Here is a 57,671-nt window from a genome sequence, read left to right as displayed (position 1 = left end):
TCAGTCATCACTTGCCGGCAACGGTGGTACATATCGGTTCCGGCATCTCGACGGCATGGGTCGCGAACTGCCTCGCGCACCTCCAACCACGGCCTTCCCTGACAGCAGGATTAGTTGGGTCAGAACAGGAGATCGACGCCTTCCGCACCGTTTTGGGTACAGCCCAGGAAGACGTGAGCGCAAGTTGTAATCTTTTGCCCGCAAGCCCCGTTCCGGCTGCTTCCCTCTCCGGAGTGACGGCGCACTCGGCTGACATGGTGGTTATCGACTTCGGGGCACTTGCCTCAGGCACGGTGTTAACGGACAACATCCCGGCGCTGTATTTCAGCTGGCTCAGGCCTAAAACACCTGTGGTTATCGTCGACTCGTCCGCTATCGATGTTCGGCCCGCGGTCCAGGCGTTCCTGGAGGCTCATCCTGGACTCTACGTAAAGAACATGTCGAAGTCGTACAACCGCGCAGAATTGATTGGAACGTGAAAGTGATGAACTCGAGCGATGTCCACCTTGGCTTGTTCAACCTGGTGAATAATTCATTTGGGCTGGAGATTTCCTATGCCCTGCCTGAAGCCACCCGGGACCTTCCTTCCGTTGGAGTGGTCCTGGACGAATTCTCCACCCAATGCTTCGCCCCTGAAGCGCGGCTGTGGCCGATCTCCACAAGGGACTATGCAGAGGCGCTGGAGCGACTTCGTCCGGATGTCCTCTTTGTTGAGTCTGCCTGGAGTGGAAATGATGGAGATTGGGCCTATCAGATTACGGGCCCCGGCGGCCCCAAGGCCGCATTCTATTCACTGATCCAAGCCTGCAGACAACAAGGAATACCTACAGTCTTCTGGAACAAGGAAGATCCGCCCCACTTCGAAGAATTCCTCCCTGCAGCCAAGGAATTCGATGTGATCCTTACGTCGGAAGAGTCCTTGATTAAGGACTATGCGGCAGCGGCTGGACATGAGAATGTGGCAACCCTTCCCTTTGCCGCACAACCTCGAATCCACAAGCCGCTACGTGACTCACAGTCCGATGTCGGTAACGTGGCCTTCGCGGGGCAGTATTTTGCGCACAAGTTCCCGGAACGCCGTGACCAAATGAATCTGTTGTTCCCACCGTCGGCAGAGCTTGGCTTGTCGATCTACTCACGAGCGCTCGGCGGGGACGCAAACTACGCGTTTCCTGAACATTACGCACAGTTCGTCGTCGGCTCCCTGCCGTACGCGGCAATGGTGAGGGCATATGGCCACCACAAGGTCTTCCTCAACGTAAATTCTGTGCCGCAGTCGAAGAGCATGTGTGCGAGGCGGATTTTTGAGCTGAGCAGCAGCAAGACGGCTGTTGTCAGCGTTGAATCAGAGGCTATTGCAGGTGCATACGCGGCTGATGAAGTTTTCACGGTCCGGACGCAGTCCGAGGCAAAGGAAATTCTTGGGCGCCTGGTGGGCGATCATGACTTCCGGGAACGCGCCACGCATAAGGCCTGGCGCCGGACCCTGCAGCAGCACACCTATGCCCAGCGCATGCAGCAGATCTATTCCATGGCCGGGCTTGAGTGGAAGGTTCCTCGGGACGGCATTACTGCCGTGCTCGTCGCGTCCTCGTTGTCGTCCCTGGACCGGCTCATCGCCCAGGCCAATGAACAGACGATCGAGTTGGAAAACGTTGTGGTTGTTTGCCGTGTAGGACCTGACGACAGTGAAATTCGAGCGGCATTGAAGCGCAGAGGCATGTCCGAAACCACCACCATCCTCCGAACGCTTCAGGACATCGAGAGTTTCCAGCTGGAATCTCCATTTGTGGCCGTGTTCTCCGAGGCCTTTGATTACGCGCCGAACTATGTAAGCGATCTACGGCTCTATACACTTCACGACGCTGAAGCCCGTGTTACGGGCAAGGCAGTCACGGCCAGTGCCAAGAAGCCGGACAGTGCCTATATCGGCGATAGCTGGCCTGAAGATACCGAAGGCTTCCGCATTCTCTCGGGCGCATGGATTTCCCCGATCTCAGCTGATTGGAAGCCCCTCCTCGTGCACGAATCTTTGACTCCTGGTTCTGTCTTTGAATCTCCAGAGCTTGTGACGATTTCTGATCGGTTCAATGTACGCGAGGCATCCGCCAGTTCAGATCCGTCCTGGACGGTTTAGGGGAACACCATGAAAATTGCTTTGTTTGATGGCATAGTCGAAACGCACGTAGCCAGCTCCCTCGAGCGCGCCCTTGTAGCCGCGGGCCATACGGTTCTTAACACAGGGAAGGTCGGCCACGGGTACAAGTTTGCGACCGGTCCTGCCCAGTTGCACGTCCTCAACTCAACGTTGGATAAGGTCATCGATTTTCGTCCTGACGTGATTTTCGTGTTCAGGCCGGCCAGCCTTCCGGCGCCACTGCTTGAGCGGGCCAAGCGTACGGGGGCACGTCTGGTGGCTTGGCTTTCTGATGACCCGGTGCTTTGGGATCTTTCCTATGGGCCAGTCGTGGAAAGCTACGATGTTGTGCTCCACTGTGGTACTGCCAGAGTCCTGGATTTCTACGAGTCCATGTTTGGGCGTCCCACCGGGATAAACTTCCCGTTCTGGACAGACCAAACTGCATTCCCATACGTGTTTGGCTCGCAGCCACGGGAATCAGATGCAATGTTCCTGGGCAACGTCCACGATGAAGTTCGCCGGACCAGGTACTTCGACCTAGGTTCGCTTACCTCGAGTATCCGGATTCATGGCAGCGTCGGACGCGACTACTACCGAATCGGCGGTGGGTTCCTGGACAGTGACGAGGAAGTGGTCGAAGCCGGTGCCAGAACTGGACTCGCGATCAACATTCCGCAGTACTTCCGGGACCATCAAGGTCTCGAAACCTGGTTTGACGGTTTGGACAAATTGGGTTTCTTCCAGTATCCGAGTCGCGTAATCCAGTACGCCGCAATGGGAATTCCGATCGTCTCCGTTGTCCCGGACGCGGACGACCTGGCCTCCTTCCCTGAGATCGTCTGCGTCGATTCGATCACGCAACTGGACAGCACCATTCAGTCTTTGCTTGCTTCTTCTTCGCTGGAAGAAATGAGCCGTTCAACGCACGATCGCTTCCTCAGGAATTACTCCGCTGCGGCCCGCGTCATGGCTTTGGAATCGGTACTTTCCGATGATTCCTGGCAGGATCTGGATGCCACTGAACGCAGTCTGTGGTTCACTCAATTTGATGCTGTGGATGCCGGTCGCGAGCAAGCCGAACCAATTCGTTCCGCCGAAGTTGACGTTCCGCAGGAGCGCATTGAAGTGAAGGCGACGACGAACCCCCGCTCAATTGCCGTACTCGGGGTGGGATTCCGAAGAGTCACTTCCACGTCATCGGTGGCCATGAGAGCACTGCAAACGTTGGGACACAACGTAGTAGCCCTTGACCTTGCCCAATATAAGAGTGTCCTTGTACCCGATCCCAACAATGAGTTTAAGTTTGTTGTGAACGCCGCCAAGTTCATTCAGTCCGTCGAGGACCTTCCTGAGCTGCTTGTTATTTCGGGGCTTGATTGCGGCATCACCCAGGCTGGTAGGGATGAGTTGCTCGCGGCCGGCGTGCGACTTGCGGTAGTTGGTGCTGAACATGCCAAGGGCGGCGAGAAGGTTAAGCGCTTGGCTTCCAGGGTGGACTACTTTGGCGTCTTGAACGAAACTGTGGCCGCTGGACTTGTCAGCGACGGCTTTGAATCCGTGGAGCACCTGCCGCATCTGGTAGATCATTCGTTCCGGATGGCTACGGAACGGGTTCGCGAACGTGAGCAGCGCGTTGTGGTTGCCGGAAAGCGGAGACTTCATTTCAACAAACAAGCCGCAGCCTTCCGGGACGTGGCCGACTGGCCTTCGCTGGAGCTGTTCATTGAGGAATCACCCGCGGAATTCAACGACCTTGGGCTCCTTGCGGCTGCCTTGAAGTCCACAGTTGTTGTAGCACCGTTTGATGCCAGCATTCCAGGTCCGCTGCCGTCTGAAGCCTTGCCGTTTGCCATGGCTTCAGGTTCTCTGGTGGTAGTGCCCCGCGGAGTCGGCACGATGAACATCTGTCCTGCCGGGATCGCCTCAGTGTCCGTCCGGGAGAAGGGCGAACTGGCTATGAAACTCGCCAGGCTGGCATCCTCGAATGCAAGTACAACGAGGATTCTGGCTGCAGCCCGTACAGCGGTCCTGGGGCCGCTCAATGCTGAAATGCGATTTGAAGGAATGCTGGAGCGCATCTTTGCCAGCGAAGCGAAAAATTCCACCGTTCAGCAAATTGTTAGCGACATTGACATTGTCGAGCCTGCGGTCAGCTGGATGCTGGATCATGACCGGAGGTCCGTGTTGGTAACCCACGAACGGATCAAGGGCAAGGGTACGGATCTGATAGCAACAGTGGCCCACAGCGTTATTGAAGAGTCAGCCGGGTTGTACAAGCTGACGGTCAGTGTAGGCGGATCTGTCGCGTACACAGAGGTCTTGAGGACCTCGCCGGTTACACGCAACCTGCGGATCCACGTTCCCAAGAACCAGAAAACCCCGGAGGTGTCGTTCGCTATCCTTCCGGCTTCCAAGTCTCTGAAGGTCCGCCCCGCTTCGTTCCCCTCTGCCGAGATCAGCCACCTGGAGTGGGTTGGTTCCCTGGAAAACGTCAATTCCTTGGCCGCCGTTTCAACGTCCCCCTGGGGCGCTGGGAGCGGTAGCTCCGCCCACTAGTAGTCACTTGACGACAGAAGGAGGCCTTCTGCCCAACCCGGGCAGAAGGCCTCCTCGTTTGTTATCTGTGTAACTCTTAGCCGCGGTCTGAGTAAAATGCGTCGTTCTTTGCGCCCGCACCATTCACGACGTCGATCATGTAGTACTTGCCAATCCCGAGCGAGGTGCTGCCCAGTTTGGCCGTGACTGACTCAAGCCGTGGATTGATGCCACGCTGCTCGCCATAATCCGGGTTGTAGTTTGCAGCTGTCACTGTCTTTTCATAGGTCCGGCCATAGACGTCCGTCCACTTTACGGTCACGGTTCCGCCACTCAAGTTATGTCCTGTGACCAGAACATCTCCGTTGCCGTAGAAGATGGAATCCGTAATTACGGGCGTCATATTGCCGGCTTTTATCCGCTCGGCGAGTGGAGACCAGGTGCCGGTGCACGTGTAGTAGCCGTCCCACATGAAGGAGATGACCTTCATGGGGGAGTTACCCAGCTGCTGGAGCTGCCTGTCAACCCGTGATTTAGTGGTTTGGCCGCGCAAATTGCTGTCACATGGGTTCTGGCTTGTCGCTGGCGCCATGCCCTCGAGGTTGGCCCACAGCTGCGCTCCGGTGCCATCGATTCCTTCAGCTGCGGCCGCGAAATAGTCACGAACCGGTGCCTGGTATTTACTACCCCAGGTGCCGCTTCCCACGATGGAGGCATTGTATGGATCGACGGGGCTTGAGGCTTCGTTACCAAAGAATGCGCCGGACTTGCCCGTTCCCATACCATCCTGAATGGCTATCACAAGGCTGTTGCTGCCTGCCGTCATGCCGATCTTCTCGGCACCGTCGCGGACCTGTGTAGTCGTGAGGCCACCAGTCTTCCTGCCGTCCAAATAGGGGCTCACGAGTCCGCCGCGCTCCGGATGTATGCGGGCTATAGCCTGGTTCTGAATGCGGTATAGGTTCAAGATAGGGTCGAACGTCGTGCCGCTGGTTACAGGCATCTCATAAGAAAGGTAGAAACCACCGAGACCGGCTACGTTTATGACATTCCTTTGGTAGCGAAGGAATCGATCCGTGAACTGCGTAAAAGCAGGAAGATACGTGACATCCGGGAGATACCCGTAGTCTGTGCGGGCAACCGGTATTGGGAGTCCGGCATAATACTTCATTCCCAATGAAGTAGCAGTCTTGGCAACTGAGACGTTAACACCTGCCGTCCCCGAGGCTGTTGCGCCGCTAACGACTACCACGTCATACAGGCCATTCGATGAAGTGCAACTGCTGCCTTGGTTGGGCAGTACGAAAACTGTGAAAGGTTTGCCATTTCCGGTAAGGGAAATATCGCGGGGGCAGACATGCGAAGGCGTACCCCACAGGGCGTTATCCGAGTAAGTGAAGTATCGGTTGACCTTTACACCGGCTGCTGCGGCCTGGGCACAGTTTGTCCCGTTGACTTTGCAGTCGGCAGGGATATCCGTCAGGGTGGCGGGCTTTATCCGCGACCCAAAGGTTACGACGGTGTCCCCACCGACTGCTTTGATGGCGGAGAGTTTCTCCAAGTTCACGGTGTCGCTGCTACTCCCAAAAATGAAGAAGCCACTTATGGGATAGACGGGTGGTGCAGCCGCTTGGGCCGGCGATGTGTGCAGGAAACCTACTACCAGGACAAATGCGGCCAGGAGGCTGGCCACAATATGTCTGGCGTTGACAGTAGGTGGGAGGGACGTCTCGGACCTGAACTTTGCCACGGTGGATCCTTGGGCTCGTAGGGTGAGACCTTGGACCTATGCCAAAAGAATGGCGTGCGGGCACGCCAAACTCAATGACTTGACATCAACTTTCAAGCAGCCAAAAGCACTGTAATTTGTGCTAACGGTTCATGACAGACCTGTTGCAGGTACCGTCTTTACTAAACAGAAACAGTCACACCGAATTCGTCGATCCGCTGGCCGACGCCGAGGAGCTCGGCAATGGCGGCCACTGTACGTTCCGAGGCGCGACCGTCACCGTACGGGTTGACGGCGTTGGCCATGGCATCGAAATGGTCGGCATCGTTCAAGAGGCGATCAACCTGGGAGACGATCCGTTCCTCATCGGTCCCGATGAGAGTAACTGTGCCGGCTTCAACGGCTTCAGGACGTTCCGTGTTTTCCCGCATCACCAGAACGGGCTTGCCGAGGCTGGGGGCTTCCTCTTGGACTCCACCGGAGTCGGTAAGGACGATGTGTGCCAGGGATAGCATTCGGGTGAACTCCCCGTAGGCCAACGGCTCCGTGACTACTACGTTCGGCTTTCCCTCGAGAGCGGGCAGGACCGCTTCCCTGACAACCGGGTTCTTGTGGGCGGGCAGGACGATGACGAGGTCCGGCTCGGCGTCCGCGATGCGGGCCAGCGCGCGGCCCACGCCGCGCATAGCGTCACCCTGGTTTTCGCGGCGGTGTGTGGTGACAAGGAGAATCTTGCGACCACTTGCTGCCAGTTCCTCGAGCTGCGGATCCGTGAAGGGAATCTGCTTGTCTACTGTGGTGAAGAGTGCGTCGATCACGGAATTGCCCGTGACGACGATGTCCTCGGCAGATACGCCTTCGGCCAGGAGGTTGGCCCGGCTGGTTGTAGTGGGTGCAAGATGCAGCGTCGTGATTTGGCTGGTGATCTTGCGGTTGGCTTCTTCGGGGAACGGCGACAGGAGATTGCCGCTACGGAGGCCTGCCTCAACATGCACTACGGGGATGCCGTGGTAAAAAGCGGCGATCGCTCCGGCCGTCGACGTGGTGGTGTCGCCTTGAACGATGACGGCGTCTGGCTTGTTTGTCGAGAAAAGCTTGTCGAGCCCGGTCATCGTGCGCGTCATGATGTCGGTGAGCGACTGGCCGGGCTGGAGGATATCGAGATCGTGGTCAGGAGTAATACCGAAAAGGTCGTTGACCTGGTCGAGCATTTCCCGGTGCTGACCCGTGACGGTTACGATGCAGTCGAACTCTTCGGATTCGTGCAAAGCGTGAACAATGGGCGCCATTTTTATGGCTTCCGGACGAGTACCGAAAATGGGCATGATGCTGGGCACGTTTTTCCCCCAAGAGAGCGATCTTGCGACAGACAGAGACTTCAACATCCTATCGGAGCTCGCCGCTGAGCAAGAATCGAGGCTTATGCGGCCCCGGGATGAACTAGCCCGCTAACAGCAGGACTGCCAGCAACGCCGGTACGGCCACAACGACCAGAACGACAAGAACCAGCGCCACGCGACGCTTGAACTGCTGCTGCTCGGAGCTCTTGGTGGGGACTATGGGGATTGGGGCGGACGAAGGCCGCGGGTGGTCGGTTATGGGCGCAGATGACGTCCGCGCGGGGACTGACGGGAGACTCAGGCGCAAGCGGCGGCGCCTGTAGTGACGGCCCGCTGGAAGCGGGCCGACGGGTGTTGGACTCACCTTGTGCACCTTCCATGGACGGTCGCTCGGCGACGTGTTTTCTGACAGTTCTTCCCTCTACCTTAGTGAGGAGAACACTCCGGCTGCATCCACACGTCGATGAGCCCACCTGTTTCGACGACGAATCGGTCCAGCCATGCGCCGGCTGAAAGGTCGGGTTGGGAGCCGACCATTTGGATCTCAGCAGACGTGCATTGCCGCATTAAAGTACCTGCCCGCATGAGGTGGTAGCCGGACGTAACCACGGTGACGGACTTCCATCCGTTCTGCGCGATCAGCTCCGCAACGCCCTTGGCTTCGCCCCGCGTATTCAGCGGTGAGGGCCGGAAACAAATCAGGTCAGGTGCGTCGTCTTCATGGCACAAAGCGTCACCCTCCACGTTGCCGGACAGGCCGGTCGTGGAGACCACCAAAATGGGGATGTCCAGGCTTTCCTGGAGTTCCTGGGCCACGGGAAGTCGTTCCTTACTTAACCCGCCCAAAACGACGATGGCGTCGGTCCGATGAGGCACTGCTTTCGGAGGGCTGTAAAAGAACTGAAAAGCGGTAATCAGCCACAGCAGCGCGATCGTCACGACCGACACTGAAGCCCACAGCGCGGCGCGCGTAACGAAGGCGGTTTTGAGGGGCACGGGGACAGTCTATGGTCCCCGAATGTGCGTTCCGTACGTGGCACCTGCCACCCGGGCAGTTACCGCGTATCAACGTCCTCGAACACCAGGAAAGTCTGGGTATCCAGCACTCCCTCCATGGACTGCAATTGGTCGAAGATCACACGGCGGAGGTGGATGTTGTCTGTGGCGCGGACCAGCAGGATGACGTCAAAGTCGCCGCCCACCAGCGCAATGTGGTGAACCTCGGGGATCGCCCGCAAGAGCTCCTTCAGTTCCCGCCAGGAATGCTGCTGGACCTTGAGGGTGACGTAGGCGGAAGACCGCAGGCCGGCTTTGATCGGGTCCACCAATGCCGTGAACTTGGTCAAGACCCCCTCGCCGGTAAGCCGTGCAATGCGGGAGTAGGCATGTGCCCGGCTGATGTGCACGTTCTCGGCCACTTGCGTAATGGACATCCGGCCGTCAGTTGTGAGCTCACGGATGATGTCCCGGTCAACATCATCCAGGGGCACGGCAGTCTGCTCCGCCTCGGTCTCGCTCACGTGGTCTCCAATTCGTCTACAGGACTGGCTCGTTACCCAGCTCACATTTGCAATTCGTCTTTCAGAATAGCCACTTCCTGCATGCTCTTCCATGATTTGAACGAAAGCTGGATACGAAACCTCCGTCCGGAACATACTGGAAGCACATAGTGGCTAGAGAAGGACGGACCAATGACGATCCACGCAGACCACACTGCGCCGGAAACGGGAGTAGAGGACACAGCTGCTGACGTCCAGAGAAAATTCGGCATCAGCGTAGAGGACTACATGCTGCCCGCCCGGCACCAGATCCAAATGGTGAATCCGGATGGAACCCTCCGCTCCCACGAAGAGCAGGGCACCGAACCCGGCCACGAGTACCCCACGCCAAGCGATGCTGAACTCATGGCTGCCTACGAGCAGCTCGTCGTCGGACGCCGTGTCAACGATCAGAACTCTGCCCTCGTCCGGCAGGGCCGCATGGCTGTCTATCCGTCGAGCCACGGACAGGAAGCCTGCCAGGTGGCGGCTGCCATGTGCCTCAGCGAAGGTGACTGGCTCTTCCCGACATATCGCGACGCCGTCGCAGTGATGACCCGTGGTGTGGATCCTGTCGAAGCGATGACGATCTTCCGCGGTGACTGGCATGGTGGTTACGACCCCAAGAAGCACCACGTCGGGATCCAGTGCACACCGCTGACCACGCAGCTTCTGCACGCCGTCGGCGTCGCGCATGCCGCCAAACTCCGCGGTGAGGACACCGTGGTGATGGCGATGTGCGGCGATGGTGCCACGAGTGAGGGTGACTTCCACGAGGCCCTGAACTTTGCGGCCGTCTTCCACCTGCCGGTCATCTTCTTCGTGCAGAACAACAAATACGCGATTTCCGTTCCGCTCAGCCACCAGTCGGTGGCACCGTCGCTGGCCCACAAGGCCGTCGGCTACGGAATGGCCGGTGAGCGGGTGGACGGCAACGACCTCGTTGCGCTCCTCGCCGTAATGGACCGGGCAGTGAAGCTGGCACGCGAAGGCTCCGGCCCTCTCCTGATCGAGGCGCACACGTACCGCATGCAGGCGCACACCAACGCCGACGATGCCACGCGCTACCGCCCCGACAGCGAGGTGGCGGAATGGCAAGCGAAGGATCCGCTGAGCCGAATGAAGTCCTATCTCACCCACAAGGGACTTCTGGACGACGCCGCCAATGAGCGCATTGCAGAACATGCAGAAGCCGTGGCAACCCAGTTGCGCGAAGGCCTCGGTGAAGACGTCCCCGTGCAGCCGCTGGACCTCTTTAAGTACGTGTTCTCCAAGCCCACCCCACAGCTGAAGGAACAGTCTGAATTGCTGGCTGACGAACTCGCCCGCGCTGAAAGCGCCGAACACGGAACGGAGAGCGCAAAATGACCGTCACCACCAATGCCACCGGCACAACCACCGCCAACGTCAGCGCCGCCACCGCAAGCGCCGCCGCGTCCGCTGCAGCTACCGCTGAAGCGAGCGGCCCTCAGTCCATCACCATGGCCAAGGCGCTCAACACAGCGATGGCCGATGCCATGCGTGCCGACTCCTCCGTGCTGGTCTTCGGCGAAGACGTCGGCATGCTGGGCGGTGTCTTCCGTATCACCGACGGCCTCATGGCCGAATTCGGCGAGCAGCGCTGCTTCGACACCCCGCTGGCAGAATCCGGCATCGTGGGCATGGCTGTGGGAATGGCCATCAACGGCATGCGGCCCGTCATCGAGATGCAGTTTGACGCGTTCGCCTACCCGGCGTTCGAACAGATCGTCAGCCACGTCGCCAAGATGCACAACCGAACCAAGGGCAAGCTCAAGATGCCCGTGGTCATCCGCGTTCCGTATGCCGGCGGCATTGGGGGAGTGGAACACCACTGCGACTCCTCCGAGTCCTACTACGCCCACACCGCTGGCTTGAAGGTCTACACACCAGCCACCGTTGCGGACGGATACCGCATGCTCCGCGAAGCCATCGACTCGGATGATCCCGTGATGTTCATGGAGCCCAAGAAGCTCTACTGGTCCAAGGACCAGGTGGACCTGGACGCCTTGCGCGCAGAGCACGACGCCGGCACCTCCACCGAGGGCCGCGCGGCTGTTGCTCGTCCCGGCACTGACGCGACCTTGATTGCCTACGGTCCTTCCGTTCCCACGGCGCTCGCAGCGGCTGCTGCTGCCGCCGAAGAGGGCCGTTCGCTCGAGGTCATTGACGTCCGGACTCTCGTACCCTTCGACGACGAAACCGTCTGTGCGTCCGTGCGTAAGACGGGACGCGTCGTCGTGATCGCCGAGGCGCACGGCTTCGCCTCCGTGTCCTCCGAGATCGTGGCCCGCGTCCAGGAACGTGCGTTCCACTACCTCGCTGCACCGATCCGCCGTGTGACGGGATTCGATGTTCCGTTCCCGTCTCCCAAGTTGGAGCACTACTACCTGCCAAGCGTCGACCGCATCCTCGACGCCGTCGACGACCTTCAATGGGAGGACTGACCGTGAGCTCAGATATGCAGGTATTTCGCCTGCCGGACCTGGGGGAGGGCCTCACCGAGGCCGAACTCGTGAACTGGCTGGTCGCAGTCGGGGACGAAATCAAGGTGGATCAGCCGATCGCCGAAGTCGAGACCGCCAAGTCCATGGTGGAGGTTCCCTCGCCTTATGCGGGCACCGTGGCGGAGCTTCACGGTGAGGCCGGCCAAACGCTCGACGTCGGCAAGCCGTTGATCTCGATCGCTCGTTCGGGCGCTGCTCCTGCTGCGCCGGAGACTCCATCCTCTGCCGAAGATGCGGTCTCCACCGGGATCGTGGCCTCGCCCGAGGTTGATGCGGCCGCCGAGGCGTATCGCACCGAGGAGAAAGCCGGTTCCGGCAACGTACTTATCGGATACGGCACTCCTGGGGGCGTGACTGGTGGCCGGACGCGCCCGCGGAAGGCGAGCCTCGCCGTCGTCGATCGCGAAACGGAGGCCCGGGCCGAAACGCCGGTTGCTTCCGAGCCGGCTGTCGCCGGGACACGGATCCCGGGCAAGCTCAGTGCCGTCATTTCGCCGCTTGTCAGGAAAATGGCCCGGGACCACGGTGTTTCCCTTGAAACTATCCAGGGCTCCGGTGCCAGTGGGCTGATCATGCGCCGGGATGTGGAAGCTGCCATCTCTACACCGGAAACGCCTGAGGCTCCTGCCGGGCCTGTTTCAGTGCCGGTTGCTGAAGGTGATCTGGACTCCCGTACCGGCCTGGCTGTGTCGGCCAGGACCCCGGTCCGTGGAGTCCGCAAGGCAGTTGCCGCGAACATGGCCAAGAGCCGCACGGAGATCCCGGAGGCGACGGTCTGGGTGGACGTAGATGCCACAGCATTGCTTGAGATGCGGGCTGAACTGAAAAAGCGCGCTCCGCATGACACACCAGGCCTGCTGGCTTTCATCGCCCGATTTGTCACGGCTGGGTTAAAAAAGTACCCGGCGCTGAACACGCGCTTTGAAGTCCGGGAGGACGGCTCCCAAGAGATTGTCGGTTTCGACGGAATCAACCTCGGTTTCGCAGCCCAGACGGATCGCGGTCTTGTGGTCCCGTCTGTCCGGAACGCGCACCAGTTGAGCGCCCGCGAGTTGGACGCCGAGATCCGGCGCCTGACCTCGGTGGCGAGGGAAGGCAAGGCCACACCAGCTGAGCTCGGCTCCGGCACCTTCACGCTCAACAACTACGGCGTGTTCGGAGTGGACGGTTCGGCCGCGATTATCAACTACCCAGAGGTTGCGATGCTCGGCGTGGGCCGCATCATCGACCGGCCCTGGGTGGTCAATGGTGAACTTGCCGTCCGCAAGGTTACCGAGTTGACCCTCGCCTTCGACCACCGCGTGTGCGACGGCGAGACAGCAGCTGGCTTCCTCCGGTATGTAGCCGACGCCATCGAGAACCCTGGTGGAGCGCTCGCGGATATGTAGACGGACGGGGTCGGTGCCGATTGGCGCCGACCCCACTGTGTGCGAAGTTAGTTCGCGGCTGCCGTGATTGCGTCCCGCATCTGATGGTAGACCGCGTCCACATAGTGATACGGGGCGAGGCCCCACTGATGCCCCGCCGCCGCCTTTACGACATCCTGGCCAATCGACAGCACGTTGCAACCTTCTTCGCGGAGGTGGTCGAAGTAGCGCTGGTACACCTTGTTGTACGTTGCAGCATAGAGGCCTCTGTAGACGAGGCCGGAGAGCCCGCTGTCGGACGCTTCAGCCCATTCTGGAGCCAGGACGAGCATAGGGCGTCCTGTTTGTTTGATCTTCCGCACAACGGTAGTTGCAGACTTTGACCAGAGCGAGAAGTGTTCTTCCGAGCCGAATGCAATGAGCCGGGGTTCGCTCGCCTGCTGCTGCAGAAGCTTGCTTTCGCCCAGCTCCCAGCTATTGGTGACGTATGAACCCTGCCCTAGCTCATAAGCTCCCAGCCGCTCGTCCACGAGATCCAGCAGGAATAGGTCAGTGGCGCCTGCCGACCGATCTATGGTGTCGAACAGAGATGAGCGGATGTCGTTTCGCACGCATTGCTTCTGGAACTTGGAGGTGAGTGAACTCTCACCACGAAGAACGCCGCGAGGGGAGGCTGCACTTATCATCCCTTGGCGGGCGACGTATTCGACTATGGACCAGTCTTTGTCGAGGAAAGGGTACGTGTCACGGGACACACAGCTGCCGTAAATGAACAAGCCAGGCAAGATGAACTCCCACATTGTCGGAAGAGAATTCCCCCAGCCTAGCAAGACAGGTGGGGGCTTCTGACACGCCCGCAGCTGTTTGACGCAGGGTCCAGATGCGTCCCGGCCGGTTCGTCCGGGGCGGATCCGTTCGGGTATCTTGTCTTAGTGGGGAAAATAGAAGGCTTCGCTGAACGCCGTACTTACGCCTTCGATATGGGCTTTGGGTTCTGCGAGCTATGTGCCGAAGCGTTCTTTCTGAACGGTCAAAATGACGGGCCTGATCACCCCTGTCCTTCCAGGCCCCGCGTCATTGACCCCTCAAAGCACATGGTCACAAACTACAAGGGTGTACAGGCTTTCCTCAACGCGTCCAAGATCCCACCCGGGTATCAGATCATTGTTGAAAACGGTCTTCCCATCGATGTCAATTGCCAAAACCGGGGTTTTGATACCACCGTGGTTTTCTTTCAAGGCGCCATCGACCCATCCTGGACGCTTCCCGCTTTCGGCGGCATGGGCGTCTCGTCCGATGTCCACGTGAATCGAATCTTCATCTCTGACCCAAGCCTGGTCCTGACCAACCGGTTGAACCTTGGATGGTTTGTTGGCAATTCACGTATGAACATCCAGAAGAACCTCCTCCAAATCATCAATCACATCGTGGGCACGTGGGGACAACAGCGACTCGTTTTTTATGGCGCATCAGGCGGTGGGTTTGCATCCCTGTTCTTCTCTGCACATTTCCCCGGCTCGCTGGCCATTGTTTCGAACCCTCAAACAAACGTTGCCAAATACGAGTTGCCCGCCGTTGAGCGCTTTGCGGAAGTTTGCTACGGCGTCAAGGGTGAGGACCCTATGTCCCGGCTCCCCGACGACGTCACCACCAACCTTGTTGAGCTCTATCGGGAGCCACGAGGCAACGTTGTTGCCTACATGCAGAACAGCACGGATTTCTCTCACGTTGAGGATCACATGAATCCTTTTCTGTCGGCATCGCACCCTGACAACGAAATCCATGTCCTCCTCGGGGACTGGGGAAACGGACATGTCGCGCCACCCAAGCCCATTCACGTCGAGGCGCTAACGGTCGCAGCAAGCCCCGACTGGCAATCCGGACTCGCAGCCATGGGGTTCGAGCATGCCCAGCCAGCGACCAAGGATTAAGTAGCCGCAAGCCTGCCGCGGGGTCCTGCTCTTTGTGGGGCAAATCTTGGACAAATCCTCGCAAAAGACTTGGCTAAAAGTGCTGCCAACCCTGCGTACAATTTTCTGTGGGGGTCAGCTGGTGGTCTCCAGTTGCCCGCGAGCAGCCGTACATCGTGCGCTGTCGCCGTCGTAGAATGCCCAAAACATGGTAAAAAATCCCCGCATGCGCTCTCTGAGGACCGTAGGCTTCGCGCTGACCACGCTCATCATCACGGCGGGACTGGCCGTTCAGCCGGCTGTAGCGGATGACAATGACATCATCCCGAGCCCAGCGCAATCACTGCGTCCGGCACCTGAAGTGGCCACGGATCAGTTCATTGTCGGGCTGCGGGACAACGTCAAAGCAGCCGCAGCTGCGGCTACTGCGGAGCAGGCTGCAGATCGCGCGGCCACCAAGCTCGGAGTGGCTGCCGAAAGCGCGCACCAAAACGCAGCGGGTGGGCAGGTCATCAAACTTGCCAAGGCCCTTTCAGGGACAACTGCTGAGCAATTCCTGAAAACCCTTCGTGCGGATCCCAACGTTGCCTACGCCGAAGCCGACGACATCATGCAGGTCGCGGCTGATCCGAACGATGCCTACTATTCGACGCAGTGGGATCTCTCGGAGGATTTGGCCGGCATTCGGCCTTCCGGGGCGTGGCAATACAACCATGGTGAAGGCGTAGTCGTCGCAGTGGTCGACTCCGGCATCACGAGCCATCCGGATCTCAACGCCAATGTGTTGCCCGGCTACGACATGATGTCCGATGCCGCCGATGCCCGGGATGGGAACGGCAGGGATGCGGACCCTACAGACCCTGGCGATTGGTCTACGGCAAATCAATGCGAAGTGGGCAGCGCGCAGATTAATTCTTCGTGGCACGGAACCCATGTGGCGGGCACGATTGCAGCTATCGGAAACAACACCATCGGTGTAACGGGCGTGGCCCCGAAGGCAAAAATCCTTCCGGTGCGGGCGTTGGGTGCCTGCGGTGGGTATTCATCGGATATTGCAGATGGCATCATTTGGGCGGCAGGCGGCGTTGTTACCGGGGTACCAATCAATCCCAACCCTGCGCGCGTTATCAACCTCAGCCTTGGCGGCATCAGGCCCTGCTCTGCCACCTACCAAAACGCCATCAATTTCGCGCATAACGCTGGCGCGGCGGTCATTGTTGCTGCTGGAAACTCCAATGTTCAGGCGGCCGATTCCAGCCCTGCAAACTGCCAGAATGTCATCACCGTTGCCGCCAGCGACAGGGCAGGAGCAAAGGCGCCGTACTCCAACTACGGGAGCGTCGTGGATGTGACTGCTCCCGGGGGCAACATGAGTTCCTCGGGGCTGAATGGCATCCTGTCCACGTACAACTCAGGGACAACTACGCAAGGCACGCCGGGCTATGCCTTCATGCAGGGAACCTCCATGGCCGCCCCGCACGTGGCAGGCCTTGCAGCTCTCCTCTACTCGGCAGAGGGCAGTGCGCTCACTCCAGCGCTTTTGGAACAGCAGCTGAAGGACTCGTCCCGACCACTTCCTGCTGGTTGCCCGGCCGGATGCGGGGCCGGTTTGGTTGATGCCACAGCCGCCCTCACAACGTTTGGTGGGCATCTTCCGGTAACGCCTGCGCCAGTCGTATTCACAGACCGGGACGGCACCTCGAACGATACGTACACGATTCCCGCCACGGCTGGCGTTGAATACGTGGTGGGCGGAAAGGTTCTGGCCCCTGGCACCTACTCGGGCAGCGGGGCAGTGACCGTTACTGCCCGTGCTCTTGCAGATTATTCGTTGGTCCCATTATCAGTGGCTGAGTGGAAGTTCACCTTCAAGACGTCCTCTCAGAAAATCACTGATTTCGACGGCGACGGCAAGAGCGATGTCCTTGCCAGGGACAGCGGCGGTGTTTTGTGGTTGTACCCGGGCAACGGTTCCGGTGGCTGGCTTGCTGCCCGCAAGGTTGGTGCGGGCTGGAATGGCATGACGTCCATTGAGTCACCCGGTGATTTTAACGGGGACGGCAAGATGGACGTGATTGCGCGGGATGCGAGCGGTGTTTTGTGGCTGTACCCGGGCAATGGTTCCGGTGGTTGGCTTGCTGCCCGCCAGATTGGTTCCGGCTGGAATGGGATGGCCGCGATCGAGGCGCCTGGTGACTTCAATGGGGACGGCAAGGCCGACGTGATCGCCCGGGATGCCAATGGTGTTTTGTGGCTTTATCCGGGCAATGGTTCAGGTGGTTGGCTTGCCGCCCGCCAGATTGGTTCCGGCTGGAATGTCATGACCGCCATTGAGGGCCCTGGTGATTTCAATGGGGACGGCAAAGCTGATGTTCTTGCCCGCAACGGGTCGGGTGTTTTGTGGCTCTACCCCGGTGACGGCTCCGGTGGTTGGCTTGCTGCCCGCCAGGTTGGTTCCGGTTGGAACGTCATGACCGCTATTGAAGGCCCGGGCGATTTCAATGGCGACGGCAAGATTGACGTCGTTGCACGCGACGGATCCGGTGTTTTGTGGCTGTACCCCGGTGACGGTTCCGGTGGTTGGCTTGCTGCCCGCCAGATTGGTTCCGGCTGGAATGTGATGACAGCAATCGTCTAGTCCAGTCCGAGTTCACCTGCCACCGGGTCATTCCGGCTTCTCCCAGCTGCGCATGGGTAGAATCGAGGCCTGAACATCGCCGGATTGCACTGGATACGGAGAACTCATTGTCAGCTTGGCACGAACTTGGCACGGACAACTACGTCTTGGAAACCGAGGGATCCTTACTCAACACCGGGCTCGTGGTGGGCAGTGAGCTCGCCATGGTCATCGACACCGGATGTGGCCCACGCCAAGGCCGGGAGATCCTCGCTGCTGTCCGCGAAAAGACCCAGCTTCCGCTGGTGGTAGTCAACACCCACGCCCACTACGACCACTTCTTCGGTAACGCTGTTTTTGCCGACGACGGCGTGACAGAGTTCTGGGCGCACGCCAACTGCGCGGCGACCATCGAGCGGGACGCCGACAACCAGCGTCGCTTCGTCGCCACAAACGAACCCGAGATGGCCGCGGGGGAGGGTGACGCCGTCGACATCGTTGTTCCGAACGCAATCGTTGGCGACCAGCCTGTTCTGGTGGACCTTGGCGGAATTACCGCAACACTGTTCTACCTGGGCCGCGCCCACACGGACGGTGACCTCCTGGTGGGGACCAACTCGACACTGTTCGTCGGCGACCTCGTTGAGCAGGGCGCCCATCCTTCCTTTGAGGACTCGTATCCCGAGGAATGGGCGGACGTCCTCCGGCACATCTCAGCTTTGCGTCACCGCTACGAATTCCTGGTCCCGGGCCATGGCAAGCCCGCGAGCGACGAATTCGTCAAGACCATGGCCGACACCATGAGCACTGCAGTGCGGCAGGCAACCCAGTCCATCCGCGATATGCCCAACGATGCCACCAAGGCCATCCCGGTGCTTCCTTATGGACCGGAGCAGTCGCGCTGGTTCATCAAGCGGCTCCAAGAGACCAATGCCCAGCACGGAAGGGCTGCTGGCGGATCCCTTGCAACGCCCGACGTTGGCCCCGGGAAGACTGGCTTCTATCCTTCTTCGTAAATGAAGGTTGCTTATAAATTTGCCGTCTCCCCATGGACTATTGGGTAAGACCAGTCCTAGGATGAAGTCGACCATCGGTTTGCGGCTACCTGGGGGGTGTCGAGATGAAGGCCATTCGCGCTATTCCGCGCGCTACTCAGATTCTCCGCTCCGTCATGATCGCTGGCGCCGGCACCGCAGTTTGGATGGCATTGTCGGCGACGGCCGCCAACGCCGATTCCGGCATCACCGATAACCATTCGCTGGTAGGCGGAGTGACGTCTTCGGTGTCCTCAACTGTTTCGTCAGCCGACATCGTCAGCAAGCAAACCAACAAGACTCTCGATGCTGCAGCGGGTGCGGTCAAGAAGGCGGCCGCGTCCGCTGCTACTTCCGTTGGGCCTAAGCCGTCCGCACCAGCAGTCACCATCCCCGTGCCGAACGTACCCGCGCCGGCCCCCGCCAAAGCCGTTGTCCCGGCGCACCCGATAACCGTGCACGTTCCTGCTGTAACTCCCGTGGTTAACCGGGTTGGGGACTCCACGGACAAGGTCATCGCCACAGCTCCAGTGGTCAACCGGGTAGTACCCAAGGGCGCGGTCGGCAACGTTGTGGATACGGCAGTCAAACCAGCCACCGGAACCATTGACGACGCCGTCGCGGCGGTTGTTCCACCGGTAAACAATGTCCTGGAACCAGTTGGCCTGGACCCCGTGACGGACGTGACCAACCCGGTTGCGGCCCCCATCGTTGAGGTCATCGACACGATCCTCCCGGCTGTCGGCAACGTCTTGCCTCCAATTTCCGGACCCGGAGGCCTGCTTCCCCCGCTCCTGGGCGGCGACGGGGCTATGCTCCCCGCGACGCCGGGCGCTGGAGCTGTGCCGCCTCCCGCCGTCGGGACCTCATCAGCGACTCCGTCGGCCGAAGGTTTGGCCACGGAATCCACTGGCCTGCCACTCGGGACCCCGCCCACGCTCACTGCCGACGTTTCAGTGGCTCTTGTTTTGGCGCGAGGTTTTGCTCCTGCTTCATCCAGTGCCGTAGCCAGCGCCTCTGTCATGGTCGAACCCGAGGCTCCAGCCGAACTGCCTGCAGACCCGGATGTGGCACCCCTTGGTGTCATCGGCGCGGGCTCGGGTACCTCACAAAACGGGCCGCCAAGCCCTGCCGCAGCCTTCCTGCATGGTGCGCTGATCGTGCCTGCAGACACACTTTCTGGTCAAGCAACGGCCAGCAATGAACATCATCCAAAGCCGGTTTCTTTCGATCCCGGCTCATCTCCTGACTAGTTCCCCAACCCAGCCGCGCCTCTACAAGCGGCCGATGGTTAGCAGGACGATCCGTCATCGGACGTCCTTGGGAACACGACCTTCAGGAGAAGATCACAATGAACTCGACAATTCGCAGGTGCCTGATCGGCACATGCTTTGCCGGAGGCTTGATTGCCCTCGGCGGGACCGCGGCCAACGCGGCAGATACGACCAGCGGAAAGGACGGAACCCTTTCCGGTACACAGGTGGTGGCACCGGTGACGGCGCCAGTCAGCACAGGCTCAACGTCATTGGCCCTCGTGGGAGATTCTTCCTCAACCACAAAGGCGCCGGCCGCCGCTTCGACCACAGGGACGGCGCCAGCTGCCAGCACCACCGGTTCCAACGGCGCCGCTTCCGGGACACAAGTAGTCGCGCCTGTAACAGCGCCCATAAACCTGGGCTCGTCTTCAGTGGGTCTGCTGGGGGGCTCCACTGCGACGGGCCCAGCCCAACCTGCCACGGCAACTGCACCAAGCAGTTCGACGCCGGCGGCTGGCACCAACGGTACTGGCGGCACAGCCTCCGGTACCCAAGTAGTTGCACCGGTGACGGTCCCCGTAACGGTGGGATCGACGTCGACGGGTGTCCTGGGGGACTCATCGGCCACGACAACACCAGCAGCAACATCAGGTTCTGCACCGGCCCAAGAGCCAGCGCAGGCAACAACGTCGGGGGGAGATAGCATCGCATCCGGCGCTCAGGTAGTGGCTCCGATATTGGTCCCTGTTAACATCGGAGCCACTGCCGCGGGTGTGGGTGGAGATTCTTCAGCCACGTCCGGCGCACCCTCGAATACAGGCGGCGCACCTGCTGCTACTCCCGGTGCTACGACCAACGGTTCCGACGGCGTTGCTTCCGGGACCCAGGTGGTTGCTCCGGTTATCGCTCCGGTGACCGTTGGCTCGACCTCGGCTGGTGTGCTGGGTGATTCTTCGGCCAGCACAGCGGGTACGTCGTCCGGCACTTCCGGCACGGGTACGACGTCAGGGTCCAGCACGAGCGGTTCCGACGGCGTTGCTTCCGGGACCCAGGTGGTTGCTCCGGTTACTGCTCCGGTGACGGTTGGTTCGACGTCGGCTGGTGTGCTGGGTGATTCTTCGGCCACTGGCGCTGGTTCCTCGTCCGGTACTTCCGGCACGGGTTCGACGTCAGGGTCCAGCACGAGCGGATCCGACGGCATCGCTTCCGGGACCCAGGTGGTTGCTCCGGTTACTGCTCCGGTGACTGTTGGTTCGACCTCGGCCGGTGTGCTGGGTGATTCGTCGGCCAGCACAGCTGGTACCTCGTCCGGCACTTCCGGCACGGGTACGACGTCAGGGTCCAGCACGAGCGGATCCGACGGCGTTGCTTCCGGGACCCAGATGGTTGCTCCGGTTACCGCTCCGGTGACGGTTGGTTCGACGTCGGCTGGTGTGCTGGGTGATTCGTCGGCCAGCACAGCGGGTACTTCCGGTGGGAGTGCTCCTGCAGGAACCTCGGGTGCTACGACCAATGGATCGGATGGCATCGCTTCCGGAACCCAGGTGGTTGCTCCGGTTACTGCTCCCGTGACTGTTGGGTCGACATCGGCCGGTGTGCTGGGTGATTCGTCGGCCACTGGCGCTGGTTCCTCAACCGGCGCCAGTGGCACGGGAACCGCACCAAGTGGCACGACGACTGGAAGTGACGGGATCCTCTCTGGCACTCAGTTGGCTGCTCCACTCACCGCCCCCGTCACGGTAGGGTCCACATCGCTTGGCATCGGTGGCGCTTCAGTTGGCGCCATCACCCCGCCAGCTGTGAATCCTCCCCTGGTCACCCCTCCGGCAGAGAATCCTCCGGCTGAGAATCCTCCAGTGGTGAATCCTCCGGTGGTCACCCCACCGGTAGGGAATCCGCCGGTGGTGAACCCTCCAGTGGTCAATCCGCCGGAAGTTAACGAGCCTGCTGGTAGTGGTGGACTTGGGCTGGGCGCTGACATTGGCACCAATAATCCGGGTACCGAGATCGGTGGGGCCGCGTATGGCGTCGCTGGCATCAACACTTCCGGGATCAACACTGCAGCAACCAGTGGCGCCCAACTGGGTGGCGCCCTGGGTGTGCTGACCGCGGGCGTTGCGACCGGCGTCGGGAGTTCCAACTCCCTGGCCACTACGGGCTTGGACGGCAGCTTCACTCTCTGGGCAGTCGGCCTTCTCCTCACGGGCTTGGCACTCACGGCAGGTGGGCATCGGAAGGCAGCCGCTAGCCGCAGCTAATCGCCTGGGCTAGGCCTGGTCCCGCGAGCAGTTGTTGCGGTTCCGGATTGCCGGAACTGCGACAACTGCCAGGCGGCTGGGCTGGAGTCCTAGGATGAAAGGGATGACAACCACCCAGGAAGACCAAAACTTCACCCTCCGCAGCATCGCGGTACCGGCCTTCGGGCCTGCGTTGTTGTTCTGTATCGGCGAGGGGGCGGTTCTTCCGGTGATCGCGCTCTCGGCGCGTGATCTTGGAGCATCGGTGGCAGTCTCGGCGTTGATCGTGACGCTGATCGGCTTGGGGTCCTGGCTCTTCAATATCCCGGCATCGCTCATCACCATGAGGTTCGGCGAACGCTGGGCAATTGTTGGGGCAGGTGCTGTAGGCGCCCTCGCCCTCGGGGCGGCAGCGTTCGCTCCACAAATGGAGCACGGGATCTGGCTGCTGGCCGCGGCTATGACGTTGGTGGGTATGTCTGCGAGCGTTTTCAACCTGGCCCGCCAGAAGTACCTCACCGAGGCTGTTCCCGTGATGTTCCGCGCCCGGGCGCTGTCCACCTTGGGCGGCGTCACGAGGATCGGAATCTTCATAGGTCCGTTCATCGGTGCGGGGGTGATGCAGTTCGCCGGAATCAGCGGGGCGTACTGGGTTGGCTTTGTGGGGATGATGGCCGCCGCTGCTTTGTCGCTCACGGTTCCGGACTTGGTGGCTCCCGCTACGTCCGACGGCGGTCCGATTCCTCGCGCCTCCACCCTCCGAAACGTAGCGGCTTCGCATGCCGGTGTGTTCCTGTCCGTGGGCTTCGGAATTCTGCTCCTCAGCGCGCTGCGTGCTTCGCGCCAAGTTGTCATCCCGCTGTGGGCCGACCACCTGGGCATGGATGCCACGCAAGCATCCCTGATCTACGGCCTCTCCGGCGCGATCGACATGTTGGTGTTCTATCCGGCCGGGAAGCTGATGGATCGCAAGGGACGGCAATGGGTGGCGGTTCCTTCCACACTCATCATGGGTGTGGCCTTGATCCTCATTCCGTTTACTGGCGGGTTCGTTCCACTGTTGCTGGTTGCCCTGCTGATTGGCTTTGGCAACGGCATCAGTTCCGGGCTCATCATGACACTGGGTGCCGACTTCTCGCCCGACAACGGAAGGAGCCACTTCCTTGGCATCTGGCGGTTCATTGCCGATTCGGGTGCAACGGGTGGGCCGGTGCTCTTGTCTGCCCTGACGGCCGCCATTTCCCTCGCCGCTGGCGTCTGGGCCACGGGAGTCCTGGGCTTCGCAGCGGCAGCCGTGTTCGCCGTCGCAATCCCCAGGCTGAAGCATCGGCGGAACTACTAGGCTCCAATTCCTGGCTGGCCGGCGGAAGGCGAACGTAGGTCAGGAAGCCGCGCGTTCGTGAGCCGCGCGCTCAAGGGCAACTGGGGTCTTCCACTTACTGTCCGGGCGACGTCCCGTCACGAGTGCCACTGCAACCACCAGCAGCACCAATCCCCATGTTGCGTTGGCGGTATCCAATGCTGTCCGCATCACGACGAACGGCGGAACGATTGCCAGCGCCGTGGCAACTGCGATGCGCCACGTTGCCGGCCTCGCAGCACCGGGCGCCAGCCCAGTGCTCGCGAGTTCCAAGCGGACCAAGGGCGTGGACACCAGCAGAACGAGCACCCAGGCTGCTGCGTAAAACAGTGGCCGGCTTAGCCACCACTCCGTACTGGCAGGCTCGGGGAACGGAAGCCGAAGCACCAAGGCGATCCCGAACATGGCGATGATCAGCGGCAGGTGCCAAAGGTAGATGGTCATCGCCCGGCTACCCACTACGAACATCACTTTCTGAACCCACGCCAACTGAACGGCCCGCTGCAGCAAGGGATAGGCAGCCTTGACGAGCAGGATGTGCGCCAGACCTACAAGGATCAGCGGGAACATCGGCGGGTTCTGGCTGGTGAGCATGTCAACGGGGTAGGGCCCACCATGGGTGAGCGGCACCAAGGCGGCATAGCAGCCGATTGCTCCCGCGACGAGCTTCCAGTGGGCAAACCGATCAAAGAAACCATCCGCGTAGAAGAACCCGAACTGCTGCAGCAAGCCCCAGACGAACACCATGTTCACCAGGCCAACGGGATTTGAATCGAAACCCCACGGGTTGCGTTCCAGCCCGAGTCGCAGGACATCAACGACGACGGCGCCCACGGCCAGCGCTGCGACGGTCTTGTAGGGAGCTGCTTCATGAAATTTCGCCATCGTGGGCACCATTGCCTGACAAATCAGGTAAGCGGCAAGGAACCACAACTGCACTCCCGCGCCCGCAGCGATAACTGTCAGCAGGCCGCTGGGGACACCTGCCGCCGTCGCGGTCCACAAAGCGATAGTGAGGAACGCATACAGCGCAACTGTGGGGCGGACCAGTCGCAGGACGCGGTTGCGCAGGTAGTCGCCCGCATCCCCGCCCTTGCGCCGGAGGCTGCGCCACAAGGTCAGCGAAGCGAATCCACCCACGATGAAGAACAGGGGCATGACCTGGCCGAACCACGTGCCTTGGGCGAACCAGCCCAGTGAGGTCAGGGGATTGCCGACGCCGATGCCGGAGCCATCAACGCTAATGCCCATCATGAGCAAATGGACGGCCACCACGGCAAACATGCAGGACACCCGGATCAGATCGACCACGAGGTCGCGGGAAGCCGGAACCCCAGCGAGGGAAGGGGGAGTGCCGCGGCGCTGGCCGGACCTGAAGGTGGAAGACATAGGGCTCCTGGGAAGCTTGGGCTTTATTCCATCGATTAGATTAATCGTAGGTCAAGCGTCCCGTGAAGGCCATGGGTACTTCTACCAGATGGTTTTCGCTGGCCCGGGGTCCACCCGGACTACACCGGACAGGTCAGGAATTTTCCGTTGCCGGAGAGCTTCAAACGACGCAGCTCGCCCGTGGCCGTGGTCCCGGTGTTTTGCAAAGCCGTCACTTGAACGTCAACTTCAGGGTTGCGGCCATCTAGGACGCCGGCGAGGAAAATGGGACTGCTGGGCGTCAAATCCAAAGTTGCTGACGGAGGCAGCACCGGGATGGAAACGTAGGCGCTGCTGGTGCTCATCTTGCCGCCGACGGTCATCGCCGTGGGGGAGCTCAAACCTGCGACGCTTATCCGGACAGTGCTCGTAGAGATCTGGGTGCACGTCAGCGTCAATCCGACAGGCGTGGTGGGCGTTGGCGTCGGAGTAGACGTGGGGGTTGGCGTTGAAACTGCAGCACGAACAGTCATGGTTGCGGTGGAGCTCTGCTCCCACAACCCGAAAGCGGACGTTCCGCCGATGCCCACCAATACAGTCAGGCAGAAAAGGCCAACGGCCCAGGCTTTGGCTGAGGGGCCGGTTCCCTGCTTCACGCAGACTGCCTTTCCTTTCGCGCGCTCCGTACTTCCCGGAACATGGTGAACCCACCGTAGCCGATCAAACCCACGGCACCCACGGCCAGCCACAGTGAGCGGTCACTGTTGCCCAAGGCGTTCGCGACAAATCCCACGAACGGCACGGCGTAGAGCAACTTACCGCGCACCTGGATCTCGCGAACGGGCTGGGGATCCGCGACGTCGTTGTTGTCGCCCTTGGTGGTGAGCGTCTTCTCGCCTGTCTGGAGGAACCCGAAACCAACGATCCTGTGCGTAATGACACCCGGCTTGCCGGATTCGATCTGGTACGTAATCACGTCGCCAAGCTTCAGTTCGTCAAAGTCCGCTGCCTGCGAAACCATGAACGTTCCCGGTGCGTACTTCGGCGCCATGGAGTTGGTCAGTACCGAATACGTTTGCGAGCCGGTCACCTTGGGCAGCATGATCAGCACCCCGACCGCCAGGAGTGCAAGCGAAAGAAGCACGACGCCGAGTCCCCGGCCAATGCGGCCAAGTAGCCGGGCGCTGGAAGAACGTTCCGAGGGATGCTGCCCGGGCTCCTGCAATTCCCCATTTTGGGGTTCGACAGCGACGGACGCGTCGGCGCCAGCTTCATCAAATGCGGCGTCAATCGTTGTTTCAAGCACTAGCTCATCAAGGCTATTGCGATCTTTCAGGCTACTGGGCGCAACCATTGGGAACCCCACATTTCTGACGAGCGTGCAGCGGAAGAGTGATTGAGACGGAGTTCCCGTCAACGCTGGAAGGTGCGGCAGCGTCCAGGGTTACCTTGAAGCAGAGTGTGGCGGTGGCACCTTTGGCGATTGCCGGCGTCGTAAATCCTGCCCCGGTCAAAGGCTGATAGCCGCTGGCCGATGAGCATGCGGTGCTTGACGCCGCACTGGTGGCACTCACACTGAGATATCCGGCCAAGGTGCCGCCGGATACGTTGCTGACTGTAGGTGCCGTAGCGGTGACGGTAATGTCAAAGACCCCTCCGGCGTCGCTGGCGTTTCCGATTCCTATGGATGAATAGACGGAGCTGCCGCGGGCCAGGTCCCCAAGAGGCGCTTGTGCCGTGGTCAGTGCCAAGGTGGTCGCTTGGTCATTGACGGTCATGGGCATCGAGGAACCGGAAGGGGTTCCTGTCAGGTTGACCGTAAAACTGGATGCTTTGATCGTGCCCGGCTGGGCGATGGCAGTAGCAGACCAGAGTGCGTACGTACCCTGAACGGCCATGAGCCCCAGGAGCACGGCAGCGACCATAAGGCCAGCCGTCTTGATGCTCCTGGGGATTCCCATTGACACTCCTGTTGAATTGTTGGGGGGTAAGGACTACCGCAGGCCGGACTGCTGGACCTGTGTCAGGGTGAACGATACGTTGCCCAGGTTCCTGCTGGCGTTGACGTCCGTGCGGGTTGAGGTGCTGGACTTGAACTCGAAGGTGATGCTGGCGGTGACGTGCTGCGAGGTGGTGAGCGGGTTGGCGATGACGTCCCCATCAGCATCGGTCAGCTTGGGCGAGGTGACCGTGACGTTGGCGGGATCGAACCCTGCGCCCGCACCGGTGTTCGTGGCGACGAGGTTGGCTGCCATCTTGTCGCCGGTGAGGGTGACGTCCAGATCCTGCGTGTAGGTCAGGAGATCGCCGGGGACCACCAGGTATGTGGCGAGGTTGACAGGGTTTCCTGCGCGGTCGGTCCAAACGCCCGTTGCCGCATGGACATTCAAGTCGCCGGCCACAATGGTGCCTGCTGCTGCGGAATCCGAAGCATTCCACCAAGCCAGTGTTCCTCCGCCACCCAGGAGCAGTGTTCCACCAAGTGCAAGTGCCGCCGCGCCTTTAAGCATTGTTATGTTTTTCACCGTGAGACCTTCTTTCGCGTTGTTATGGCTTCTGCCTAGCGATTACTTTCGTCGTCCCAGATCAAGGCTCCATACGGCGATGGCTCAAGGTTGGATCAAGTTTTTCCGGGTTTGAAACCGAAGATGTTGCACCCCGGAAATATTCCGTAAAGGAGTTTGTAATCTCATAAAAATATGCTTGAAGCAGTGAGGGAATCTGCCAGTGTGGGAAATGTACTCAAACATCGAAGGGGCGGCGCGATTACTATGCACATCAAAGAGTTCTGGGATCAACTTTCACCGGAAACGCAGCAATGGCTCATCGATAATCCGGGAAGCATCATCATCCCGCGCACTCAAACGGCCATCCTCAACAATGAGACGGGTGAGGATAGCCCTGTCGACGGGCATGGGGGCACCCTGCTGACGGAAGAGGACCGGGACTTCATCCGCGCCCAGGCCCGGCGCATCGAGCCAAAGTAAGCTGCCGCCGTCGAGCCTTTGTTACTGGCGCCTTAGCGCTTCCTGGCGGCCAGGCCGAACAGCCACGTCCCGCCCAGGGCGGAAAGGTAACCAGCGACCACAATGAATGCAGTGCCGGCCCAGAAGTAGTCCACAGTGCTGTCTGCGCTGAGTCCCGGCATGACCTGGAGCAGTGAGTAGCCGGCCACGATAGCTGCCAGAAGCAAGGCAATGGTGGTCAGCCATACCCATAGCCGCGATGCAGCCCAGTGCTCGCCGTACCCCTTCCAAACATTCCAGTCACTACCGCCGCGAAGGATCAGCCAGCCAGCGGGCAGCATGACGGCGCCCACCACGAGGAAGGCTGCTACGACGTCGGAGGGCCGATGCCATTGGTTGATGAGGGTCGAAACCCCGGTGGCCACGGCGAAGGTGCTGCCGAGGAATCCTGCGAGAGGCCGCCAGCGGGGCGAGACCATGAGGAAAACCGCTGCAGCAGCAGAGGCTGCCAATGTTGTGTGGCCTGAGGGGAGTGAGTTCAGTTCGAGTGTCTGGACGCCGCGGTCGGGCCTATCCGGAATGAAGAGCTTCAATACTTGGGTCGCCAGGTTGGCGGCAATGCAGGCTGCCACGGCAATTCCGGCCGCAGTCCAACGGCGACGCGCAACCGTCACGAAGAGCACCACGATGATAGCGATCGCCAGTGACAGGATGGGCAGCATATCCAGGAATTTCGTGGACGCCCTGCCTGCGGATCCGCTCAGTTCAGTGGCTTCAACCAAAGCAGACTCGTCGATGAATTGGCCCATGGTGGTCCGTACGAAGAAGTAGTACGTCACTACCAGCCCCAGGATGCTGGCGAGGGTAGCCAAGCCGAAAAGCAGCCCTGTACCGACGCCGGGCTTGCGAGCTTGTGCTGACCGGTCAGGGGACATCGCTATGGGGCGGGACTGCTGGGAACTCATTGAATCAAGACTGCCACAGTTCGCTGGAAGGCTCATGTGAGGATGCCTCTGGCGTGGCGCACATATCAATAAGGCGCCTTATGGTCAAGGGTGAATCGGCCTATTCTTAATCTATGGAACCTACTACAGGCCTGATGCTGGCGTTGCTGGCTGTGATTGTCTGGCTGGGGATAACCATTGTGCCGCTGATGCTGCTGGCTCCGTCGCATTCTCGTGAGGAAGATGGCGCCTCCACCAATAGGAAGGGGCGCCGTGAGGGCCGCAGGAGGGTCTTCTCGGGTGCACGACCCGTCTTCTCACACTCGTCCGCGAGTACCCGATCGCTGCGGCATCCTCGCATCCAGCACTGAAACGTCGTCTGGCACTGAGTCGTCGTCCGGCCGCAGGTCGGGAAGCGAAACGTTGTCCGGCCGCAGGGCGGGGGCATTGAAGTGGCGCCGCTTTTGTCGGTTACGAAGCCACCGCTCAACGCTGCCCATGGCGCGCGTCGCCACAGCCCAGTAGGCCACGCCCGCCAGCAATGATGCCGCGAGGGCCAGCCCTTGGTGAGTCCCTTCAAAGAGCGGATACACCAGCCAGTGCGTGACATAGATGTACAGCGATGAGCTGGCCAGAAGAGCCGTGATGCGGTGAAGGCCGCGCGGCACGGGCAGTGTCGGAATCCACAGGAGGATGAGGAAACCTACCAGGATGGTGGCGCTGCGGTACTCGTTGCTGAAGGACCCTGGAATCGTCAGAAGGGCGAAGGCGGTCATGGCGGCGCGTTGCCACCACACTCGCGACACAGCAGCAGCCCATCCGAAGGCGAACAGCCACAGGACCGGCCCTTGGCCAGGGTAAGGCAGCTCGATGATGTCGAAGCGCTGCAGGAGGTCGATGCCGGCCAGCGCGAGTGGAAACGCCCATGGCCATCTGCGTGCCGCGCGGTCTACCGCGGGTATGGCCAGCAGGACAGCCAACCCGATCAGGATGTGAACCAGCACTTCAACGAACCAGAAGCGGGACATATCCGTCCAACCCTGGGGACCAACGATTGAGTTCAACAAGAACACGTTGTGCCAGCCGTAGTCGTCAGTGACGGCGAACGCGACGCCGATAACCAGCACGCTGGGTACGACGATCCGCGTGACGGCACGCAATTGCCTCCGGAGCCGTTCGCGCCGGGATCCCGTCAGTTGGAAGCGGGCAAAGTTGTAGCCGGCAACCGCCATCAGCACGTGCGCGGTGCCTTCCCAGGAGAAGAACTTGATGTGTGTTGCCACGATGAAAATGATGGCCACCGCGCGCAGCACGATCCCCGTTTCCATGCGTGCTGACAACTTCCCCCGCCAGTTGTGGAGAAATTTCCTGCCAGTGGTGCGCGGATCTTCATGGGCTGGGTGGGCTGGATGGCCTGGGGCTTCGGGGGCCGGGACAAGCTCACAAATGGGCATCAGGTGCCACCCCTGCGGGATGCGGCCAAGTGCACGCTCAAGCCGTACCGAGGCCGCCACGTAGGAAAGTGAATCTCCGCCAAGGGAAACGAAGCTGTCGTTCTCGGTGATGTCTGGCTGTTCCAGGACCTCTGCGAAAATCTCAAGCACAGTCTCTGTCCCCGGGGTGGATTCCGTTCCGGGATGGCGCTCCGTCTCTGCGGACAGGCGCTCCGCCTGTCCAGGCACGGGCTCCGGCTGTGCAGACACGGGTTCCGGCTGTGCAGACAGCGCAAGGATGGCCGGATAGTCAGGCTTCCCATTGCCGAGCCGTGGAATGTCGGGCACCGGCTGCAGTTGGATGGCAGCGCGGGGGACACCCAGATCCTGCGCAAGGCTCTTGGCGACCAAGGCCAGATCATGGTGTCCCTCCACAGCCACAACCACGACGTCGTCAGAACCGGCGGCAGCGGCGGTCAGGGCAAGATCTGCAAGGAGTCGTTCGACGCGTCCCAGGTCCACGCGGAGCCCAACGATTTTCACGAAGCGGCTGCGCCTGCCGACGATTTCATAGAGTTCATCGGGGCCGAGCCGGGCGAGGTCGCCGGTGTGGAGTTCGGCAATCTCACGGCCGAGGGCAAGGTCTTCGGGCTTCTCGGCATATCCCAGCATGACGTTTGGTCCGGTGTAGACGAGTTCCCAGTCATCCAGCCCCGGCACTGGTTCGAGCCGGAATTCTCCTCCGGGAATCGCGACGCCAATGGCATGCGGATGCTCCGCTGCCAGGTCCGGTGGCAAGTAAGCCATGCGCGCGGTGGCTTCCGTCTGCCCGTACATGACGAAAAGGTCCCAGCCGCGCTCCCGGCCCAACTCCGCATAGGATCGGACGCGCTCTGGGGCGAGGCGACCTCCGGCTTGCGTGATGTAGCGCAGGCTCGGAACGTCCATGTGCTCGAATCCAACACGGTCCAGCAGCTCAAAGGTGTAAGGGACGGCAGCGAACGAAGTGACGCCCTCGGAACGGACCAAGTCCCAAAAACATGGGTCCACGACGGAGAGGCCCGTCAACGCCAAGGATGCACCCACCAGCAAATGGCTGTTCACCACGCTCATCCCATAGCAGTAGGAAAGGGGGAGGGTTGTGGCGGCAGTATCGCTGGGCCGAAGGTGCAGGTACTGCGCGATGGCTGCCGCGTTCGCCTGGATGGAAGCCCCGGAAAGGCGAACGAGCTTCGGTGATCCTGTGGAGCCTGAAGTGCTCACCAAAAGTGCCAGATCCGGGTGCAATTGGTGTGCTGTCGCGTGGCGGCGCACGTCCAGGGCAGGCTCCCCGTTGGAGGACCGCACAATGACGTCCGGATCGTAGGCGGCAATGAGTGTGTCGGCTGCTTTTCCACCGCCGGCGGGCAGGATCAGCAGCGGATGGCCCGATGCCAGGGCTGCGAGATACACAGTCAGGGACGGCAGGGTGTTGTCGGCTTCAAGGGCGATCAGGCGCCGGGCAGGGCCGAGCTGGCGTGCCATGTCCTCTACGCGCGCGGCAAGGTCGCGGTAGCTGAGGGTGCTGTCGCCCGTGATGATGGCGGTGCGCTCGCCGAAAGACGCGAGGTTGGTGGCGAACGAGATTCGAGCCACGTCCGGTTGGGTAGTCACGGGCCAATGTAACAAGGTAAACCTAACCTAACTCAACTGGATTATGCGTTGACGAAGAATCATGACGCGATTGGCGACTCCCCGGGCACACTGCCGCCGTGAGATTGCCGCAACATTGCTGTGACGCTTGACACGTGTTAGGTGGCGGGTTTAGGCTTCCTAACACGTGTTAGGGAAGGAAATCTACATGCCGGGAACCAATGGGGCTTTGCGACAATTCACACGCAGAACCGCCCTCACAGCCCTCGGTGCTGGGATAGTCGGAGCAACAGCGGCGTCGTGGCCGCGACTGACAGGGACGGACATTCCAGGCCGGGGAGACAATAGCCTCAGCATCGCCATCATGGGCACCGCCGCAGACGCCGCAGCCCGCCAGAAGGTCATCGACGCTTTCGCCAAGGTCCACCCCGAGATCAAGGTCAAGGTCCAAGCCATCCAGGCCGTGGACTGGAAGGACTTCTTCACCAAGATCCTCACCATGGTGGCAGCAGGCACGCCACCGGACGTCGTGTACGTGGCAACGGAAGGCGCCCAGCTCTTCGCCGAGAAGCTTGCCCACCCGCTGGATGAGTACCTGCGCCGCGACGCCGAGCACATGAAAGAGTACTTCGAGGACGTCCACCCCAGCCTGGTGGAAGCCTTCATGTACAAAGGCAGCCTGTTCCAGCTCCCCATCGACTGGAATGCCGCCAACATGTACTACAACACCGCGTCGCTCCGCCAAGCCGGTTTGGATCGCCCCGCCGACGACTGGACGCACATGGACTTCCGCAGCACCCTCGCTGCGATGAAGAAGGCCAAGCCCCAGGACTTCACGCCGTACTACTGGACCAACCGTCTCTTCGGTGGAGTGGTGCCATGGCTCTACGCAAATGACACCAGCTTCCTCAAGGAAACCAAATCCACCGGCGGCGAATGGCTCTGGGATGGTTTCTACGCCAAAGACCCCTCCCGCAGCCTCCGCTCCGGCGGTTACCAGTGGCTCGAACCCAACGCGGACGACCCCCGAGTCTTTGAATCCTTCGATTACCTCCGCGGCCTGGTCAAGGACGGACTGGGTGTCCGGCCCGAGGAAGGCGGCGGCAGCGCACTGATCGGTCTCTTCGCCTCCAACAGGATAGGTACGACGCCGGCGGGCGGCTATTGGGTACAAGGCCTCCACGAAGCGGGGATGACAGAGGACGGATTCGACGTCCAGTTCTTCCCCAAATGGCGGACCCAGCGGCACCAGTTCGGCACAGCCGGCTACGCGATCATGAAGACCGCCAAGGACAAGGACGCCGCCTGGGAATGGGTGAAGTTCAGCTCCAGCCTTGAGGCCATGAGGATCGTGTTCCCTACACCGAACACCACTCCCGCCCGCCGATCCATGGTCAACGAACAGCTCTATGCCGGCACCGGCCCGCGGAACTGGAAGGTCTTCTACGAGACCCTGGACAAGTTCCCCACCACAGGTCCCATTCCGGCACCACCCCAGCAGGCCGCCGTCGAAACGGCCCTCATGAAAAACGTATCCCTGGCTGTCAGCGGGGACGAGCGCCAACTCAAGCAGGCCCTCGAATCAATGCAGCGCGATCTTGAACTGGCCCTGAGGAGGCAGCCATGAGCACCGCCACCAGCACCCCCACCGGGACCGGGAAGCAGCCGGGCGGCCGTCAGGCCTCCCACAAACACAGCCAGGCGTCCAAGCGTGGCCGCGTCCAACAACGCTGGCTGCCATGGGCTTTCCTTGCCCCGACCATCGTGGGCATGGGCATCTTCACGCTCCTGCCGATCGTCGCTTCGGTGGCGCTCGCCTTCTTCCGCTGGGACATCATCTCCGCGCCGACGTTCGTGGGCTTCGACAACTTCGCCGAAGTCGTCCAGGACCCGACCGTCCGGGTCTCGTTCCTGAATACCATCGTGTTCGTCATCGTGGCCGTGGCCCTCCAGCTGGGACTCGCCCTGGGCCTGGCGATCATGGTACAGGAGAAGCTCCCCGCCTGGCTGAGGGTGTTCTTCCGCTCCGCCTTCTTCTTCCCACTGATCCTGTCCGCAGCTTCGGTGTCCATCTTCATGCGCTACCTCTTCAACGAACAGTTTGGCGTCGTGAACTGGCTGCTCTCGCTCGTGGGCGTCCCAGCGGTACCGTGGCTGACGACGCCAGGTGGTTCGGCCGCCGTCGTAATTCTTGTGTACGTGTGGCAGAACTTTGGCTTCTCGTTCCTGCTGTTTGTTGGCGGGCTGGCTTCGATTCCGGTGGAGACGTATGAGGCCGCCTCGATCGACGGCGCCACCGGCTGGCGCAAGCACTTCTACGTGACGCTGCCCCTGCTGAGCCCCACAACCTTGGTTGCCTCGGTGATGGCCATCATCAACGCGCTGCAAGTATTCGATCAGCCTTACGTGCTCACACGCGGCGGGCCCGGCGACTCAACGCGCACCGCCGTCATGGTGATCTTCGAGTCTGCGTTCCAACGCCTCGAATTCGGCCAGGCCTCGGCGATTGGCGTGATCCTGACGCTCATCATCATGGCCATCACAGCCGCACAGTTCCGGCTCAGCAAACGATTCGTCTTCTACCAGTAAGGCCCGCCATGACCCTCATTTCAGAACGTGTTGAAACCACGGCGCCTGTGGTTACGCGCAAGAAGCGCGACTGGTCAGTCGTGGGGCGCGTCGCCGCCTTGCTGATCGCGGCCGTCTTTGTCCTGGGCCCCGTTCTCTGGACGCTATCCACCTCGCTGCGGCCGCCGTCGGAATCCTTCAAATTGCCGCCGGCATTCCTGCCCCTGAACCCTGATATCGCGTCCTACCAGCAGGTGTTCAAGCAGCTCAATATTGTGCAACTGGTCCTGAACAGTGCCCTGGTGACCGGACTGATCGCCGTCGGACAGATGGTGACCGCAGCCCTTGCTGGATACGCCTTCGCCCACCTTCGTTTTAGGGGACGGGGCGCGTTGTTCTCGATAGTACTGGCCACCATGATGGTGCCCGCGCAGGTGACGATCGTGCCCGTGTTCATGCTGATCCGCGGCGTCGGGCTCTCGGATACGCTGCTCGCCTTGATCATTCCGGCCATCCCGACGGCGTTCGGCACCTTCCTCATGCGCCAGTACTTTCTGGGATTGCCGGGTGAGCTCGCTGAAGCGGCTGCGATCGACGGCGCCTCGCCGTGGCGAACCTTCCGGTCCGTGTACGCACCACTGGCCATGCCGGGCCTGGCGATCGTGGGCATCCTGGCGTTCAACTTCCACTGGAACGAGTTCTTCAGGCCGCTCATCATGACCATCTCCGAGCAGAACTTCACGCTGCCCCTGGGCCTGGTCTCCCTCCAAGGCAACCTCGGCACCGGAAGCATCTCCGTGGTGCTGGCCGGCGTCGTTCTCTCCATGATTCCCGCGCTGGTGGTGTTCATGTTCGGCCAGCGCGCACTGCAGGACGGACTCACCGCTGGAACGGGCAAGTAACCTCTCTGATTGAAAGGGTTCCAGTGACGGACCTTGCACTTTTTGATTCCCTGTTGCCTGCTTCGACGCACCCGGATCCGGCCTTCCCGCGGTTCCACCCGCGGCCGGCCCAAGGCTGGATCAACGATCCCAACGGCATCAGCTACATCAACGGCCGGTACCACGTCTTCTTCCAGTACAACCCGGAATCGGCCCGACACTCCCAGATCCAGTGGGGACACGTGAGTTCTTCGGATCTAGTCCATTGGGAGGAGCACCCGGTCGCGCTGTCGCCGCAGCCGGACGGTCCCGATTCCGCGGGTTGCTGGACAGGCGTGGTGACCTCAGATGGTGGCATTCCGACCGCGGCCTACTCGGGCGTTCGCGATCATGGAGGACATTCGCAGGTAGTCATTGCGCGCGGTTCTTCCGACATGGTGACCTGGGAGCAGACCGGCCACGTCGCCGCGTCCATGCCCTCCGATGCTCTGGTCACCGCCGTCCGCGATCCCTTCATCTTCCACTTCAACGGTTCTCGCTACGCCATCCAAGGAGCGGGTCTGTCTGATGGGCGCGCCGCTTTGCTGCTGTACACAGTGGAGTCCCTTGACGACTGGAAGTACCAAGGGATTTGGCTGACCTCTGCTGATCCCGTTGCTGCGGTTCACACGCCGGCGGAGATTTGGGAATGCCCGCAACTGGTGCAAGTGCCGGACTCTTCGGGTGGCTCAGCCTGGGTGATGATGTTCTCGCTCTGGCTGTCCGGCGACGACCACGAGCACGCCAACGGGGTTGGGCACCTGATCGGCTCCCTTTCCGCGGACCCCGTCTCCGGGCTGCCGGTGTTCGTGCCTTCTTCCGGTGGGAAGTCCGATCTTGGCCGCGATTTTTATGCGCCGCAGGTCGTCCAGTTCTCTTACGGTTCTTCGCCTGCCGCTTTGTTGTGGGGTTGGGCCAACGAAGGTCCCGGACGCGACGGTCGCCGTGGCCGTACCCAGGAAGAAATTGACGACGCCGGATGGTCGGGTGTGCTGACACATCCTCGCCTCCTGACCGTGGTTGATGGGGCACTGGCTGTTTCCCCGGCGCCGGAAGTGTTGGCATATAGGGGTGCTGCTGTAGCTACGGGTGCTGTGGGCTCGGTAGTGGTTCCCGCGTTAGCCGAGGTGCTCGTGACGGGCGGTGCTGTGTCCTCTGGTGACGTGACTTCCGGTGATGTGTCTTCCGGTGATGTGGAGCTGGTGCTGGTTTCGGGTTCAGAGGGTGACTCCGCAGACAGGCAAGTGGTCTACTCGGGTGCATTGGCTCCAGGGGAGGAGCTTCGGATCTTCATCGATGCTTCCCTGGTGGAGGTCTACCGCTCCGGCTCGGTTGCCACGACGCTCCGCGCCTACCCGGCTCCCGGGGAGGAATGGCAGCTCACCCTGCCTGGCCACGCAACTGCCGACGTATGGGAGTTGGCGCTCCCGGAGTAGGCGGCAGGCCGACGTCGTGCGTTGTGGGGCCTGATGGGCGTGGTTTGTTGGTGTTTTGGGGCTACGACGTCGGAAGCCCGCTATTCCGTTGTTGCCCAACAACGGAATAGCGGCCCCGCAACGGCGTTGCCCTGCAGTTCAGGCTCCCTGCTCAGCGAGTTGGCGCAGGGCCTGTTGATTCCCGGATAACAAGGCGGCACGGGACCATAGTTTCCACGCTCGTCTCGGCTGCGTCGTCTGTGCCAGCGGATACGCCTTCGATGGTATCCAGAAGCGTTGTCATGGCTGCGCGTCCGATCTCACGCAGCGGCAGGGCCATGGTGGTGAGGGCGGGGACCATGGTGTCGGCGATGCGTGCTTCGTCGTCGTAACCCATCACCGAGAGATCCGTGGGGATATTCAGGCCCAACCGGGCGGCGGCCAAGGCAACGCCGATTGCCAGGCGGTCATTCGCGCACATGATGGCCGTGGGCCGCTCAGCCGGGGACACGCCGTCGAGCAGTTTCATGGCGCCGTGGAAACCGGCGTCGATGTCCCAACCCGCCATGGTGATCCGATCCGCGCGAACCGACAGGCCTGCAGCGGCATACGCGTCCCGATAGCCCTCAACCCGCAGCGGAGCGGCCGGGGAGTCCTCAGCGCCGGCGAGCAAGGCGATGTCCCGATGGCCGAACTGCAGCAGGTGTTCGGTAGCTTCCCTGCCGCCGGTGATCTCGTCCGGGATAACGTGATGAAGTTGAGGTTTGGAGTTGCTGTCGTAGCAATTGGCCAGGACTGAAGGGACCCGCAGCATGCCGTGGGGGACGTCCAGCGGCTTCAAGCCCACGGTCACGTACATGAGCCCGTCCACCTGGCGGTCCAGGAGGGTTTCGATAGCGCTCGCATCCCGGGCGGCGTCGCGCTCGGTGTCCATGACGACGGTGACGAAGCCGCGGCTACGGGCGACGTCGTCTGCGCCGCCGATGATGTTGCCGTCGAAGGGGCTGACCACAACTTCGTCGGACACGATGCCGATCACCCGGGAGCGCTGGTTCCGCAGGCTGAGCGCGATCGCGTTGGGGGAATAGTTGAGTTCCTGGGCGGCCAAACGGATCCGGTCCTGGCTCTCCTTGGCCACGTTGCCGTCGCCGCGGCCATTGAGCACCAGCGAGACCGCGCTCCTGGACACCCCCGCCCTTTTGGCGACGTCCAGTGCAGTGGCCTTGCGGTTCATCGGGAAGTCCTTCCATCCTTCATTTGTCAGCAGTCTACCTAACGCGTGTGAGGACGGCGCCGAGGACACTAGGCGTTTATCGAATAACCGATCTGGCTATACAGCGACTGCATCATCGTCGACATCCAGATGCCTGCCACGATCAAGGACAACACGAATGTGCCAATGAGAGCCCACACCGGCCCCATCCCGCGGCCAGGGGCGACCTTCAGGACAATCACCGTGCGGCCAATGATGTACACAGCGGGGCTCAGGAAGCACCATGCCCAGTGGAAGGGACGGACGACGCCGGAACGGGCCAGCCGCCGATAGTCCAAGAAGGCCATCAGGACAGATACGCCATACGTAACGAGCCCTGACGCCTGGAGCAGGAAGTAGCCGGGCGTGTAGATCGACATGGGGTCCAGCGTCGTCATGCGCTGCCGGGTAGTTATGTATCGGAATTCCGGCTGCCAGGTGAGCATCAGCAGGAGCGGCACCAGCGGCAGCAGCACCACGGCCCAAATGAAGGGGTTGAGCACAGGGGTCTGGTTGCTGATCAGGACGCGCTGGAGCGGCATGAACTGCGCGGTGGCAGGGGCAAGATGAGGTGTCCACTGAACCCCGTCCCACCAGCGCATCTGCTGCGGAAAGGAAGGATCCGGGTACCAACCGGCGGGCGTCGTGGAACCGTTGGGTGTGTGCGTCATATTTCCCCTGAAATGAGTCGTGAATCAGAGGATAGCGCGGTTCCCTTCCTCCGTTCGGAAGGAACCCTCCCTTTAGCTTTCGTGGCGGTGTAAGGATGGAGCATGACGTTCTTCGACGATCTTCCAGAGCCACCCCAACGTCCGCGCCAACCCCAGCCACTCCGCCCCGGTTGGTCTGGTCCGCCGTCGGACGAGCTGCCTGGCGTGGTGCACATCGGCGAGTTCGTTTACAACAGCCGACAGATGGTGATGGCCCTGAAGCTGGTTGAGGTGTATTCCACGGGATGTACTTTGGACCTCGTGTGGTCGGTTCGCCGCGGCGACGAGTCGGACCGGGAGTGGCGTGACGTCATGGACCAGTCCTTCAACCGTCCCCGTTCAAGCCTTGATACCGGCACGGGACTGCAGCTCGGGGTCGCTTTCCCCGATGGGCGCAAGGCGGTTGCAGCCGGTCCCGGGCCGTCGATGCACGAGGGGGCTGACGACGTCACAGGTCCCGTGCTGACTACGCTGGGCGGCGGCGGGGGGAGCGGCAACGATGAAATCGTTCAGTCCACGGCCCACTACTGGCTGTGGCCCCTGCCCCTCGATGGAGACACGCGGGTAGTTGCTCGGTGGGATGCGATCGGAATGCCCGAAAGTTCCCTTGCCTTGTCCGGTGAGCAGTTGGGTCAGGGACTCGGGAAGGTCCGCAGGTACTGGTCCGACTAACGTGGTCCTGCTATCTGATCAGGGCTCCAGCCGCTTACGCAGGAGGCAGAACTCATTGCCCTCAGGGTCCGCCAGGACATGCCATTGCTCGTTTCCGGTCTGCCCGACGTCAGCAGGGCGGGCGCCGAGGGCGAGCAAACGTTCCAGTTCGGCGTCCTGGTCCCTGTCGACGGGATTGACGTCAATGTGCAGGGGAAGTCTTCCAGTCCGCGGGTCGCTGCTGGGACTCAGGATGATGGTGGGCTGCAGGCCGCCGAACCCGACGTCCGGAGGGCCGATCTCGATCGCGCCATCTTCCCGGTCGAGCTCGACGTAACCGAGGACGTCGCTCCAAAACCGCGCCAGCACTTCGGGATCGGCACAGTGGAGGACCAGTTCGCTGATACGGCATGACATGGAACCCAGTGTACGGATTGTTGGAATGGACGAGTTATCCACTTAGCCTGATTGGCCAGCCTTTGGCGCCAGGAGCCGCCGGTACAGTGGCAATATGCCTGCTCGCCTTCCCGATTTGCCGCCGCTCGAAGAACTCCTCGACAACGCCCACGTTGTTTCACTGCCCATGCGCGTGAAGTTCCGCGGAATTATGGAGCGGGAAACACTCCTCTTGAAAGGGCCACTCGGTTGGGGCGAATTCTGCCCCTTCCCGGAATACGACGACGACGAATCCTCGCGCTGGCTCGCTGCCGCCCTGGAAGCGGGCTGGACTGGTTTCCCTCCACCGCTCAGGGACAGCATCCCCGTGAACGCCACCGTTCCCGCAGTTCCCGCCGAACGCGTGCCGGAAGTACTTGCTCGTTTCGGCCGGGTGGATGCCGTCAAGATCAAGGTAGCCGAGCGTGGTCAATCCCTTGCCGACGACCTCGCAAGGGTCACCGCCGTGCGCGACGCCCTTCCCGACGCCGCCATCCGCATCGACGCGAACGGGGGCTGGGATGTTGACCGCGCTGTAGAGGCATTGGGCAAACTGTCAGTTGCCGGACTTGAATACGCGGAACAGCCTGTACCGGACATTGGGGGCCTGGCTGAGGTGCGCCGTCGGCTAGCCGCTGCGGGAACGCCCGTCCTGGTAGCCGCCGACGAAAGCGTCCGCAAAGAAGCCGACCCCCTTCGCGTGGCGAGGGCGGGGGCTGCGGACCTTATCGTCGTCAAAGTCGCGCCGCTCGGTGGAGTGGCACGTGCCCTGGACATTGTCGCCCAAGCCGGCCTTCCCGCCGTCGTCAGCTCCGCCCTCGATACCTCCATTGGGATCCGCGCCGGTCTGGCGCTCGCCGCCGCGCTGCCTTCGCTGCCATACGCCTGCGGGCTCGGCACCGTTTCGCTCTTTGCGTCGGACATCACCCTGGATCCCTTGGTCCCCGACGACGGCGCCATCCGCCTTCGCGAGGCCGCCGCCGATCCCGGGCTGCTGGAGCAGTACGCGGCTCCGGGGGAACGTCGCGACTGGTGGTTGGAGAGGCTGCGGCGCGTACATTCGACGCTCGCTTCCTCCCAAGAAGACCTGTTCACCGAAACTTAACCAGAGAGTCCTCTCGGATTCGGATTGCGCTGAAAGGCTCAGCGGGAACCTCGTACATTCTCTGGAAGGTCCCCCATGTCTGATACCACCGGACGCACGTTCCCGCTGCTGCCAATGTTCGGCCACACCAAAGGCAAACGCAGTGCCGTCACCTGCGCTCTCAAGTGCGACAACGCCTGCGCGGGCGATGTTTGCAACACCAGCTCCAACGGCTACTTCCGCGACATCGCCTCCACGGCGATGACCCGCCGCGCCGCCCTGGGGCTTGGCGCCGCCGGTGCGCTCGCCGTCGTTCTTGGTAGTGCGGTGACTGGTGCCGAACCTGCGGTCGCCGATGCCGGTAACGGTTTGTCGGACGCGGCGAAGAAGGGTTTCGAAAAGTCCAAGCTTCAGTTCACGGCAATCAAGCCGGTTGACGCTGCCGTCGACGCTGTCACGGTTCCGGAGGGGTTCGACTGGAAGCCGATCATCCGTTGGGGTGACCCCCTTTTCGCCGACTCGTCGGCCTTCAACCTCAACGCGCAGACCGCTGCCGCCCAGGCCCGCCAATTCGGCTACAACAACGACTACACGGACATCATCCCGGTTCCCGGGTCCAAGGGTCGTCGAGCCGTATTGTTCACGAACCACGAATACACCAATGAGAACATCATGCTGCCGGCAGGTTTTGACGCCGCCGAAGCCCGTGCAATTGGCCGGGCCGGTCACGGCCTGACGGTGGTGGAGTTGGAGCGCAAGAACAAGAACAAGCCGTGGAACTATGTCCAGGGAGCACCCCTGAACCGCCGCTTCCTCACGGACACCGTCTACGAACTGACTGGCGCTGCTGCAGGAACCAACCTGGTCAAGACAATCGATGACCCGGAAGGCCGCTGGATCAAGGGAACCTTGGGCAACTGCTCCGGCGGAACCACTCCATGGGGAACTATCCTTTCCGGCGAGGAGAACTTCAACGGCTACTTTGCCGCACCCGGCACCAGTGACGGCGACAAGCGCTACGGCATATCTGCGAAGCCGACCACGCGTCAGTGGGAACTCGACGAGCCGCGCTTCGACACGCGCAACGCCGGCTACGCCAACGAGACCAACCGCTTCGGCTGGATCGTCGAAGTTGACCCCTTCGACCCCACCTCGACTCCGAAGAAGCACTCCGCCATGGGCCGCTTCAAGCATGAGGGCGCCAACGTGATTGTCGCTCCGTCTGGCCAGGTTGTGGCGTACATGGGTGACGACGAACGCTTTGATTACCTCTACAAGTTCGTGTCCAAGGGCAAATACCAGCCCGGCGACTCAGCGGAAGCCCGCAAGAACAACATGGGCCTCCTCTCCGAAGGTGATCTCTACGTTGCCCGTTTCACGGGAGACTCCCCGGCTGCAGAAATTGATGGCACGGGCAAGGTCCCTTCCGACGGCGCCTTTGACGGCACCGGCGAGTGGTTGCCGCTGGTGGTGGGTGGCGTCTCGGCAGTTCCCGGCATGTCCGTTGCTGAAGTCCTCGTCTACACGCGTCTTGCCGCTGACAAGGTTGGACCCACCAAGATGGACCGCTGCGAAGACGTCCAGCCCAACCTGCTCACCGGCAAGGTTTACGTGGCCTGCACCAACAACTCGGACCGCGGCAAGGCCGGCAAGGAAGGCGCCACCGAGGTCAACCCCCGTGCGCTGAACCGTGACGGCCACATCGTGGAAATCACCGAAGGCCCGGACCAGACGGGCACCAAATTCAACTGGACCCTGCTGTTGGTGGCCGGTGACCCCGCCAAGAACACGTCCACGTACTTCTCCGGATTCCCGGCAGACAAGGTATCCCCGATCTCCTGCCCGGACAACGTAGCCTTCGACTCCGTGGGCAACCTCTGGATCTCCACCGATGGTGCACCGTCCACTATTGGCTACGCAGATGGGCTGTTCAAGGTCACCCTCGAAGGGTCCGAACGCGGAAAGGTGGAGCAGTTCCTGGCCGTCCCGCGCGATGCCGAAACCTGTGGTCCGATCATCCACGATGAAGAGCGCACCGTTTTCGTCGCCGTTCAGCACCCGGGCGAGGAAGGAACGTTCGCTGACCAGCACTCGTTCTTCCCGGACTATGTAGACGCTGGAGCCACGCCCGCTGCCGGTGCGGTTCGGGCTCCGCGGCCGTCGATCGTCCAGGTGTTCCGCAAGTAGCACTAACCCCGGAACGCTCCTCTGCCTGGGATCTCCAAGCAGGGGAGCGCTCCGCGTCACCGATGCTCTCTCACTTCCTGCGTCGTTTTGACGGTTGTTCTATCACTTCCCGCGTTGTTGTGACGATCGTTCTCTCACTTCCCGCGTTGTTGTGACGGTCGTTCTCTCACTTCCTGCGTCGTTTTGACGATTGTTCTCTCACTTCCCGCGGGGTGCTGGGCGATCCTTTTCATGGCACAGAGTTGCGGCCGTATGGTTTTCTGAGACAGCTTGATGGGAGATTCGTTTCAGATGACCACGCCCAGAAGAAAATATGATGCCGCTTTCCGTGAGGAAGCAGTGCGGCTGGTGCTGTCCACGAACCGTTCGGTGAAGCAGGTCGCCGAGGAGATCGGGGTGAAGGAAAGCACGCTGGGGAACTGGCTTCACCGACATCGGGAACGTCAACCAAATGCCCCTGTCCCGTCCGAGGACAGGGGCCCGGTTGCCTGGGAAGAACACCAAAAGGCCTTGGCCGAGAACGCCAGGTTGAAGGCCGAGGTCGAGTTCCTGGGAAAAGTCAGCGCCTTCTTTGCCGCGAAGCAAAAGTAGAGGATTTCTACGAGTTCATCGAAGCGGAGAAGGCCAACCATTCAGTGGTGTGGCTGTGCCGGGCATTGAAGGTTTCCCGGGCCTCGTTCTATCGGTGGCGCAACCCCGCCGGGCCCTCACCACGTGCCGTGCGGCATGAGGATCTGGTCACCGCGGTCACCGACCTCTATACGAAGGAGGAAGGCCGTGCCGGACGGGACCAGTTGGCCTTGTTGCTGAACGCGGCCGGGACCAAGGTCTCCGCCCCAACCGTCGGAGCCATCATGCGCGAGACCGGTCTGCGTGCCATCCGAACTCGGGCCTGGAAACAGACCACGGTCCAGGACCCGCAGGCCAAGACCGCCCACATCGAGAACCACATGCTCGACACCGACGGCAAACGCGACTTCACCTCCACCGTGCCCGGGACCCGTCTGGTCGGCGATATCACCTACCTGCGCACCGGCGAAGGCTGGCTCTACCTGGCCACCGTCATCGATCTGTTCTCCGGCATGGTCATTGGCTGGTCCATGGCCGGACACATGCGTGCGAGCCTGTGCACCGCGGCCCTGCAGATGGCCCGGAACCACGGCCGCTTCGCCGAGGATTCTGTGGTCTTCCACTCCGACCGCGGCGCCCAGTACACCTCTGAGGAATTCCAGCAATGGTGCGGCACGAACGCGGTCACTCAGTCCATGGGCAAGGTAGGGGTGTGCTGGGACAACGCGGTCGCCGAGAACTTCTTCTCCCACCTCAAAACCGAGTTCTACCACCACCACCGCTTCGGTTCCAGGCTCGCCGCCCGGACCGCCGTGATGGACTACATCGAGGGCTGGTACAACCGCCGCCGACCCAACCGCCGGGCCGGCGGCGCACCACCCGTAACAGCCCACACCGCTTACCAAACCACCGTTCAGGGACCCCTGGCCGCCTAACCAACAACAACGAGAACTGTCTCACAAACTTGACGAGCGCAAGTGTGAGAGCGCATCGGGTGGGAGCCGGGTGGATGTGAGCGCGCATCGGGTGGGAGCCGGTTGGATGTGAGAGCGCATCGGGTGGGAGCCGGGTGGATGTGAGAGCGCATCGGGTGGGAGCCGGGTGGATGTGAGAGCGCATCGGGTGGACGCCGGTTGGATGTGAGAGCGCGATTGGGGTCCCGCCTGCGCCAATAGACTGGAACGGTGACTTCACAGGACTCTCTGACATCCATCGCCGCCGCCAGAATCGCCGTGACTGCACTGCTCGACGGCGGTGTGCGGCACGTGGTGGTGGCGCCGGGTTCGCGTTCCGCGCCCATGGCCTACGCCCTTGCGGAGGCAGAAGCGGCGGGCAAAGTTCTTCTGCATGTCCGGATCGATGAACGGGATGCCGGATTCACGGCGCTTGGACTCGCCCTCGCAACCGAAGCGCCGGCCGCTGTCCTGACAACCTCGGGTACCGCCGTCGGGAATCTGCTGCCCGCCGTGATGGAGGCCAACCACGCGGCCGTGCCGCTGGTGGTCGTCTCGGCAGACAGGCCGGAGGAGCTTCACGGAACCGGGGCGAACCAGACCACAATCCAACTGGACCTGTTCGGCGATCACGTCCGCTTCGCCGTCGACGTCGCCGCGGGGGACAACCCGCAACGGGCAGTTGCCACAGCGCTGTATGCTGCCACGGGCGCCCTCGAGGACACGCCGCCGGGACCCGTGCAAGTGAACCTCGCGTTCCGCGACCCGTTGGTTCCAGGCGCGGGCGATGCCCTTCCCACCGCCGCTGGCCACAGCGTTTTCCATTACGACGCCGGCCCCCAGGCGCTCGATCTTCCGGCGGCTTCGAGCGAGCTCGCCGAACGACGCACCGTGGTTCTCGCAGGCCACGACGCCGGTCCTGTGGCCGAGGCCTTCGCACGCGTACACGGCCTTCCCCTCCTTGCCGAACCTTCGTCCAACGCGCGATTCGGTCCGAATGCCGTGGGCCCGTACCGGGTGTTGCTGGAGCATTTTGGTCCGGGGTCGGCTACACCGATCGAGCGCGTGGTCCTGTTCGGCAGGGCCACCCTTTCCAGGCCAGTGGCCGCGCTCTTGGCACGTCCCGCTATCGAATCCGCCATTTACCAGCCGGTCCCTGTGGCCTGGTACGAGGCTGGACGACGCCGCGAAACACCCATTGAAACCCTCCCCGAGTTGGCCGCGTTCGCCGGCCGGGGCTCTGCAGAGTGGCTGGATTCATGGCTCCTGGCCGGGGCCGCCGCCCAACATGCCTTGGATGGAATATTGGCTGGGGAGTCGACTGCCAATGGGCCTTCCGTCGGAGCCACCGTCTGGGAGCACTCGCGCGGGAAATTGGTTCTCGGCTCCTCCAACGGGATCCGGGACGTGGATCTCGCAGGCCAACCACACCCCGACCCCATCGCCACTGTCTACGCCAACCGCGGCCTCGCCGGCATCGATGGCACCATCGCCACCGCTACGGGAATTGCCCTCGGAAGCGGCCGAGAAACCACGCTTCTCCTTGGCGACGTCACGTTCCTCCACGACGCCGGCGGACTACTCTTGGGCCAGGGCGAGCCCATCCCCGATCTTCGGATCGTGGTCCTTAACGACTCCGGCGGCGCCATCTTCAGCCTCCTCGAGCACGGCGCGGTGGAGGACTCGGGGGCCTACGGCACCGCCGTCGAACGCCTCTTCAGCACGCCACACTCGGTGGACATCGCGGCACTCGCGGCCGCATACGGCGTCGGACATAAGGCGGTAAGTACGACGGCGGAACTCGCGGAGGCGCTCAAGTCGCCGCTGAAGGGACGCACGATTGTGGAGGTGCGCGTGGACCGGGCAGGCCTACGGGCACTTCATGCCCGCATCAAGGAAGCAGTCTCCGGTGCCGTGGGCAAGGTGTTGACCGCGGGCTAGAGGGATCACGTCGGCATTTCGCGGAGCTTCGGTTGGGACGCTTCAGCACCTGGCTGCCACCCTTGCCGGCGGTATTCCTTGGCGACGACGGATACGGATACGGATATGGGGAAGCGGGGCGTGCATTGTGCACGCCCCGCCCATTTCCTTTAGTACTGCTAGGTCAGTTCCGGGGTACTACCTACATGTTTGGGGGCTGGTACCTCCTGCTCGGGAGAGTTGTCTTCGCTGCCCGCTGGGCCCGCCTTTTTCTGCACCCGCTTGGCCCATGCTGAGGTCACGATCGGGCAGAGCACAGCGGAGACGACGACCGAGGCTGCGACGAGGACGGTGGCGTGTTCTGCTGCTGGGGCGTAGACAGGGTTGGCTGTGGCGATGATTGCCGGAACGAGGGCTGCGTTGCCGGCCGTGGTTGCTGCGGCGAGGCCCGCGACGCCGTCGCCGCCGGTGAGTTTGTCTGCGAGGAGCAGTACCGCTCCTCCGACGAAGACCACGAACAGGCCGAGGGCGATGCCGAGCAGTCCGGCTTCGACGACTGCGTTGAGGTTGATGGTCAGGCCGAGGGCGAGGCCCAGGAACGGCACCATCGCTGGTACCAGCGGAGCCAGCAGGTGTCGCATGTTCTTGTCGAGGTTTCCGAGGAGCATGCCCAGTGCGAGGGGGAGGATGGCGCCGACGAGTGCCTGCCAGGGGAAGGCGGCGAGACCTGCGATCCCCAGGGTGACCATTGTCAGGAAGGGCCCTGATTCCAGAGACAGGATGGAGTAGGCTCCGGCGTCGCGTTTGCGGCCGAACTGTCCCATGAGGGAGATGTAGAGACCTCCGTTGGTGTCGTTCAGGGCTGCGACCAGCGCGAGGGTTGACAGGCCGGCGAGGATTCCGTGTTCGATGGGAGCTTCGCCAAGGAATCGGCCAGCGATGACGCCGATGAGAACTGCGAAGAGAATTTTCGAGCCGAGGAGCACGCCGCCCTTTTTGAGGATGTAGGGCGTGGACTTGACCTCTAGTGTTGCGCCGAGGCAGACGAAGAATACAGCCAGCAGCGGTGCCAGGCCGGTGAAGAAGGCACCTGTGAAGGATCCAAAGAATTTGCCAGCGTCCGGGGCGAGGGTGTGGATGACGGCGCCGATGCCGAGTGGCACCAGCATCATTCCGCCGGGGACCTTTTCCAAGGCTTTCTTGATGGGAATCGACATTGATTTCTCCTGTGAATGGCTGGGGTGGGCTTGGTCCGCGGGTTCCTGGTGGGTGCGCGGGTGGGGGGTGTTTAGCCGAGGCCGGGGATGAGCAGGACTTTGCAGGCGTCTCCCGTGAGGAGCTCTACTGCTTCGTCGATTTCGCTCAGCTTCTTGCGGTGGGTGATGAGCCAGTCGAGTTCGAGCTTGCCGGAGTCCAGCAGCAGCAGGCTCTGTTCCCAGGTTTCCCAGAGCCGGCGGCCGAAGATTCCGCGAAGGGTGATGCCCTTCTTGTTGATGTATGCGGCGATATCGACCTCAGCCGGGCGGCTGGGGTGACCGACGGTGATGACCGTGGCTTCCCGGCGGACGGCTTCGAAAAGAGTGGTCAGGGTGCCGGGCGCGCCGGAGCACTCGAAGGCGACGTCGAATCCGCCACGGCGGCCGGTGAGTTCCCGGCAGCGTTCAATGATGCCGTCGTTGGGGTGCAGGGCGGTCGCTCCGAGTTTTTCGGCCTGAGCGCGGCGGTAGGGGTTGGGGTCAACTGCGATGACGTGGGAGGCGCCCATGAGCAGTGCCAGGTTCACGACGACGAGGCCGACCGGACCTGCACCGCTGACGAGCACAGCCCGGCCTGCGACGGAGTAGTTGGCCCGCTGGATCGCGTGGACGGCGACGCCGGCTGCTTCGAGCAGGGCTCCGGACTCAAGGGACAGACCGGCAGGGAGCTTAACGCAGATGTCCTGGGGGACGGCCGCGTATTCGGCGAAGACGCCGTCGATGTGCATGCCCAGGATGCCGGTGCGTTCGCAGGTGTGTGCGTCGCCGGTTCGGCAGGGGAAGCACTGGCCGCAGGTCAGGTGGCTTTCCAGGGCGACCTGGTCGCCGACCTTCAGTCCGGTGACGCCGGGGCCAACCTCGACGACGGTTCCTGCGCCTTCATGGCCGAGGATGACGGGGAGGTTGAGGTTGAATGCCTGGGCTGAGGGGGTCCATTCGTAGAGTTCGCGGTCGGTGCCGCACAGGGAGGCTGCGCCGACTTCGATGACGACTGAGCCGTCTGTTGCTTTGGGGTCGCCGGCGTCGGTGACGTAGGTGACGCCTCGCTCGGCTGCGTTCTTGACTACTGCCCGCATTGGGGGCCGCCTTTCGTTGGTTCTGGTGATGCGTGGAGGGAATTGCGTGTGGGTCAGCCGTGGAGTTGGCCGGCGAAGCGACGCAGGATGTCGGTCGGGCCGACCTGTCCGCCTTTGAGCAGGAGCCTGCACCCTGCGACGGCTGAGGCGTCGTCGGCTTTCAGGATTGGGCCTGCTGTGACGAACTGGTCCGACACCCGGAGCTGGCGGACGCCCATGGCGATCAGTGCGTGACTGGAAGTATCGCCACCGCAGACGGCGATGTCCCGGGTGAGCCCTGCTGTGGCCATCCTGGCGGCGATGCCACCTATCAGGGTGCCGACGTATCCGGCGTCCAATGGTGTGCTTGTACCGTAGCGGGGGTCTGCCGCGCCGCGGGTGGTGTGAACGACGACGTTTCGTCCTGATCGTAGGGCGGCTGAAACGCGTTCATCGAGGGCCTCGATCCGGGCGGCGTCATCGCGTTGGAGGAGTTCGCCAGGAACCGGGACGTCCACCCAGCCGTTTGAGATCGCGTCCTCGATCTGCTCGGCTGTGGTGCTGGAGGCCGAGGCGCTGACCGCCAGTACAGGTCCCGAGGGTTTTTGCGGGCCGGGAGTGCGCGGGTCTTGGTCTGAGATCGACCTTGCCAGGGCTGCCATGATCCCGCCGGATCCGACCACGATCGAGGGACCGTGACCGTGCTCTTCCCGGGTGAGGGCTTCTGCGACGGTGTCCATGTGGTGTTCGTCCACGGCATCGACCACGAAGGCCTGCGCGCCGGGTTCCCGGCGCCGGTCGGCCCAGGAGTCCTTGAAGGTGCCGTCCTGGTAGGCGGGCAAGTGGATCGCTCCGGGTACCTGGGTTCCGCCGAGCTGTTCGGCCAGGACCTGACGGAGGTCCGCTTCGGACATGGGCGTTGAGGGATGACGGGACATGACCGGGTGACGATCCAGACGGTAGATCTTCCCTGCGTAGGTTGCGTAGTGGTTGCTGAATGCGGTGTACCGGCCAAACGCGGGCTGGGCAGGGACGACGGCGATGGGGCCGTGCAGCGGGAACTGTTCGTGGAGCAGCTGGATCCCGCGGCCGATGCTGCCGATGGTGGGCGAGCTGTCGAAAGTGGAGCAAACCTTGTAGAGCAGCACTTCCAAGTTCAGTGCCGCGATGCCTGCAAGGTCACGGGTGACCAGGTTGTCGAACGCAGCGCCGGACAGCGAGCGTGCCGGACCTGCGAACCCGACGACGTCGGTGTCGGTCGGCAGCGGTGCGTCCCCGATGACAAGCGCAGCTTCGAGCCCGTAGCGGTGGGCTTGGGCGAGGACATCGGCGGCTCCGGTGAGGTCATCGGCGACGAAACCGAAAGCGGTCATCTCAGGCACCTTTCCCGAATGTCTGGACTGCGTGCAGGAGAGCGGCGTCCCCGGTGTGCGCGAGTTGATCCGCTGCGTTTTGCAGAGGCACGCCGTCCACGGCTGCTTCCCATGCCTGGCGGAGACTCCGCACTCCGGCTTCGGGTCCGTCCGGGTGCGCTGCGACGCCGCCGCCGGCGAGCATCATCAGGTCTGTCGAACCAACTGCGTCGAATGTCGGGCCAGGGGTGGTGACGTTCTGACCTGAGGACAAAACAGGAAGCGGTGCAATGGTCTGTCCGAGAGGTTCGAGCAGGCAGCGGATGTTGGAGGCGACCTCCTCATCGAGCTCATAGAACTTGCTGCCCAGTCCGCTTGCGTGAAGGTGGTCTGCGCCGGCCAGACGGGCCATCTGCTGCCATACCCGGTAATCCATGCCCAGCGCTTTGGACCTCATGGAAGCTGCCAGGCCGGCCCGGTGGCCATGGATGGGAACCTCGGCGAAGCTTCGCAACAGCGCCAGTGCGGGCATTCCCATCACTGGAATGTTCAGCATCACGCAGCGGCCGCCGGCTTCAACCACCAGGTCGTGGCGCTTTTGCAGCCCGGCGAGGTCGCCGGTGATGTTGAACGCATACATAGTGGCGTGGCCTGTGAGCTGTTCGGCAGCGCGGATCTCTTCCGTGGCGACGGCGACCCGGCGTTCCAAAGGAAGGTACGCCGGATCAGTCATGAGCTCATCGTCCTTGATCAGGTCGATGGAGGCCATGGCCAGATCACGGACCACGAGCCGGAATTCATCTTCGGAAAGTCCTACGTTGGGCTTGACGATGGTGCCAACCATGACGCCCTGGACATCGCTGATGAGCTTGCGCGTGCCCTCGATACCGAAAGCCGGCCCGGGGTGGGCGGCAACGAAGTCTTCAGGCAGCCGAATGTCCTGAAGCCTGCATGCGTAAAGATCGCCCAGCTCGAAGAGGTTGCCTGCGATGGCTGTCTGCAAAGTGGCCAGGTCCGTGCCGACATTCTCCATCGGGAAGTCAACGGTAACCACGGCAGCGCGGACCTTTTCCGGGTTTGCCCGGGATGTCAGCGAAGGACGGCAGAAGCCAATTTCCTGAACAGCCGAGATCCGCGCTGCGTGTCGCTCCCGGATCCGGGCGGACTCGCCCGGCACCGGCAGGAAGGTGCCGCTGGACTGCTCGCCAGCCATGATGGCAGCGGCCTTCTCCGGGTCAATCTCGGACTCAAGGTAGTAGGTGCAACGCACCGAGCGCGGGTCGCGCATGGACTCTCCAATTCGGGGGATTTGAAACTTACGTATCCGATGTCACCTGCAGGTACTTTCACTTCGCTCTCGCTCCAGTGCGGGCTCAAGCAGGTGACTCGAACTTCGCTTTCACGGCATCTTCGGTGATTCCGTTGATCGAAGTTGTACGTACCTTTGATACGTACAATAATAGGTGGTGTGGATCACGTCAAGGCCGGTTGTTGTATGGTCCCCATCGCGGACCGAGGCTTCAGGGCTAAGATTGGACAGCGGCAAAGGAGTCAATGTGAGTTTGGAATCGGCAGAAGCAGCGGCGGAGCCGGTGGGACGCATCAGCCCACTGAGCCGGGACAGCGGCGGTCCTCTCCACGCTCAAATCCGGGACATCCTTCACCGTCAGATCGTGGACATGGCACTGTCCCCAGGATCTTCATTGCCCACAGAAGAAGAGCTGCAAAGGCAGTTCGGGGTCTCCCGCAGCGTGGTGCGCCAAGCTTTGTCCGGACTTTCTGACCTTGGACTGATCCGGCGTCAACGCGGCCGGGGCAGCGTCGTAGCATCGACGCCCGTGCTCCGACGCCACGTGCAGCGCGCAGGCGGCCTGGACGAACAAGCCGCGGCGCACGGCCAGCGCCTCCGCACCCATGTCATCAGCGTGGAACCCGCCGAACCACCCCAACCGGGCATCGACGCCCTCAACACCACCAATACCTGGAAAATCGAGCGGGTCCGCTACCTCGATGACCTTCCCGTAGCATTCATGCGAACGTGGGTCCCGCGAGACTTCTTCCCGCACTTCACGGCCGAACTGCTCGAAGACGCGTCGCTACTGAGCCTGATGCGCGACCACGGATACCACCCCGCCGGCGGGCCCCGCCAAGTACAGGCAGTCTCATCAGATTCTGACCTGGCCCGAAGGCTGAACATCAATACCCGCGAACCACTGCTCCTGCTCCAGGGAGTTACTCGCGACGCCCTCGGCCACGGCCTCGAATGGTTCAACGTCTGGCACAGCCCCAACACGGTCTTCGACGTCGATGCGCAAGTCACAACCCAGCCTGGGCGCGTCTCGCAAGAGCACATCCGGCGCTTGCGGAACCTGACCCAGCAGTTGGAATCAGAATTAGCAGATCTCGAACGAGGAGCACACTAGAAGGCGGCCATTCCTCGGCTCAGATCCAGTCACGCTCGGAACCCCCGAGTCTCATAGCTGATATGCCTCAAACGCTGGTATTTCGAGACGGGCATAGCCGGGGAACCGAGTGGATTTCGCGGTAGTTACGGCGACACAGAAACGGGAGGGCGACACCCACATATAGGTGTCGCCCTCCCGTTTGCGCGGCGCCAGCGAATTTGCGCGGCGGCGAAGCGTCAGTCCTCCACGACGTCGATGTGCGTCGGGTCCAGAACGCGGCGCAGGAATTCCTTGGTTCGCGGCTGGGACGGGGCGCTGATGACGTGTTCCGCCGGGCCTTCCTCCACTACGACGCCGGCATCCATGAAGACCACGCGGTCAGCCACTTCGCGGGCAAAGCCCATCTCGTGGGTGACCACCAGCATGGTCATGCCTTCCTGGGCCAGTTTGCGCATGACGGCCAGGACGTCACCCACCGTCTCCGGGTCAAGGGCGGACGTTGGCTCGTCGAAGAGCATCAGCTGCGGATCCATGGACAGCGCGCGTGCAATGGCTACGCGCTGCTGCTGGCCACCGGAGAGCTGGTCCGGAAAACGATCGGACAGGTGTCCAAGGCCAACGCGTTCGAGGTTGCGGCGCGCGACGTCGGCGGCCTCGGACTTGGACCGCTTGAGGACCTTCATCTGCGAGATGGTGCAGTTGTCCAGCACGCTCAGGTGCGGGAACAAGTTGAAGTGCTGGAACACCATGCCGACGCTCTGACGCATGCGGTTGAGGTCGACGTCGGGGTCGGTGGCCTCGAACTTGCCTACGTTGATGGTGCCCGCATTTGGGTGTTCAAGCAGGTTCACGCAGCGCAGGAGGGTGGACTTTCCGGAACCCGAGGGCCCGATCAGGCACACGACCTGGCCCGGTTCAACGGTCAGCGAGATGCCTTTGAGAACCTCATTGTTGCCGTAGGACTTGCGGAGGTCCTTGATGTCCACGCCTGCGGCGCGAACGGCTGCGGTGCTCCCGGTGGAGTTATTCATGACTGTCCTGCCTATCGCTTCGTCCGCGCGGAGCGGCTTTCGAACTTCCGTGCCAGGAGGCTCAAGGGGATGGTGATGACCAGGTAGAAGGCACCCGCCACAAGCAACGGCGTGAGGCCGGCTCCGAGGCTGGAGATGCCGTCGCGGCCGAACTTGGTCAGCTCATACTGGGACGCGGTGAGGCCCAGGACGTAGATCAGCGAGGAGTCCTTGGTGAGCAGGATGATCTCGTTGGTCAACGGCGGCAGGACGATTTTGAACGCCTGCGGAATGACGATGGAGACCATCGCGCGCCAGTGCGGCATGCCAAGGGAGCGGGCGGCTTCCATCTGTCCCTTGGGCACGGCCTGGAGGCCGGCGCGCAGGGTTTCGGCGATGTAGGCGGAGGCCACCATGCCCAGGGAAACCATGACCACGATGTTGACGTCCCACTGGACGCCGAAGGCCAGGGGAACACCGTAGCCAAAGGCGATGAAGACCAGCAGGGCGGGGACGCCGCGGAAGAATTCGATGTAACCGGTGGCGAGCCAGCGGTAGAGGGGGAAGGACGAGAGCTTCATCAGGGCGAGCAGCAGACCACCGGAGAGGCCCACAACGAAGGCAAGCGCCGTGTAGATGAGGGTGTTCTTGAGGCCGATCAGGAAGATGTCGGGGAACATCGGGCCGATTTTGGCGAAGTTGAAGACGCTGTTTCCAACGGTCTTCCAATCCACGGCGAGGATTACTGCGGCCAGGGCCACAACGAAGATCCCGGCCTGTACGTACAGACTGACTTTGGCTCGTTGACGTGCAGTCATTGCCATGGTGTTCTCACATTCGTAGTGCGCAGGTGGGGCCCCGAACGGACTGCTTTAACAGATCGTTGCGGGGCCCGCCTGCGTGATTCTGGGGAGCCGGGGCTCGGACTACTTCTTGGTTGCTTCGCCGAACCAGGTTGTCTCGAACTTCTTCAGGGTGCCGTCATCGGTGAGGCGCTTCAGGGTCGCATTGACGGCGTCAGCCATGGCGGTGTTGCCCTTCTTGATGGAGATTCCCAGCTTCTCGCCCGTTGCGTAGTCTTCAACGCGCTTGAGCTTGGAATCGTCCATGATGGCATAACCCAGAACCGACTGGTTGCCGACGGCGGCGTCGATGGTGCCTGCCTTGAGGGCCTGGACCAGGAGGCCGGAGTCCTCGAACTGCTGGGCGTCGATTCCCTTGTCCTTGGCGTACTGGGCGCCGGTGGTGGCCTGCTGGACGCCCACCTTCTTGCCCTTGGCACCGTCAAGGTTGTTGATGCCCGAGGACGAGGTAGCCACGAGGGTCAGGTCGTCGTCCATGTACGGGTTGGAGAAGTCCATGACGTTCTTGCGGACATCGGTGATGGAGATTGAGGAGATGGAGACGTCGCAACCAGTCAGCGCAGTGCCGGTCTCGATTGCTTCGAAGGAGCTGTCCACCACGTTGAGTTCGGCCTTGAGGTCCTTGGCCACTTCGTTGGCGATGTCCATATCGAAGCCGACGATCTTGCCGTCCTTCTGGAACTCGAAGGGCTCGTAGGGGACATCCGAGCACACAGTGAGCTTGCCGGCGTTGATGAGCTTGGGGCCTGAGCCACTCGAGGCAGCCGGGGTGGAGGCGCCACCGCAGGCGGTCAGGGCCAGGGCGCCTGCTGCGAGCACGGCGGCCATCTTGGTGCCGGACAGAACCGAACGGGAGATCTGCATGTTTTTTACCTTTTGTTGCAGTGGATGCTGAGCTGAGTCGGTTTTAGTGTAGCGCCCAACGTGAGATGTGCATCACAGGAAACTTAGTTTCACTATCAGATAACTAGTTTAGCGAATATGCAAGTGCCACCCGCGAGTCCCAGTCTGAGATCCCAGATTCAGCGCTGGATCCCCAGGGCCTCGAGCATTGGCCGGAATTTGGCCCATGTCTCGGCAAGCTCAGCCTCCGGCTGTGAACCTTCCACGATCCCGCAACCTGCGTAAAGACGCACCGTGTTGGCGTCCTCGATGACCGCGCCGCGCAAGGCAATGCCCCATTCGCCATTGCCGGCAGCATCAAGCCAACCCACCGGCCCGGCGTAGGGGCCACGGTCCAGGTGCTCCAGTTTCCGGATCAGCGCACCGGCCACCAAAGTAGGCGTTCCGCACACTGCCGCGGTTGGATGCAGTGCGTTGATCAGGGCCAAGCACGTGGGCACATGACCTTCAATATCAGCAAGCTCGGCTTTGACGTCCGAGGCCAGATGCCACACGTTGGGCAGTTCCAGAATGAAGGGCTCGCTGTGGGAGTTCATCGCCTCGGAAAACGGCGCCAGCTGGCGGGTCAGCGAATCAATCGCAATCTCATGCTCGTGGCGCTGCTTTTCAGATCCGGCCAGAACCCGCTCGGCGTAGGCCATGGGGGATCCGTCCACACCTTCGGCGTCGCGTCGATCCAACGTGCCGGCCAGCACACGGGCCTGAGCCGTGCGACCCTCCACCTGAATCAGCATTTCCGGTGTCGCACCCACCAGGCCGTCAACGCCATACGTCCAGCATTCCCGGTACCGTGCCGCCAGCTGGCGTAGCACCTCCGCAGCGTTCACGCCGGCAGGAAGGTTGGCTACGACGTCGCGCGCCAAAACAAGTTTCTCCAGCTTGCCGGTGCGGATTTCCGCCACGCCGTTGGAGACGGCCTGCATCCAATCCGTTTCGCTCAACGACCCCCGGCTGAGGTAACCAGCCGCACCGTTGGGCGAAAAAGCGTCAGGTGACAGCCCGACGTCGGACCCTCCTGGCGTAGTGGCCTCACCATCGGCTTCATATGGGTCGGTGCTGTTCAGCCAGCGGTCCAGGGCGGCGAGGACGCCCGTCTCGGTGAGCTCGGCGTCGTCGAAAGTCAGTTGGGTGGCCCAAGCGCGGCCATCGCGGATGCCGACCACCATCTCAGGGACGATCAGCCGGGAAACGTGCGGGGACATCTTGGAAAAAGCGAACGAGCCGAACGCAACCGGGCCAGTGCCCGGGATCTCCACGTGATCGATGATTTCGGCCTCAAGAATGAGGTGCCGCCACCAGATATCAGCCTCAAGGAAGCGCTCAGGTCCCGAGGCGTTGAACCGTGTCAGCTCGCCGTACCCCACCAGACCGGCTTCGCGGCGTGACCAGCAGAGGACGTCGTCCCGGACCAGAAACGACGGCAGCCCCCCGGAGGATGATTCGACATCGAGGGGGACTGTCAAGGTACGGAGCGTGCTCGTCATGATGGAACAACAGTACTCCCGCGTGCCGCCAGAACCTGAGCCGAGTTCTACAGCGCAGCAAAGTCGGCTGAATGTCTGAGACAATTGCAGGGTGAACCGAGCATCCTTGGAAAAGCGTCCGGACGAAGTTGCGACGATGTTTGACGATGTCGCCCCCAAATACGACGTCGTGAATGACGTCCTCTCCATGGGGCAGACGCGTCGGTGGCGCCGCATCGTGGTCGATGCCATGGATGTGAAGGTGGGCCAGAAGGTCCTGGACCTCGCCGCTGGAACGGGCACCTCAAGCGAACCGTACGCCGATGCCGGCGTGGATGTCGTGGCCTGCGACTTCTCTCTGGGCATGCTCAAAGTGGGCAAACGCCGCCGCCCGGACATCGACTTCATCGCCGGGGATGCCACCAACCTGCCGTTCGCGGACAACAGCTTTGACGCTGCCACCATTTCCTTCGGCCTGCGGAATGTTGTTGAACCGCGCAAAGCCCTCGAGGAAATGCTGCGCGTCACCAAGCCCGGCGGCCGGCTGGTCATCGCGGAATTTTCGCACCCCGTGGTGCCGCTGTGGCGCAACCTCTACACCGAATACCTGATGCGCGCCCTCCCGGCCATCGCCACCAAGGTCTCCTCCAACCCGGATGCCTACGTCTACCTGGCAGAGTCGATCCGCGCCTGGCCGGACCAGGACCACCTTGCCCAGTGGCTCAGCGACGCTGGCTGGACGGACATCACCTACCGCAACCTCAGCGG

General features: G+C 61.9%; 51 protein-coding genes (2 of these 51 running past the window's edge). 25 read left to right on the top strand and 26 right to left on the bottom strand.

Features of this window, described 5'->3' with window-relative positions:
* The 3 genes in view from LDN82_RS16985 to LDN82_RS16975 are tightly spaced (at most 9 nt apart) and all read left to right on the top strand, a layout consistent with a single transcriptional unit that may run on beyond the window.
* Positions 1-479 carry the end of a hypothetical protein gene (locus LDN82_RS16985; protein ID WP_224165126.1) on the top strand. The gene continues 607 nt to the left of window position 1, outside the view, so 479 of the gene's 1,086 nt are visible here — the last part of the coding sequence; the start codon falls outside the window, past its left edge; its stop codon occupies positions 477-479.
* Between the two features lie 5 nt (positions 480-484).
* Positions 485-2,137, top strand: a complete 1,653-nt coding sequence (locus LDN82_RS16980) for a glycosyltransferase (RefSeq protein WP_224167560.1) — start codon at positions 485-487, stop codon at positions 2,135-2,137.
* 9 nt (positions 2,138-2,146) lie between these two features.
* Complete coding sequence (locus tag LDN82_RS16975; RefSeq protein ID WP_224165125.1) at positions 2,147-4,696, top strand: hypothetical protein; 2,550 nt, start codon at positions 2,147-2,149, stop codon at positions 4,694-4,696.
* A 76-nt stretch (positions 4,697-4,772) separates the two neighbouring features.
* On the opposite strand, the gene LDN82_RS16970 is transcribed toward LDN82_RS16975, so the two are convergent.
* The 5 genes from LDN82_RS16970 to LDN82_RS16950 form a co-directional block, all read right to left on the bottom strand.
* Positions 4,773-6,425, bottom strand: coding sequence for a hypothetical protein (locus LDN82_RS16970; protein WP_224165124.1), 1,653 nt, complete (start codon positions 6,423-6,425; stop codon positions 4,773-4,775).
* Positions 6,426-6,586: 161 nt separating this feature from the next.
* Positions 6,587-7,741 carry a UDP-N-acetylglucosamine 2-epimerase (non-hydrolyzing) gene (gene wecB / locus LDN82_RS16965; RefSeq protein ID WP_224165123.1) on the bottom strand — a complete coding sequence of 385 codons (1,155 nt, stop codon included), beginning with the start codon at positions 7,739-7,741 and terminating at the stop codon, positions 6,587-6,589.
* Between the two features lie 103 nt (positions 7,742-7,844).
* Positions 7,845-8,108 carry a hypothetical protein gene (locus tag LDN82_RS16960; protein ID WP_224165122.1) on the bottom strand — a complete coding sequence of 88 codons (264 nt, stop codon included), beginning with the start codon at positions 8,106-8,108 and terminating at the stop codon, positions 7,845-7,847.
* Between the two features lie 62 nt (positions 8,109-8,170).
* Entirely contained in the window at positions 8,171-8,740 is a 570-nt protein-coding gene (locus LDN82_RS16955) for a YdcF family protein (RefSeq protein WP_224165121.1), read from the bottom strand.
* Between the two features lie 59 nt (positions 8,741-8,799).
* Positions 8,800-9,264, bottom strand: coding sequence for an Lrp/AsnC family transcriptional regulator (locus LDN82_RS16950; protein ID WP_224165120.1), 465 nt, complete (start codon positions 9,262-9,264; stop codon positions 8,800-8,802).
* Between the two features lie 171 nt (positions 9,265-9,435).
* On the opposite strand from LDN82_RS16950, the gene pdhA reads away from it, so the two are divergent.
* Genes pdhA through LDN82_RS16935 form a run of 3 tightly spaced genes read left to right on the top strand, consistent with a single transcriptional unit; the run spans position 9,436 to position 13,195 of the window.
* A complete protein-coding gene (pdhA, locus tag LDN82_RS16945) occupies positions 9,436-10,650 on the top strand; it encodes a pyruvate dehydrogenase (acetyl-transferring) E1 component subunit alpha (protein WP_224165119.1) in 1,215 nt (404 codons plus the stop codon).
* Positions 10,647-11,747, top strand: a complete 1,101-nt coding sequence (locus tag LDN82_RS16940; protein WP_224165118.1) for an alpha-ketoacid dehydrogenase subunit beta — start codon at positions 10,647-10,649, stop codon at positions 11,745-11,747. Before pdhA ends, LDN82_RS16940 begins: the two co-directional genes overlap by 4 nt.
* Positions 11,735-13,195 (top strand): dihydrolipoamide acetyltransferase family protein, encoded by a 1,461-nt coding sequence (locus LDN82_RS16935; RefSeq protein WP_224165117.1) that lies wholly within the window; start codon positions 11,735-11,737, stop codon positions 13,193-13,195. The genes LDN82_RS16940 and LDN82_RS16935 overlap by 13 nt, the downstream gene beginning before the upstream one ends.
* 47 nt (positions 13,196-13,242) lie before the next feature.
* On the opposite strand, the gene LDN82_RS16930 is transcribed toward LDN82_RS16935, so the two are convergent.
* Positions 13,243-13,974, bottom strand: coding sequence for a DUF6270 domain-containing protein (locus LDN82_RS16930; protein WP_224165116.1), 732 nt, complete (start codon positions 13,972-13,974; stop codon positions 13,243-13,245).
* 294 nt (positions 13,975-14,268) lie between these two features.
* On the opposite strand from LDN82_RS16930, the gene LDN82_RS16925 reads away from it, so the two are divergent.
* The 4 genes from LDN82_RS16925 (at position 14,269) to LDN82_RS16910 (ending at position 19,988) form a co-directional block, all read left to right on the top strand.
* Positions 14,269-15,105 (top strand): hypothetical protein, encoded by an 837-nt coding sequence (locus LDN82_RS16925; RefSeq protein ID WP_224165115.1) that lies wholly within the window; start codon positions 14,269-14,271, stop codon positions 15,103-15,105.
* 205 nt (positions 15,106-15,310) lie between these two features.
* Positions 15,311-17,722: a S8 family serine peptidase gene (locus LDN82_RS16920; RefSeq protein ID WP_224165114.1), complete on the top strand. Its 2,412-nt coding sequence runs from the start codon at positions 15,311-15,313 to the stop codon at positions 17,720-17,722.
* Positions 17,723-17,829: 107 nt separating this feature from the next.
* A complete protein-coding gene (locus tag LDN82_RS16915; RefSeq protein WP_223946688.1) occupies positions 17,830-18,717 on the top strand; it encodes an MBL fold metallo-hydrolase in 888 nt (295 codons plus the stop codon).
* 104 nt (positions 18,718-18,821) lie between these two features.
* Positions 18,822-19,988 (top strand): hypothetical protein, encoded by a 1,167-nt coding sequence (locus tag LDN82_RS16910; RefSeq protein ID WP_224165113.1) that lies wholly within the window; start codon positions 18,822-18,824, stop codon positions 19,986-19,988.
* 82 nt (positions 19,989-20,070) lie between these two features.
* Here LDN82_RS16910 and LDN82_RS16905 read toward each other — a convergent pair whose 3' ends face one another.
* Together LDN82_RS16905 and LDN82_RS16900 are read right to left on the bottom strand one after the other, a co-directional pair.
* Positions 20,071-20,619, bottom strand: a complete 549-nt coding sequence (locus LDN82_RS16905; RefSeq protein WP_224165112.1) for a hypothetical protein — start codon at positions 20,617-20,619, stop codon at positions 20,071-20,073.
* A gap of 90 nt (positions 20,620-20,709) precedes the next feature.
* Entirely contained in the window at positions 20,710-21,609 is a 900-nt protein-coding gene (locus LDN82_RS16900) for a hypothetical protein (RefSeq protein ID WP_224165111.1), read from the bottom strand.
* Positions 21,610-21,700: 91 nt separating this feature from the next.
* Here LDN82_RS16900 and LDN82_RS16895 point away from each other — a divergent pair, with 91 nt between their 5' ends.
* Both LDN82_RS16895 and LDN82_RS16890 read left to right on the top strand, forming a co-directional pair.
* Positions 21,701-22,249, top strand: a complete 549-nt coding sequence (locus LDN82_RS16895) for a hypothetical protein (protein ID WP_224165110.1) — start codon at positions 21,701-21,703, stop codon at positions 22,247-22,249.
* A 103-nt stretch (positions 22,250-22,352) separates the two neighbouring features.
* Entirely contained in the window at positions 22,353-23,570 is a 1,218-nt protein-coding gene (locus tag LDN82_RS16890; RefSeq protein ID WP_224165109.1) for an MFS transporter, read from the top strand.
* A gap of 39 nt (positions 23,571-23,609) precedes the next feature.
* Here the strand turns inward: LDN82_RS16890 and LDN82_RS16885 are convergent, their stop codons facing one another.
* From LDN82_RS16885 to LDN82_RS16865, 5 genes are all read right to left on the bottom strand, one after another.
* Positions 23,610-24,977: an acyltransferase gene (locus LDN82_RS16885; protein WP_224165108.1), complete on the bottom strand. Its 1,368-nt coding sequence runs from the start codon at positions 24,975-24,977 to the stop codon at positions 23,610-23,612.
* 119 nt (positions 24,978-25,096) lie between these two features.
* Entirely contained in the window at positions 25,097-25,612 is a 516-nt protein-coding gene (locus LDN82_RS16880) for a hypothetical protein (protein WP_224165107.1), read from the bottom strand.
* The gene (locus LDN82_RS16875) at positions 25,609-26,262 is read right to left on the bottom strand and encodes a signal peptidase I (RefSeq protein ID WP_346347094.1); all 654 of its coding nucleotides are present in this window, start codon (positions 26,260-26,262) and stop codon (positions 25,609-25,611) included. The genes LDN82_RS16880 and LDN82_RS16875 overlap by 4 nt, the downstream gene beginning before the upstream one ends.
* 31 nt (positions 26,263-26,293) lie before the next feature.
* Entirely contained in the window at positions 26,294-26,917 is a 624-nt protein-coding gene (locus tag LDN82_RS16870; protein ID WP_224088514.1) for a hypothetical protein, read from the bottom strand.
* A 33-nt stretch (positions 26,918-26,950) separates the two neighbouring features.
* Complete coding sequence (locus LDN82_RS16865) at positions 26,951-27,481, bottom strand: alternate-type signal peptide domain-containing protein (protein ID WP_224165106.1); 531 nt, start codon at positions 27,479-27,481, stop codon at positions 26,951-26,953.
* A 204-nt stretch (positions 27,482-27,685) separates the two neighbouring features.
* Between LDN82_RS16865 and LDN82_RS16860 the strand changes: the two genes are divergently transcribed.
* Positions 27,686-27,943 (top strand): hypothetical protein, encoded by a 258-nt coding sequence (locus tag LDN82_RS16860; protein ID WP_346347093.1) that lies wholly within the window; start codon positions 27,686-27,688, stop codon positions 27,941-27,943.
* A 32-nt stretch (positions 27,944-27,975) separates the two neighbouring features.
* On the opposite strand, the gene LDN82_RS16855 is transcribed toward LDN82_RS16860, so the two are convergent.
* Both LDN82_RS16855 and LDN82_RS16850 read right to left on the bottom strand, forming a co-directional pair.
* Positions 27,976-28,887: a phosphatase PAP2 family protein gene (locus LDN82_RS16855; RefSeq protein WP_224165105.1), complete on the bottom strand. Its 912-nt coding sequence runs from the start codon at positions 28,885-28,887 to the stop codon at positions 27,976-27,978.
* Positions 28,888-29,183: 296 nt separating this feature from the next.
* Positions 29,184-31,952, bottom strand: coding sequence for an AMP-binding protein (locus LDN82_RS16850; protein WP_224165104.1), 2,769 nt, complete (start codon positions 31,950-31,952; stop codon positions 29,184-29,186).
* Positions 31,953-32,139: 187 nt separating this feature from the next.
* Between LDN82_RS16850 and LDN82_RS16845 the strand changes: the two genes are divergently transcribed.
* Genes LDN82_RS16845 through LDN82_RS16830 form a run of 4 tightly spaced genes read left to right on the top strand, consistent with a single transcriptional unit; the run spans position 32,140 to position 36,855 of the window.
* A complete protein-coding gene (locus tag LDN82_RS16845; RefSeq protein WP_224088509.1) occupies positions 32,140-33,558 on the top strand; it encodes an extracellular solute-binding protein in 1,419 nt (472 codons plus the stop codon).
* Positions 33,555-34,520, top strand: coding sequence for a sugar ABC transporter permease (locus LDN82_RS16840; RefSeq protein ID WP_224165103.1), 966 nt, complete (start codon positions 33,555-33,557; stop codon positions 34,518-34,520). Before LDN82_RS16845 ends, LDN82_RS16840 begins: the two co-directional genes overlap by 4 nt.
* Before the next feature lie 8 nt (positions 34,521-34,528).
* Positions 34,529-35,401, top strand: a complete 873-nt coding sequence (locus LDN82_RS16835) for a carbohydrate ABC transporter permease (protein WP_224165102.1) — start codon at positions 34,529-34,531, stop codon at positions 35,399-35,401.
* Positions 35,402-35,424: 23 nt separating this feature from the next.
* The gene (locus tag LDN82_RS16830; protein WP_224165101.1) at positions 35,425-36,855 is read left to right on the top strand and encodes a glycoside hydrolase family 32 protein; all 1,431 of its coding nucleotides are present in this window, start codon (positions 35,425-35,427) and stop codon (positions 36,853-36,855) included.
* A gap of 151 nt (positions 36,856-37,006) precedes the next feature.
* Here the strand turns inward: LDN82_RS16830 and LDN82_RS16825 are convergent, their stop codons facing one another.
* Together LDN82_RS16825 and LDN82_RS16820 are read right to left on the bottom strand one after the other, a co-directional pair.
* Complete coding sequence (locus LDN82_RS16825) at positions 37,007-38,068, bottom strand: LacI family DNA-binding transcriptional regulator (RefSeq protein ID WP_224165100.1); 1,062 nt, start codon at positions 38,066-38,068, stop codon at positions 37,007-37,009.
* A 68-nt stretch (positions 38,069-38,136) separates the two neighbouring features.
* Entirely contained in the window at positions 38,137-38,757 is a 621-nt protein-coding gene (locus tag LDN82_RS16820; RefSeq protein ID WP_224165099.1) for a DUF2510 domain-containing protein, read from the bottom strand.
* Positions 38,758-38,859: 102 nt separating this feature from the next.
* On the opposite strand from LDN82_RS16820, the gene LDN82_RS16815 reads away from it, so the two are divergent.
* A complete protein-coding gene (locus LDN82_RS16815) occupies positions 38,860-39,468 on the top strand; it encodes a hypothetical protein (RefSeq protein WP_224165098.1) in 609 nt (202 codons plus the stop codon).
* An 18-nt stretch (positions 39,469-39,486) separates the two neighbouring features.
* Here LDN82_RS16815 and LDN82_RS16810 read toward each other — a convergent pair whose 3' ends face one another.
* Positions 39,487-39,864, bottom strand: a complete 378-nt coding sequence (locus tag LDN82_RS16810; RefSeq protein ID WP_224088498.1) for a VOC family protein — start codon at positions 39,862-39,864, stop codon at positions 39,487-39,489.
* Positions 39,865-39,958: 94 nt separating this feature from the next.
* Here LDN82_RS16810 and LDN82_RS16805 point away from each other — a divergent pair, with 94 nt between their 5' ends.
* The 5 genes from LDN82_RS16805 (at position 39,959) to menD (ending at position 46,617) form a co-directional block, all read left to right on the top strand.
* Positions 39,959-40,987 (top strand): o-succinylbenzoate synthase, encoded by a 1,029-nt coding sequence (locus LDN82_RS16805; RefSeq protein WP_224165097.1) that lies wholly within the window; start codon positions 39,959-39,961, stop codon positions 40,985-40,987.
* Between the two features lie 75 nt (positions 40,988-41,062).
* The gene (locus LDN82_RS16800) at positions 41,063-43,153 is read left to right on the top strand and encodes a PhoX family phosphatase (protein ID WP_224165096.1); all 2,091 of its coding nucleotides are present in this window, start codon (positions 41,063-41,065) and stop codon (positions 43,151-43,153) included.
* Between the two features lie 291 nt (positions 43,154-43,444).
* Positions 43,445-43,744, top strand: a complete 300-nt coding sequence (locus LDN82_RS16795; RefSeq protein WP_224090242.1) for a transposase — start codon at positions 43,445-43,447, stop codon at positions 43,742-43,744.
* Positions 43,642-44,658 (top strand): IS3 family transposase, encoded by a 1,017-nt coding sequence (locus tag LDN82_RS16790; RefSeq protein WP_224167486.1) that lies wholly within the window; start codon positions 43,642-43,644, stop codon positions 44,656-44,658. The genes LDN82_RS16795 and LDN82_RS16790 overlap by 103 nt, the downstream gene beginning before the upstream one ends.
* Positions 44,659-44,907: 249 nt before the next feature.
* Entirely contained in the window at positions 44,908-46,617 is a 1,710-nt protein-coding gene (gene menD / locus LDN82_RS16785; protein ID WP_224165095.1) for a 2-succinyl-5-enolpyruvyl-6-hydroxy-3-cyclohexene-1-carboxylic-acid synthase, read from the top strand.
* A gap of 158 nt (positions 46,618-46,775) precedes the next feature.
* On the opposite strand, the gene LDN82_RS16780 is transcribed toward menD, so the two are convergent.
* From LDN82_RS16780 to LDN82_RS16765, 4 genes are all read right to left on the bottom strand, one after another.
* A complete protein-coding gene (locus LDN82_RS16780) occupies positions 46,776-47,813 on the bottom strand; it encodes a 2-keto-3-deoxygluconate permease (RefSeq protein ID WP_224088492.1) in 1,038 nt (345 codons plus the stop codon).
* 71 nt (positions 47,814-47,884) lie between these two features.
* Positions 47,885-48,928: an alcohol dehydrogenase catalytic domain-containing protein gene (locus LDN82_RS16775; RefSeq protein WP_224165094.1), complete on the bottom strand. Its 1,044-nt coding sequence runs from the start codon at positions 48,926-48,928 to the stop codon at positions 47,885-47,887.
* 53 nt (positions 48,929-48,981) lie between these two features.
* On the bottom strand, positions 48,982-50,280 hold the full coding sequence (locus LDN82_RS16770) for a four-carbon acid sugar kinase family protein (RefSeq protein ID WP_224165093.1): 1,299 nt from the start codon (positions 50,278-50,280) through the stop codon (positions 48,982-48,984).
* A 1-nt stretch (position 50,281) separates the two neighbouring features.
* Positions 50,282-51,547, bottom strand: coding sequence for a RuBisCO large subunit C-terminal-like domain-containing protein (locus LDN82_RS16765; RefSeq protein ID WP_224165092.1), 1,266 nt, complete (start codon positions 51,545-51,547; stop codon positions 50,282-50,284).
* Positions 51,548-51,815: 268 nt separating this feature from the next.
* Here LDN82_RS16765 and LDN82_RS16760 point away from each other — a divergent pair, with 268 nt between their 5' ends.
* Positions 51,816-52,682: a GntR family transcriptional regulator gene (locus tag LDN82_RS16760; protein ID WP_224165091.1), complete on the top strand. Its 867-nt coding sequence runs from the start codon at positions 51,816-51,818 to the stop codon at positions 52,680-52,682.
* Positions 52,683-52,900: 218 nt separating this feature from the next.
* Here LDN82_RS16760 and LDN82_RS16755 read toward each other — a convergent pair whose 3' ends face one another.
* From LDN82_RS16755 to LDN82_RS16740, 4 genes are all read right to left on the bottom strand, one after another.
* Positions 52,901-53,695: an amino acid ABC transporter ATP-binding protein gene (locus LDN82_RS16755; RefSeq protein ID WP_224165090.1), complete on the bottom strand. Its 795-nt coding sequence runs from the start codon at positions 53,693-53,695 to the stop codon at positions 52,901-52,903.
* Positions 53,696-53,706: 11 nt separating this feature from the next.
* On the bottom strand, positions 53,707-54,498 hold the full coding sequence (locus LDN82_RS16750; RefSeq protein ID WP_224088482.1) for an amino acid ABC transporter permease: 792 nt from the start codon (positions 54,496-54,498) through the stop codon (positions 53,707-53,709).
* 102 nt (positions 54,499-54,600) lie between these two features.
* Complete coding sequence (locus LDN82_RS16745) at positions 54,601-55,401, bottom strand: ABC transporter substrate-binding protein (protein ID WP_224165089.1); 801 nt, start codon at positions 55,399-55,401, stop codon at positions 54,601-54,603.
* 158 nt (positions 55,402-55,559) lie between these two features.
* Complete coding sequence (locus LDN82_RS16740; protein WP_224165088.1) at positions 55,560-56,924, bottom strand: isochorismate synthase; 1,365 nt, start codon at positions 56,922-56,924, stop codon at positions 55,560-55,562.
* A gap of 91 nt (positions 56,925-57,015) precedes the next feature.
* Here LDN82_RS16740 and LDN82_RS16735 point away from each other — a divergent pair, with 91 nt between their 5' ends.
* A protein-coding gene (locus LDN82_RS16735; protein WP_224165087.1) for a demethylmenaquinone methyltransferase crosses the window boundary here: on the top strand, positions 57,016-57,671 show its 5' portion. It continues 115 nt past the right edge of the window; the window shows 656 of its 771 coding nt (coding positions 1-656); it begins with the start codon at positions 57,016-57,018; the stop codon falls past the right edge of the window.

The sequence above is a fragment of the Arthrobacter sp. StoSoilA2 genome (assembly GCF_019977195.1).
Classification (GTDB): domain Bacteria; phylum Actinomycetota; class Actinomycetes; order Actinomycetales; family Micrococcaceae; genus Arthrobacter.
This window is presented reverse-complemented; position numbering and strand designations above follow the sequence as displayed.

What these genes read in the sequence shown, in the direction of transcription:
- LDN82_RS16980 (WP_224167560.1), top strand. Translation starts at nt 485, where the DNA reads ATGAACTCGAGCGATGTCCACCTTGGCTTGTTCAACCTGGTGAATAAT.
- LDN82_RS16975 (WP_224165125.1), top strand. Translation starts at nt 2,147, where the DNA reads ATGAAAATTGCTTTGTTTGATGGCATAGTCGAAACGCACGTAGCCAGC.
- pdhA (WP_224165119.1), top strand. Translation starts at nt 9,436, where the DNA reads ATGACGATCCACGCAGACCACACTGCGCCGGAAACGGGAGTAGAGGAC.
- LDN82_RS16940 (WP_224165118.1), top strand. Translation starts at nt 10,647, where the DNA reads ATGACCGTCACCACCAATGCCACCGGCACAACCACCGCCAACGTCAGC.
- LDN82_RS16935 (WP_224165117.1), top strand. Translation starts at nt 11,735, where the DNA reads ATGGGAGGACTGACCGTGAGCTCAGATATGCAGGTATTTCGCCTGCCG.
- LDN82_RS16930 (WP_224165116.1), bottom strand. Translation starts at nt 13,974, where the DNA reads ATGTGGGAGTTCATCTTGCCTGGCTTGTTCATTTACGGCAGCTGTGTG.
- LDN82_RS16925 (WP_224165115.1), top strand. Translation starts at nt 14,269, where the DNA reads ATGGTCACAAACTACAAGGGTGTACAGGCTTTCCTCAACGCGTCCAAG.
- LDN82_RS16920 (WP_224165114.1), top strand. Translation starts at nt 15,311, where the DNA reads ATGCGCTCTCTGAGGACCGTAGGCTTCGCGCTGACCACGCTCATCATC.
- LDN82_RS16910 (WP_224165113.1), top strand. Translation starts at nt 18,822, where the DNA reads ATGAAGGCCATTCGCGCTATTCCGCGCGCTACTCAGATTCTCCGCTCC.
- LDN82_RS16890 (WP_224165109.1), top strand. Translation starts at nt 22,353, where the DNA reads ATGACAACCACCCAGGAAGACCAAAACTTCACCCTCCGCAGCATCGCG.
- LDN82_RS16885 (WP_224165108.1), bottom strand. Translation starts at nt 24,977, where the DNA reads ATGTCTTCCACCTTCAGGTCCGGCCAGCGCCGCGGCACTCCCCCTTCC.
- LDN82_RS16870 (WP_224088514.1), bottom strand. Translation starts at nt 26,917, where the DNA reads ATGGGAATCCCCAGGAGCATCAAGACGGCTGGCCTTATGGTCGCTGCC.
- LDN82_RS16855 (WP_224165105.1), bottom strand. Translation starts at nt 28,887, where the DNA reads ATGAGTTCCCAGCAGTCCCGCCCCATAGCGATGTCCCCTGACCGGTCA.
- LDN82_RS16845 (WP_224088509.1), top strand. Translation starts at nt 32,140, where the DNA reads ATGCCGGGAACCAATGGGGCTTTGCGACAATTCACACGCAGAACCGCC.
- LDN82_RS16840 (WP_224165103.1), top strand. Translation starts at nt 33,555, where the DNA reads ATGAGCACCGCCACCAGCACCCCCACCGGGACCGGGAAGCAGCCGGGC.
- LDN82_RS16835 (WP_224165102.1), top strand. Translation starts at nt 34,529, where the DNA reads ATGACCCTCATTTCAGAACGTGTTGAAACCACGGCGCCTGTGGTTACG.
- LDN82_RS16825 (WP_224165100.1), bottom strand. Translation starts at nt 38,068, where the DNA reads ATGAACCGCAAGGCCACTGCACTGGACGTCGCCAAAAGGGCGGGGGTG.
- LDN82_RS16820 (WP_224165099.1), bottom strand. Translation starts at nt 38,757, where the DNA reads ATGACGCACACACCCAACGGTTCCACGACGCCCGCCGGTTGGTACCCG.
- LDN82_RS16815 (WP_224165098.1), top strand. Translation starts at nt 38,860, where the DNA reads ATGACGTTCTTCGACGATCTTCCAGAGCCACCCCAACGTCCGCGCCAA.
- LDN82_RS16810 (WP_224088498.1), bottom strand. Translation starts at nt 39,864, where the DNA reads ATGTCATGCCGTATCAGCGAACTGGTCCTCCACTGTGCCGATCCCGAA.
- LDN82_RS16805 (WP_224165097.1), top strand. Translation starts at nt 39,959, where the DNA reads ATGCCTGCTCGCCTTCCCGATTTGCCGCCGCTCGAAGAACTCCTCGAC.
- LDN82_RS16800 (WP_224165096.1), top strand. Translation starts at nt 41,063, where the DNA reads ATGTCTGATACCACCGGACGCACGTTCCCGCTGCTGCCAATGTTCGGC.
- LDN82_RS16795 (WP_224090242.1), top strand. Translation starts at nt 43,445, where the DNA reads ATGACCACGCCCAGAAGAAAATATGATGCCGCTTTCCGTGAGGAAGCA.
- LDN82_RS16780 (WP_224088492.1), bottom strand. Translation starts at nt 47,813, where the DNA reads ATGTCGATTCCCATCAAGAAAGCCTTGGAAAAGGTCCCCGGCGGAATG.
- LDN82_RS16775 (WP_224165094.1), bottom strand. Translation starts at nt 48,928, where the DNA reads ATGCGGGCAGTAGTCAAGAACGCAGCCGAGCGAGGCGTCACCTACGTC.
- LDN82_RS16770 (WP_224165093.1), bottom strand. Translation starts at nt 50,280, where the DNA reads ATGACCGCTTTCGGTTTCGTCGCCGATGACCTCACCGGAGCCGCCGAT.
- LDN82_RS16765 (WP_224165092.1), bottom strand. Translation starts at nt 51,547, where the DNA reads ATGCGCGACCCGCGCTCGGTGCGTTGCACCTACTACCTTGAGTCCGAG.
- LDN82_RS16755 (WP_224165090.1), bottom strand. Translation starts at nt 53,695, where the DNA reads ATGAATAACTCCACCGGGAGCACCGCAGCCGTTCGCGCCGCAGGCGTG.
- LDN82_RS16750 (WP_224088482.1), bottom strand. Translation starts at nt 54,498, where the DNA reads ATGGCAATGACTGCACGTCAACGAGCCAAAGTCAGTCTGTACGTACAG.
- LDN82_RS16745 (WP_224165089.1), bottom strand. Translation starts at nt 55,401, where the DNA reads ATGCAGATCTCCCGTTCGGTTCTGTCCGGCACCAAGATGGCCGCCGTG.
- LDN82_RS16740 (WP_224165088.1), bottom strand. Translation starts at nt 56,924, where the DNA reads ATGACGAGCACGCTCCGTACCTTGACAGTCCCCCTCGATGTCGAATCA.